Source organism: Arthrobacter sp. efr-133-TYG-104 (genome assembly GCF_030208915.1).
GTDB lineage: Bacteria > Actinomycetota > Actinomycetes > Actinomycetales > Micrococcaceae > Arthrobacter.
Map to the genome: position 1 here is coordinate 57672 of NZ_JARVTA010000013.1, position 57671 is coordinate 115342.

Annotated in this window: 46 protein-coding genes (1 of these 46 only partly in view); 27 read left to right on the forward strand and 19 right to left on the reverse strand. The window is 61.1% G+C overall.

Annotated elements, in window-relative coordinates; genetic code table 11:
* Positions 1 to 159: 159 nt before the first annotated feature.
* The 3 genes from QRN04_RS10990 to QRN04_RS11000 form a co-directional block, all read right to left on the reverse strand.
* Positions 160 to 1506 carry a DUF4192 domain-containing protein gene (locus QRN04_RS10990; RefSeq protein ID WP_284976064.1) on the reverse strand — a complete coding sequence of 449 codons (1347 nt, stop codon included), beginning with the start codon at positions 1504 to 1506 and terminating at the stop codon, positions 160 to 162.
* Between the two features lie 83 nt (positions 1507 to 1589).
* Positions 1590 to 2954: an MFS transporter gene (locus QRN04_RS10995; RefSeq protein ID WP_284976065.1), complete on the reverse strand. Its 1365-nt coding sequence runs from the start codon at positions 2952 to 2954 to the stop codon at positions 1590 to 1592.
* A gap of 35 nt (positions 2955 to 2989) precedes the next feature.
* Positions 2990 to 3928, reverse strand: a complete 939-nt coding sequence (locus QRN04_RS11000; RefSeq protein ID WP_284976066.1) for a proteasome assembly chaperone family protein — start codon at positions 3926 to 3928, stop codon at positions 2990 to 2992.
* A gap of 264 nt (positions 3929 to 4192) precedes the next feature.
* On the opposite strand from QRN04_RS11000, the gene QRN04_RS11005 reads away from it, so the two are divergent.
* The 5 genes from QRN04_RS11005 (at position 4193) to QRN04_RS11025 (ending at position 10389) form a co-directional block, all read left to right on the forward strand.
* Entirely contained in the window at positions 4193 to 5716 is a 1524-nt protein-coding gene (locus QRN04_RS11005; RefSeq protein WP_284976067.1) for a leucyl aminopeptidase, read from the forward strand.
* 300 nt (positions 5717 to 6016) lie between these two features.
* On the forward strand, positions 6017 to 7399 hold the full coding sequence (gene lpdA / locus QRN04_RS11010) for a dihydrolipoyl dehydrogenase (RefSeq protein WP_284976068.1): 1383 nt from the start codon (positions 6017 to 6019) through the stop codon (positions 7397 to 7399).
* 111 nt (positions 7400 to 7510) lie between these two features.
* Complete coding sequence (gene sucB, locus QRN04_RS11015; RefSeq protein WP_284976069.1) at positions 7511 to 9280, forward strand: 2-oxoglutarate dehydrogenase, E2 component, dihydrolipoamide succinyltransferase; 1770 nt, start codon at positions 7511 to 7513, stop codon at positions 9278 to 9280.
* Between the two features lie 169 nt (positions 9281 to 9449).
* Positions 9450 to 9803 (forward strand): hypothetical protein, encoded by a 354-nt coding sequence (locus QRN04_RS11020; protein ID WP_284976070.1) that lies wholly within the window; start codon positions 9450 to 9452, stop codon positions 9801 to 9803.
* Between the two features lie 157 nt (positions 9804 to 9960).
* Positions 9961 to 10389: an OsmC family protein gene (locus QRN04_RS11025; RefSeq protein WP_284976071.1), complete on the forward strand. Its 429-nt coding sequence runs from the start codon at positions 9961 to 9963 to the stop codon at positions 10387 to 10389.
* Between the two features lie 91 nt (positions 10390 to 10480).
* Here QRN04_RS11025 and QRN04_RS11030 read toward each other — a convergent pair whose 3' ends face one another.
* On the reverse strand, positions 10481 to 14071 hold the full coding sequence (locus QRN04_RS11030) for a S41 family peptidase (protein WP_284976072.1): 3591 nt from the start codon (positions 14069 to 14071) through the stop codon (positions 10481 to 10483).
* Positions 14072 to 14156: 85 nt separating this feature from the next.
* On the opposite strand from QRN04_RS11030, the gene QRN04_RS11035 reads away from it, so the two are divergent.
* Positions 14157 to 15056, forward strand: coding sequence for a TIGR01777 family oxidoreductase (locus QRN04_RS11035; protein WP_284976073.1), 900 nt, complete (start codon positions 14157 to 14159; stop codon positions 15054 to 15056).
* Between the two features lie 60 nt (positions 15057 to 15116).
* Here QRN04_RS11035 and QRN04_RS11040 read toward each other — a convergent pair whose 3' ends face one another.
* Positions 15117 to 16862, reverse strand: coding sequence for a serine/threonine-protein kinase (locus tag QRN04_RS11040; protein WP_284976074.1), 1746 nt, complete (start codon positions 16860 to 16862; stop codon positions 15117 to 15119).
* 150 nt (positions 16863 to 17012) lie between these two features.
* On the opposite strand from QRN04_RS11040, the gene lipB reads away from it, so the two are divergent.
* From lipB to QRN04_RS11055, 3 genes are all read left to right on the forward strand, one after another.
* Entirely contained in the window at positions 17013 to 17681 is a 669-nt protein-coding gene (lipB, locus tag QRN04_RS11045) for a lipoyl(octanoyl) transferase LipB (RefSeq protein ID WP_284976075.1), read from the forward strand.
* Positions 17678 to 18685: a lipoyl synthase gene (lipA, locus tag QRN04_RS11050; RefSeq protein ID WP_284976076.1), complete on the forward strand. Its 1008-nt coding sequence runs from the start codon at positions 17678 to 17680 to the stop codon at positions 18683 to 18685. Before lipB ends, lipA begins: the two co-directional genes overlap by 4 nt.
* A 115-nt stretch (positions 18686 to 18800) precedes the next feature.
* Positions 18801 to 19562, forward strand: a complete 762-nt coding sequence (locus QRN04_RS11055) for a DUF4191 domain-containing protein (protein WP_284976077.1) — start codon at positions 18801 to 18803, stop codon at positions 19560 to 19562.
* Positions 19563 to 19645: 83 nt separating this feature from the next.
* Here QRN04_RS11055 and QRN04_RS11060 read toward each other — a convergent pair whose 3' ends face one another.
* Positions 19646 to 20083, reverse strand: coding sequence for an RDD family protein (locus tag QRN04_RS11060; protein WP_284976078.1), 438 nt, complete (start codon positions 20081 to 20083; stop codon positions 19646 to 19648).
* A gap of 312 nt (positions 20084 to 20395) precedes the next feature.
* On the opposite strand from QRN04_RS11060, the gene glnA (QRN04_RS11065) reads away from it, so the two are divergent.
* Positions 20396 to 21820: a type I glutamate--ammonia ligase gene (glnA, locus tag QRN04_RS11065; RefSeq protein WP_284976079.1), complete on the forward strand. Its 1425-nt coding sequence runs from the start codon at positions 20396 to 20398 to the stop codon at positions 21818 to 21820.
* Here the strand turns inward: glnA (QRN04_RS11065) and QRN04_RS11070 are convergent.
* Both QRN04_RS11070 and QRN04_RS11075 read right to left on the reverse strand, forming a co-directional pair.
* Positions 21817 to 22755, reverse strand: a complete 939-nt coding sequence (locus QRN04_RS11070) for a tyrosine-type recombinase/integrase (RefSeq protein ID WP_284976080.1) — start codon at positions 22753 to 22755, stop codon at positions 21817 to 21819. The genes glnA (QRN04_RS11065) and QRN04_RS11070 overlap by 4 nt on opposite strands.
* A 124-nt stretch (positions 22756 to 22879) precedes the next feature.
* Positions 22880 to 23443, reverse strand: coding sequence for a helix-turn-helix transcriptional regulator (locus QRN04_RS11075; RefSeq protein WP_284976081.1), 564 nt, complete (start codon positions 23441 to 23443; stop codon positions 22880 to 22882).
* Between the two features lie 124 nt (positions 23444 to 23567).
* Here QRN04_RS11075 and QRN04_RS11080 point away from each other — a divergent pair, with 124 nt between their 5' ends.
* From QRN04_RS11080 to QRN04_RS11130, 11 genes are all read left to right on the forward strand, one after another.
* Positions 23568 to 23759, forward strand: a complete 192-nt coding sequence (locus QRN04_RS11080; RefSeq protein ID WP_284976180.1) for a helix-turn-helix domain-containing protein — start codon at positions 23568 to 23570, stop codon at positions 23757 to 23759.
* Between the two features lie 241 nt (positions 23760 to 24000).
* Positions 24001 to 24510 (forward strand): hypothetical protein, encoded by a 510-nt coding sequence (locus QRN04_RS11085; RefSeq protein WP_284976082.1) that lies wholly within the window; start codon positions 24001 to 24003, stop codon positions 24508 to 24510.
* A gap of 484 nt (positions 24511 to 24994) precedes the next feature.
* Complete coding sequence (locus QRN04_RS11090; protein ID WP_284976083.1) at positions 24995 to 25189, forward strand: helix-turn-helix domain-containing protein; 195 nt, start codon at positions 24995 to 24997, stop codon at positions 25187 to 25189.
* Between the two features lie 88 nt (positions 25190 to 25277).
* Complete coding sequence (locus tag QRN04_RS11095) at positions 25278 to 25901, forward strand: DUF1819 family protein (RefSeq protein ID WP_284976084.1); 624 nt, start codon at positions 25278 to 25280, stop codon at positions 25899 to 25901.
* On the forward strand, positions 25898 to 26506 hold the full coding sequence (locus QRN04_RS11100) for a DUF1788 domain-containing protein (RefSeq protein ID WP_284976085.1): 609 nt from the start codon (positions 25898 to 25900) through the stop codon (positions 26504 to 26506). The genes QRN04_RS11095 and QRN04_RS11100 overlap by 4 nt, the downstream gene beginning before the upstream one ends.
* 3 nt (positions 26507 to 26509) lie before the next feature.
* Positions 26510 to 30028 (forward strand): BREX system P-loop protein BrxC, encoded by a 3519-nt coding sequence (gene brxC / locus QRN04_RS11105; protein WP_284976086.1) that lies wholly within the window; start codon positions 26510 to 26512, stop codon positions 30026 to 30028.
* A 12-nt stretch (positions 30029 to 30040) separates the two neighbouring features.
* Positions 30041 to 33538 carry a BREX-1 system adenine-specific DNA-methyltransferase PglX gene (gene pglX / locus QRN04_RS11110; RefSeq protein ID WP_284976087.1) on the forward strand — a complete coding sequence of 1166 codons (3498 nt, stop codon included), beginning with the start codon at positions 30041 to 30043 and terminating at the stop codon, positions 33536 to 33538.
* Between the two features lie 2 nt (positions 33539 to 33540).
* Positions 33541 to 36033, forward strand: a complete 2493-nt coding sequence (gene pglZ, locus QRN04_RS11115) for a BREX-1 system phosphatase PglZ type A (protein WP_284976088.1) — start codon at positions 33541 to 33543, stop codon at positions 36031 to 36033.
* A gap of 9 nt (positions 36034 to 36042) precedes the next feature.
* Positions 36043 to 38175: a BREX system Lon protease-like protein BrxL gene (gene brxL, locus QRN04_RS11120; RefSeq protein ID WP_284976089.1), complete on the forward strand. Its 2133-nt coding sequence runs from the start codon at positions 36043 to 36045 to the stop codon at positions 38173 to 38175.
* 603 nt (positions 38176 to 38778) lie between these two features.
* Entirely contained in the window at positions 38779 to 38970 is a 192-nt protein-coding gene (locus tag QRN04_RS11125; protein WP_284976090.1) for a hypothetical protein, read from the forward strand.
* On the forward strand, positions 38967 to 39548 hold the full coding sequence (locus tag QRN04_RS11130; RefSeq protein ID WP_284976091.1) for a hypothetical protein: 582 nt from the start codon (positions 38967 to 38969) through the stop codon (positions 39546 to 39548). Before QRN04_RS11125 ends, QRN04_RS11130 begins: the two co-directional genes overlap by 4 nt.
* A gap of 233 nt (positions 39549 to 39781) precedes the next feature.
* Here the strand turns inward: QRN04_RS11130 and QRN04_RS18215 are convergent, their stop codons facing one another.
* A complete protein-coding gene (locus QRN04_RS18215; protein ID WP_502868787.1) occupies positions 39782 to 40021 on the reverse strand; it encodes a TY-Chap2 family putative peptide chaperone in 240 nt (79 codons plus the stop codon).
* Between the two features lie 379 nt (positions 40022 to 40400).
* Here QRN04_RS18215 and QRN04_RS11135 point away from each other — a divergent pair, with 379 nt between their 5' ends.
* The gene (locus tag QRN04_RS11135) at positions 40401 to 41456 is read left to right on the forward strand and encodes a hypothetical protein (protein WP_284976092.1); all 1056 of its coding nucleotides are present in this window, start codon (positions 40401 to 40403) and stop codon (positions 41454 to 41456) included.
* 1246 nt (positions 41457 to 42702) lie between these two features.
* Here QRN04_RS11135 and QRN04_RS11140 read toward each other — a convergent pair.
* A complete protein-coding gene (locus QRN04_RS11140) occupies positions 42703 to 43611 on the reverse strand; it encodes a DUF2971 domain-containing protein (protein ID WP_284976093.1) in 909 nt (302 codons plus the stop codon).
* A 365-nt stretch (positions 43612 to 43976) separates the two neighbouring features.
* Here QRN04_RS11140 and QRN04_RS11145 point away from each other — a divergent pair, with 365 nt between their 5' ends.
* Complete coding sequence (locus QRN04_RS11145; protein ID WP_284976094.1) at positions 43977 to 44282, forward strand: hypothetical protein; 306 nt, start codon at positions 43977 to 43979, stop codon at positions 44280 to 44282.
* Positions 44283 to 44364: 82 nt separating this feature from the next.
* Positions 44365 to 44850, forward strand: coding sequence for an AAA family ATPase (locus QRN04_RS11150; RefSeq protein WP_284976095.1), 486 nt, complete (start codon positions 44365 to 44367; stop codon positions 44848 to 44850).
* Positions 44851 to 44909: 59 nt separating this feature from the next.
* Here QRN04_RS11150 and QRN04_RS11155 read toward each other — a convergent pair whose 3' ends face one another.
* From QRN04_RS11155 to glnA (QRN04_RS11175), 6 genes are all read right to left on the reverse strand, one after another.
* Positions 44910 to 45587 (reverse strand): hypothetical protein, encoded by a 678-nt coding sequence (locus tag QRN04_RS11155; protein ID WP_284976096.1) that lies wholly within the window; start codon positions 45585 to 45587, stop codon positions 44910 to 44912.
* Between the two features lie 10 nt (positions 45588 to 45597).
* Entirely contained in the window at positions 45598 to 46305 is a 708-nt protein-coding gene (locus QRN04_RS18155) for an 8-oxoguanine DNA glycosylase OGG fold protein (RefSeq protein WP_350224933.1), read from the reverse strand.
* A gap of 52 nt (positions 46306 to 46357) precedes the next feature.
* Complete coding sequence (locus QRN04_RS11160; protein WP_284976097.1) at positions 46358 to 46582, reverse strand: hypothetical protein; 225 nt, start codon at positions 46580 to 46582, stop codon at positions 46358 to 46360.
* A 1340-nt stretch (positions 46583 to 47922) separates the two neighbouring features.
* A complete protein-coding gene (locus QRN04_RS11165) occupies positions 47923 to 48522 on the reverse strand; it encodes a GNAT family N-acetyltransferase (RefSeq protein WP_284976098.1) in 600 nt (199 codons plus the stop codon).
* A 34-nt stretch (positions 48523 to 48556) separates the two neighbouring features.
* Positions 48557 to 51568, reverse strand: coding sequence for a bifunctional [glutamine synthetase] adenylyltransferase/[glutamine synthetase]-adenylyl-L-tyrosine phosphorylase (locus QRN04_RS11170; protein ID WP_284976099.1), 3012 nt, complete (start codon positions 51566 to 51568; stop codon positions 48557 to 48559).
* 9 nt (positions 51569 to 51577) lie between these two features.
* Positions 51578 to 52918: a type I glutamate--ammonia ligase gene (gene glnA, locus QRN04_RS11175; RefSeq protein ID WP_284976100.1), complete on the reverse strand. Its 1341-nt coding sequence runs from the start codon at positions 52916 to 52918 to the stop codon at positions 51578 to 51580.
* A 189-nt stretch (positions 52919 to 53107) separates the two neighbouring features.
* Between glnA (QRN04_RS11175) and panB the strand changes: the two genes are divergently transcribed.
* Complete coding sequence (gene panB, locus QRN04_RS11180) at positions 53108 to 54013, forward strand: 3-methyl-2-oxobutanoate hydroxymethyltransferase (RefSeq protein WP_284976101.1); 906 nt, start codon at positions 53108 to 53110, stop codon at positions 54011 to 54013.
* 28 nt (positions 54014 to 54041) lie between these two features.
* Here panB and QRN04_RS11185 read toward each other — a convergent pair whose 3' ends face one another.
* The gene (locus QRN04_RS11185) at positions 54042 to 54206 is read right to left on the reverse strand and encodes an SPOR domain-containing protein (RefSeq protein WP_284976102.1); all 165 of its coding nucleotides are present in this window, start codon (positions 54204 to 54206) and stop codon (positions 54042 to 54044) included.
* Positions 54207 to 54312: 106 nt separating this feature from the next.
* On the opposite strand from QRN04_RS11185, the gene map reads away from it, so the two are divergent.
* Together map and ppgK are read left to right on the forward strand one after the other, a co-directional pair.
* Positions 54313 to 55191 carry a type I methionyl aminopeptidase gene (gene map, locus QRN04_RS11190; protein ID WP_284976103.1) on the forward strand — a complete coding sequence of 293 codons (879 nt, stop codon included), beginning with the start codon at positions 54313 to 54315 and terminating at the stop codon, positions 55189 to 55191.
* A 68-nt stretch (positions 55192 to 55259) separates the two neighbouring features.
* Positions 55260 to 56063, forward strand: coding sequence for a polyphosphate--glucose phosphotransferase (ppgK, locus tag QRN04_RS11195; RefSeq protein WP_502868790.1), 804 nt, complete (start codon positions 55260 to 55262; stop codon positions 56061 to 56063).
* Between the two features lie 52 nt (positions 56064 to 56115).
* Here ppgK and nrdR read toward each other — a convergent pair whose 3' ends face one another.
* Together nrdR and hisD are read right to left on the reverse strand one after the other, a co-directional pair.
* Positions 56116 to 56619 (reverse strand): transcriptional regulator NrdR, encoded by a 504-nt coding sequence (nrdR, locus tag QRN04_RS11200; protein WP_284976105.1) that lies wholly within the window; start codon positions 56617 to 56619, stop codon positions 56116 to 56118.
* A gap of 139 nt (positions 56620 to 56758) precedes the next feature.
* On the reverse strand, positions 56759 to 57671 hold the 3' portion of the coding sequence (gene hisD, locus QRN04_RS11205; RefSeq protein WP_284976106.1) for a histidinol dehydrogenase. The gene runs 470 nt beyond the window's last position; 913 of the gene's 1383 nt are visible here — the last part of the coding sequence; its start codon lies beyond the right edge, outside the window — the gene reads right to left on this strand; its stop codon occupies positions 56759 to 56761.

The following is a 57671-nucleotide window of genomic DNA, read 5'->3' on the forward strand; positions in this document are numbered from 1 at the left end:
GGGGCCACAACAGGCATTCGAACGCGGACCCAACCGGGTCTCGGCATCCATTGTCTCACGGTTTTGCCAAACCCACGCCGTTGTGGCACGTTGTGGCGTCTAAACCAGCTGAGTTCGCCTGAGTTCGCCCGAGTTCGCTTGAGGGAACTCTCCCCTTCCTTAGGAAGCGACGCCGCTGCCTCGTCGCCACGCAGACTCCGGACTCCGGGCCCACCCACATAGGCTCCCTTCGCCGAGTATGCCCATGAACAACTCCGCGAAGCGATAGCCGGGGCAGGCTTCCAGCGCCCGGACGAGGCAGGCATGAGCATGGGAGCCTCTCCCCTTGCACCAGGCCACCCATGCTTGCAGCGTCAACGCCGCAGCTGATGCTTCGCCCTGTTCTCCGTCACCACACAGCACCCCGAGCAGGCGCTGAAGTGAGTCCATGCAGGTCCAATCAGGGATGTCGGGTTGTTCGCCCAGCAAGACATCGCCGTAGGTGTAGACACCAGGTCGGTCCAAGTCCTCGCCCCTAGCGGAGTCCCCACATCCGCCACGTTCGCTATCCCCGCCGACGCCAGCCCTACGCCGCACTTTCTCTTCTGTCCCCCGGGCGCCACTTGGAGCGCCGAAGCACTGCCCACCCAACAGGTAGGGGTCGAAAGGGAGCGGATCTGAATCGTCACCACTAAACAGCCCAAAGGCTTCTGCACCGGACTTGGCGCATTCGGAGCCAGCGGCAGACATCACCACCACTGCGTCCCTCCAGGCGGGCACTTTGAGCGTAGCTCTCAGGAATCCGATGAGGTCTTCATCGGTTTCCGCAGACAAGTGGACCTGGTCGCGGCTTCTGGCCAGCACGCCGCGCCACACGTCAAGGACGGCGTCGAAACAACGTTCGCTGCGCCATCTTCCTGACAATGAAAGTGAAAAACGGGCTTCGGCAGCCTCTACCTTGGGGTCCAAGCCAACAACGTCAGAGGAGTTCCGCCGTTCATGCTCGCTTCTCGGAGACGGCCCGATGCTGCTGCCGCGGAACACCATCTCGGCGCTTAGACGACTGTTGGTGATCATGGTCACCGGCAATCCCGGCTGGGGGCAGCATTGTTCGTCGGAGCAATACGCGCTGCGCCAATACTCCGAACCGACCAACCACGCATCCCGCACTGGTAAACCCACCTCGTCGAGGCTGTGCTGGAGGGCCTGCAGCAACGGCGTGGCGGCGACGGTCACTGTGTGATCGCTCCAACCGTGATCGGTGTACATAACCAGCAGCACGCCGTCGGCATCCTTGTCAGAAATGAGGTAGCCCCGGATCTGGTCCGAAAATGCTGCAAGCCATGCCGCCAGGGGCGATGAGTTCGGTTTCCGTTGTGGCAAGTCCACCCGCAACGTAGCCCCAAGAGCCTTGCCGTGCATGGTGATGGCGACAAGGCTGTCTTCCGGGCAGTAGCCCAGCATGTGGGGAACATAGCCAAGGATGTCTTCTGGTTGCTGGATGCTCAGCGTCTCGTTGGTGGTCATAACCCCACCTTCGGCCACTGCGGCTTGAGCGGACAGCGGCCAACTATCCTATGTGGATAAAGACGCCGGCCGCCGCAAGAAGCTTAGCGAGTGTTGTCCCGCTCGCGGTCGGTCGAGCGAGCTGCCCGTCGTCTCTCGGCGCGTTCCCGTTGCTGGCGCACCAAGACCGTTACCAGCGGCGGAACGTGCGTTCCCTGCGCTGCCATCTGTCGCCGGACCTTCCGCCGTGAAGCCAGGATGAGGACCGTTCCCAAGCCCAGCAAAACAAATTGAACGCTGAGGGCTACCCGGAAGGGTGCCAGGCCGTACAGGTTGCCGCCAGAGAATCCGCTGGCGTTGAGTACATCAAGAACAAGGCCTATGAGATAGATGGCCACCAGCGCTGCGATAAAGCCCCCGACGTTGACGATCCCTGTGGCCGTGCCGATCCTGTGCGACGGATTGAACGTACGGGCGAAGTCAAAACCGATCATCGATCCCGGACCGCCCAAGGCGAGCACCACCACCAACACCGCCAAGAGCCACAGGGGTGCCCGTTCAGGCAGAAGCAACACAACAGCCCAAACCAATGCTGTGGCCGTGGTGATCAGGAGGACCATCGCAGATCGGCGCATGGGGTGCCTCGATACGAAGCGTCCCACCCCGGGACCGGAGATGATCGCCGTCGCAACAAAAAGTGCCATGAGCGCCGATACAGTCCCGGCGTCCAAACCCTGAGCGGACAGCAGGAACGGGTAGCCCCACGTCATCGCGAACAGGTTCCCACTGAACTGGACCGTAAAGTGACTCCACAACCCCAAGCGCGTCCCGGGTTGCTTCCAGGCCCGGGACAAGGAAACGGCGGTAGCCCGCATTCCTTGCCCGGTTGCCGGAGCCGGATGGCCTGGAGGCGCGTCCCGGAGCATGACAATCACCAAGACAACAGCAAGAACGGACATGGAGGATAGCGTCAGGAATGCCGGCGTCCATCCGGCTGAGTGGAGAAGCAGGGCAAACGGCACGACACTAAAGAGCTGACCCAGTTGCCCGCACATACCCGTGAGTTGCGTAACCAGTGGAACCTTTGACGGAGCAAACCACAGGGGCACGAGGCGGACCACGGAGATGAAGGTCATCGCGTCCCCCGCGCCGACCAGAACCCTGCCCAGAACACCGCCGGGAACGCTGTCTGCAAAGGCCAGCTGTAACTGACCGAGCCCCATGAGCACTGCGCCGCCGGCAACCATGGCCCGGGAGCCGAACCTGTCCACCAGCACGCCGACCGGAATCTGCAGCCCCGCGTAGACCAACAGCTGCAAGACGGTGAAAAAGGAGATGGCCGATGCACTGGCGTGGAACCGTTCAGTGGCCTCCAGGCCGGCAACACCGAACGAGGTTCGTTGCGCTACGGCCACCAGGTACGCAAAAACGCCGATCGTCCAGATGAGCCATGCGCGGGGAGAATTCACCCTTCGATTATGCCCGGTAGCGCCTCAAAGATGATTTATTGAGGCGAGTCTTTCCGTGCCAGGTACGCTTCCACCGCTGCACCGATGTCCTCTGCGTTGGGGAGCTCATCGTTCTCGTCAGCGAGAAGGGACCGGCGCACCACGCCTTCGGACTTCTCGTCGTAGCGCATTTCAAGATTGGCGACGACGGCTTGGACTTCTTCGGACGACTCGATCTGTTCGGCGATCTGTCGGCCGACTTCCCGCCCCGCTTCCCGCAGCCGGTCAGTTGGCAGCATGAGGGATGTTGCGGCCCCCAAGTACTCGAGTCCGGCAACAGCGGCAGGCGGGTATTCAGCCTCCGAGAGATAGTGCGGCACGTGCATCACGTAGCCAGCAACGTTGCGCTCGGCCTCTGTGAGGCGCAGCTCCAAGATGTGGCCGATGGCAGCGGGCACTTCCACCGTGGGTTTCCAACTGGATATGCCTTCAATGAGTTCCGGGCGATTGCCGTGCACGGTGACCCCGATCGGCCGCGTGTGAGGGACGGGCATGGGAATCGAGTGGATCCAGGTCACCAGGTTGACGTCGAGCTTTTCCACTATTCCGACAACGGCCCTTGCAAATCGCTCCCACTGCAGGTCGGGCTCAAATCCGGCAAGCAGCAAAAACGGCTGGCCGAGTCCATCCTTGAGCTTGTACAGGCCCAGCTGCGGCGGCTGATAATCCTGCACGTGGTCTTCCACGAAGCTGATGTGGGGTCGACGTGATCGGTAGTCGATGAGTTGGTCAGCGTCGAACATGGCCACCACCTCGACGTCGAGCTGGTCCAGCAATTCAGCGTTGATTTGGCGAACAACGTGGCCGGCGTCGGCAAAGCCCGTGAACCCCATGACCATGTTCAGACCACGCAATTCGGGACTGTGGAAGGTTTCGATGTTGCTCGCATAGAGCGATTCCGGGCTGAGGAGCGAGCCGGATATCCGTTCAAACACGGCGTTTCCTTTCACGGGGCAGGAGAATGGGATTCTCTGTAGTAGTGCAACGCTGCGGCGCGTCCTGGCATTCCTGCCTCCGGTGTGCCGCAGCTCTCATTTAATTGCTGTCCCCGGCACCTGAGAGACTACGATCGAAACGGACCGCCCTGGCGGCCCGAAGACCAAGACCGCCGTCGCAAGAAGACGCCGGACGTGTACCGTGCAGGCCGCCAAACATGCGGCGCCGCCAAGCAATGCAGAGAGAAGTGAGGAAACATCCTCGTGGTCAAGACTACTGACATCATCCTGGGCATCATCGCTAAGGACCTAAAGAAGGCCTCCAGCGACGCACTCGTCATCGGAGTTGCGCAAGGGAAGGACGGGCCGGTCCTCCTAGCCAACCCCCTAAGCGCGAAGGCCGCCGAGTCGCTGCAAAATTCCCTTCAGGTTCTGGGAATCACGGGCGCCCCGGACCAGGTCCACAGGCTTCCGGGCCTTCCGGAGACAGGCTCCGGAATCCTGGTGCTGGCCGGAGTCGGTAAGCTCGCCACCACCGAATCACTCTCGGAGGAGTCTTTGCGGCGCGCCGCCGGCTCGGCCGTCCGCCAGCTCGCTGGCCTGTCGTCGGTGACCCTGGCACTTCCGACGGCGACCATCGGCGACGTCGCGGCCGTGGCGGAGGGTGCCGCTCTTGGTTCCTACTCTTACACGGAGCACCGGTCCAGCACGGATGGGCTGAAGACGCCGGTGTCCAAGGCCCTAGTCCTTTCCGACGTTGATGCCAAAGCTGCTCAGCCCGCACTGGACCGCGCCGTCGTTTTGGCCCGTGCAGTCAACGCCACCCGCACCCTGGTGAACCAGCCACCGAGCCATCTCTACCCCGAGTCCTTCGCGGAGTCCGCCAAGGAACTTGCCAAGGGCCTCCCCGTCAAGGTGACCGTCTGGGATGAGAAGCGGCTGGAAAAGGAAGGATTTGGCGGAATCCTCGGAGTCGGAAAGGGTTCCACCCGGCAGCCCCGGTTGGTGAAAGTCGAGTACGCCCCGGCCAAAGCCACCCGCAAGATCGCTCTGGTGGGTAAGGGCATCACGTTCGATTCCGGTGGAATTTCGATCAAGCCAGCCTTGGGCATGGGAGACATGAAGAGCGATATGGCAGGGGCCGCCGTCGTGCTGAATGCCGTGCTGGCCATTGCCTCCCTAGGCCTGCCTGTCAAGGCAACCGCCTGGCTCTGCATTGCCGAGAACATGCCTTCGGGTGCGGCCCAGCGGCCGGCCGACGTCCTGACCATCTACGGCGGCAAGACGGTGGAGGTCCTCAACACCGACGCCGAAGGGCGCCTCGTCATGGCCGACGGCATCGTAGCCGCCAGCCAGGAGAAGCCCGATGCGATTATCGACGTCGCCACGCTGACGGGTGCACAGTTGGTCGCGCTCGGTATGCGCACCGCAGGTGTCATGGGTTCGGATTCGGTCACGTCGGCACTTAAAGCCGCAGCTGATCGGGCCGGCGAGCTCGTCTGGCCGATGCCGCTGCCCGAAGAACTGCGCCCGAGCCTAGATTCGCAGGTCGCGGACCTCGCGAACATTGGTGAGCGCCATGGCGGCATGATGACCGCGGCCGTGTTCCTGCGCGAATTCGTGGGCCGCGACGGCGAAGGCCAGCAGATTCCGTGGGCCCACGTGGACATCGCGGGTCCCTCGTTCAACAACGGGAGCCCCTACGGATACACACCCAAGCAGGGAACCGGGTGCACGGTACGCACCTTGGTGGCCTACGCCGAGGACCTCTTGGGAGCCACTGCCTAGGCAACGCTCCCTGGACCTACGGGTCCACGGGGTTGCGCAGGCAGGCGAACACGTTCACCTGCCTGCGCAACCCCGGAATTATGCGGGGTGAAGGGCTGCGTCACAAGCTAACGTGAGTCTGGACACAAGCGCTCCACAAACGCCCGCGGAGGGTGGAGCATGGGTAGGTGGTTCGCTAAGGTGAACTCGATAGTCACAAATGCAAGAGAACTTAGGTGCTGGCATAATCACGGCAGAACAAGTTCCAAAGACCAGATGGCATGTAGTCCCGTGCCATCGTTCACGCGAGGGAGCGTTTTAGTGGCCGATCAGGCAACTGCGCAAGAATTCGACATCCTGGTACTCGGTGGCGGCAGCGGCGGCTACGCGACTGCCCTTCGGGCCGTTCAGCTTGGGTTCACCGTTGGGCTGGTGGAAAAAGGAAAACTCGGCGGGACTTGCCTGCACAATGGCTGTATCCCCACCAAGGCACTCCTGCACTCGGCCGAACTGGCCGACCACGCACGCGATTCCGCTAAGTACGGCGTCAACGTCACGCTCGACAGCATCGACATGTCGGCGGTCAACGCGTACAAGGACGGCATCATCGCCGGCAAGTTCAAAGGCCTCCAGGGACTGATCAAGTCCAAGGGCATCACGGTCATTGAGGGCGAAGGCAAGCTCCAGGGCAACAACACCGTCGTCGTGAACGGCACGTCCTACACAGGCAAGAACATCGTCCTGGCAACGGGTTCCTACTCCCGCTCCCTGCCGGGCCTGGAAATCGGCGGCAAGGTCATCACCTCCGACCAAGCCCTCACCATGGACTACATCCCCAAGAGCGCGATCGTCCTCGGTGGCGGCGTCATCGGCGTCGAATTCGCTTCCGTCTGGAAGTCCTTCGGCGTCGACGTGACCATCATCGAAGGCCTTCCCTCCTTGGTTCCCAACGAGGACGCCGCGATCGTCAAGAACCTTGAGCGTGCATTCAAGAAGCGCGGCATCAAGTTCACCACCGGAATCTTCTTCCAGGGAGTGGAACAGAACGACGACGGCGTCAAGGTCACCTTGGTGGACGGGCAGACGTTTGAAGCCGACCTCCTCCTCGTTGCCGTTGGCCGCGGTCCTGTGACCGCCAACCTGGGCTACGAAGAAGCGGGCATCACCATCGACCGCGGCTTTGTTATCACCAACGAGCGCCTGCACACCGGCGTCGGCAACATCTACGCAGTGGGCGACATCGTTCCCGGCGTCCAGCTCGCACACCGCGGCTACCAGCAGGGCATTTTTGTTGCGGAAGAAATCGCCGGCCTCAACCCGGTGATCGTCGAGGACATCAACATCCCCAAGGTCACTTACTGCGAGCCTGAAATCGCCACGGTCGGTTACACCGAAAAGGCCGCCAAGGAGAAGTTCGGCGACGACCAGGTGCAGACACAGGAATACAACCTTGCCGGCAACGGCAAGAGTTCAATCCTCGGCACGGGCGGCCTCGTCAAGCTGGTGCGCCAGAAGGACGGCCCCGTCGTCGGCGTTCACATGATCGGCTCGCGCATGGGTGAGCAGATCGGCGAGGCCCAGCTGATCGTGAACTGGGAAGCTTACCCGGAGGACGTGGCCCAGCTGGTCCACGCACACCCCACCCAGAACGAAGCAATGGGCGAAGCCCACCTCGCCCTCGCGGGCAAGCCGCTCCACGGCTAAGTCTTCACCCAAGACAAACGGACTGGTGCGTGCCGCGGGATATGCCGCATGCACCAGTCCGGACCAGCAGCATTCATCCGCACATAGATCAATAAGGAGAACGGGGACGACATGTCTGAATCCGTTAACTTGCCCGCCCTCGGTGAGAGTGTCACCGAAGGAACCGTCACCCGCTGGCTCAAGCAGGTTGGTGACCGGGTGGAGATCGACGAGCCGTTGCTCGAGGTTTCAACCGACAAAGTAGACACCGAAATCCCTTCTCCGATCTCAGGCGTCATCGAAGAAATCCTCGTCGCTGAAGACGAGACGGCCGAAGTTGGTGCCCCCTTGGTCCGCATCGGCGACGGTTCCGGCTCCGGAGCACCTGCCGAACAGGAAGCCCCTGCCGCTGAGGCTCCCGCTGCCACAGAACAGCAAGCACCTGCCGCCGAAGCGCCAGCAGCTCCCGCCGGACAGGAAGCACCGGCCGCCGACGCGCCCGCCGCATCAGGCGACAGCCACGAAGTCACCCTCCCTGCTTTGGGCGAAAGCGTCACCGAAGGTACCGTCACCCGTTGGCTGAAAGCTGTGGGAGACACCGTCGAGGTAGACGAGCCGCTCCTGGAAGTTTCCACGGACAAGGTAGACACCGAGATTCCGTCTCCTGTTGCGGGAACACTGCAGGAAATCCGCGTCAACGAAGACGAGACCGCCGAAGTCGGTTCGGTCCTGGCAGTTATCGGTTCCGGAGCAGCAGCCCCGGCTCCTGCCGCCGCACCTGCCGCTCCAGCTCCGGCCGCCGCACCAGCTCCTGCTGCTCCCGCGGCTGCTCCTGCTGCTCCAGCCCCTGCCACCGCACCAGCTCCTGCTGCTCCCGCAGCTGCGCCTGCTGCTCCAGCCCCTGCTGCCGCACCGTCTCCTGCTGCTCCGGCAGCTGAGGCTCCGGCAGCCGAGGCTCCTGCCTCGGAGTCCGGCTACGTTACTCCCCTGGTTCGTAAGCTCGCCAACCAGCACGGCGTGGACATCGCCTCAGTCTCCGGCACCGGCGTGGGAGGACGCATCCGCAAGCAGGACGTCCTGGCCGCCGCTGAAGCCAAGCAGGCTGCCGCAGCACCCGCTGCACAGGCACCTGCCGCGGCTCCCGCCGCCAAGACTGCTGCCCCTGTTGTGGCATCTTCCAAGCGTGGCACAACGGAAAAGGCTCCCCGTATCCGTCAGGTCATCGCCCGTCGCATGCGCGAATCGCTGGAGATTTCCACCCAGCTGACGCAGGTGCACGAGGTCGACATGACCAAGATCGCCAAGTTGCGCCTCAAGGCCAAGAACTCGTTCCAAGCCCAGAACGGCGTCAAGCTGACCTTCCTGCCGTTTATCGCCAAGGCAGTGGCTGAAGCATTGAAGCAGCACCCCAAGCTGAACGCTGCTTATGACGAAGCGAAGCAGGAGATCACTTACCACAACGCCGAACACCTGGCGATTGCAGTCGACACCGACAAGGGCCTTCTGGTGCCGGTCATTTCCGACGCCGGAAACCTCAACCTTGCTGGCCTGGCCAGCAAGATCGCCGACGTCGCAGGACGCACCCGCGACGGAAAGATCGGCCCTGACGAGCTCTCCGGTGGCACGTTCAGCATCACCAACATCGGTTCTGTTGGAGCGCTTTTCGACACCCCGATCATCAACCAGCCGCAGGTCGGCATCCTGGGCACCGGCGCGATCGTCAAGCGCGCAGTCGTGGTTGCAGACGAAAACGGCGACGATTCGATCGCTATCCGGTCCATGATGTACCTGTCGCTGACTTATGACCACCGCCTGGTGGACGGCGCGGACGCCGGACGCTTCCTGCAGACCCTCAAGGCCCGCCTTGAAGAGGGCGCATTCGAAGCCGACCTCGGCCTCTAGCGTCTCCTCTCCCACCAAGGGACTAGCCAGACAGCACCCAGCCAGACCTTAGGGGCAGGCAACCGTCAACAGGTTGCCTGCCCCTTTGCTGTGTTGCCTGCCCCTTTGCTGTGCTTCCGGCAGCGTGGCTTTGCTACGTTACGTAGAAGTAACTGGATAGGCTGTGATCATGAGTATTCTCTTCAGCATTTTGCTGTTCCTGCACATCGTTGGCGCGGCCATGATCGTTGGCTACTGGATCGCCACCATGAAACAGCCCACAGTTCACCCCCGCCAGCGGGATGGCGCCTTCGTTCAGCTCGTGACGGGCATCGCCATGATGGGGATCCTCCCCCTACTCCCGGACGCGCACCCCAACTATTTCAAACTAGGTATCAAGTTTGCCATCGGCGTAGCAGTGGCCGTGCTTGCCGTCATCGGTACACGGAAGGTCAAAAAGGGCGAAGAAGTATCCACCGGTTTGGCGCACGGCGTTGGCGGACTTGCTTTAGTGAATATCGCTATCGCCACCATCTGGAACTAGTCCCTGCCGGTCCGCCGTCGGAGGCCCAACGTGTCCAGGGGTCACAATCCACCGAGAGCGGAATGATCGTGCAGTCGGCGGGCCTAATCCTTAGGATGGATTCCGGTGGCATCCGGCGAAGCTGGTTGCCGACTCACAACGACCCAAAGGAGTGGACATGGCAGCAATACGCACCGCACACACGGTTTGGAACGGCAACCTGATCGAGGGCGCCGGCAACACCACACTGGACAGCTCGGGCTTGGGGACGTTCGATGTCACCTGGAAGGCACGTACGGAGCAGTCCGGTGGGAAGACGAGCCCCGAGGAACTTATTGCTGCTGCCCACTCCGCTTGCTTCTCCATGGCCTTCAGTCACGCCCTCGCCGGAGAAGGCTTCACCGCGGAGGAAGTTAACACCAAGGCTGAGGTCACCTTTGTTCCGGGAACCGGAATCACAGGCAGCCACCTCACCATGACAGCCAAGGTTCCGGGCCTGTCTGAAGAGGACTTCCGACGCATCTCCGAGGATGCAAAAACCGGCTGCCCCGTATCAGGCGCCCTGGCCAGCATCGATATCACTCTGGACGCCACCCTCGCGGCATAGTAGCCAGCCGGCTCAACACTGAGCCACACTAAAGAGCCCCGCATTTTCCCTCAGGGAAAATGCGGGGCTCTTCTGTTGGAGTGTTGAAAACCTAGCTCTTCTGGGGACGGGCAGGCAACGGTTCCGGACGGACCCGACGGTATCCTTCACGGACCGGAGGACGATCGGTAGGCAATTCCTGGACCATTTCCTTCAGTGCGCCTATGCCATATTCAAGCTGGGGATCAGTCCCTGCGGCGTAGGCGTGCGGCGGGAAAAGTACCTCAATGTCCGGGTCGACACCCCTGTTTTCGACGTCCCACCCGATGCCTCCGGAAAACCATGTTGCGTAGCGTGGCTGGGTGACGCCCGTTCCATCGGCCAAGGCGAACCTGTTATCGATGCCCACTACGCCGCCCCACGTCCGTGTGCCGATCACTGGGCCGATGCCCCGCAGTTTAGAAACTTGCGTGATGATGTCGCCGTCGGAGCCGGCAAACTCGTCAGCAAGAATGATCACCGGTCCCCGCGGTGCATGGTGGGGGTAGGTCCGCGGCTTCTCGCCGCGAGGCATACTCCAACCTGTCACCTTACGGCCAATGAGTTCAGCTACGAGCTGCGAGGTGTGGCCGCCGCGGTTGCGGCGGACATCCACGATCAAGCCATCCATGGACGTTTCCGTGTCGAGATCCCGGTGCAGCTGCGCCCAACCGTGGGCCATCATGTCCGGGATGTGGAGGTAACCGAATTTACCTTCAGAGGCTGCACGGACAGTGCGTCGGTTACCGCGCACCCACTCCTGGTAGCGGAGCCGTTCTTCGTCACGTATAGGCACCACAGCAACACGACGTTGCGCCCCGGCATCTGAACCGTGCTCGCCGCCATTCAACAACGTCAACTCGACGCTACGGCTTGCCGCTCCCACCAACTGCATGGCCGGTGTCACAGCAGCGGAAAGTTCGACGCCGTCGATCGCCAGCAAGACGTCGCCCACCTTGGCGTTGACCCCCGGTCGTGTCAGGGGCGAGGTCGCAAGGGGGTCCGAGGACTCACCTGCCAAAATCCGTGTGATCTCCCAGCCCAGGGAGCCGAACCGGAATTCGGCACCGAGCCTTCCTTGGCCACTACTGCCCGGTTCGGTGACCAGTGCGGGTTTCACATACGCGTGGGAGGTCCCGAGCTCGCCATGGATCTCCCACAGGAGGTCAACGAGGTCATCATGGGAGCCAAGGCGGTCCACAATCGGCCTATACCTCTGATGAATGGAATCCCAATCCAGTCCTGCCATGTCGGGAGCCCAAAAGAAATCACGCTGCAAACGCCATGCCTCATCGAAGGCCTGTTTCCAGGTGGACACGGGATCCAGAATCACGCGGATCCGCGTGAGATCCACCTTGACCAGCTCTTCGGAATCGTCGTCCACCTTGCTGTCGGCCGGCACGGAGGTGACGTGCTGACCGAGGACAAAAACTACCCGCTGACCGTCTCCGGACACACGGTACCTGTCCACCGCGGACACGAGCGTGGCTGGTTTGCGTTTGCCAAGGTCGTAGCGGACCAGCGACGGCGGGGAGGCTTTGTCCTGCAGGGACCCCTTGCCTTCACCGGTGACACCGGAAAGTTCATTATCGAGCCACAGCAACGCGCCCTCTACAGCGGCCAAGTCGGAATAGTTGCCCTGGGGCACGGGGACCGTGATGACGCGGTGGGCCAGCCCTTCGGCGTCGACCTTCACCCCGGGAGTACCGCCGTCGGACGGCTCCTGCCCTTCAGGCTCCGGCGCATCGGTAGCGTCGAGCGTGTCAACGCTTGGCCCGAACGGGGAAGGTGTATCGGCGGCCAGAGCCACAAGATACGGCTTGATAGGGCTGGGGAAGGACAGATCAAAAGCATGTCCGTCATAAACGGGGTCGAAGCTCCGGTTGGAAAGGAATGCAAGGAACTTTCCGTCCGGCGTGAAGCTCGGCGAGTCATCACAGAAGCGACCATCGGTCACATCGACGATGACCGAGTCCGGATCGGCCGGGCGGGTCATGCGCAGCTTCGTGCGGGATCCGAAGGACGTCACCGGTTCAGCCCACGCCAGCCACTGTGAGTCCCCGGACCAGGCGAGTTGGTCTATGCTCCCTTCGCCCACGCTGATCAGGCTGGAAAGTTCGCCGGTCAAAGTATTGGCAACAAAGACATCGCCGAAGGAGGTGCCGACCGCCAACCAACGACCGTCAGGGCTGGCTGCGAGCGCGCTGGTGCGTGTGGGGGTCGGGAACTCGATCCGGCGATCTTCCGAGGCGTCGACATCGGGTGTGGGATAGCGGTTCCCGGCCGCCTGCCCGCCTGCGGCTCCACTGGCGGTGTCCGCGGACGGTTCGTTGCTGGCTGGTGCGTTACTTGCCGAGTCGGCGTTTGGCGAGTCGGCGTCTGCCGGCTGGTTGATGTTCCCGCCGGATTCCGACGCCGGAACGTTCGCGGCGTCTTGTGCGGACCCACTTTGTCCCAGCACATTGGACACCGAAACCGGCCTGGGCAACTGCTCTGCCGCAACTCCCGAAGCAACGGGCGAAGAAGCAGCGGCCTCCACGGGCGGCCGCTCCGGTGCTGCTGCCAGCGGCCGGGAAATGACGGGCTTGATGTAGAGGGCTTCCACTCCCCCGTGGTCAGCGACATAGGCGATCCGGCCGTCGTTCAGTGGTCGTGGCAGGCGGGCACGGACCCCCGGTGTTGCTTCGACCACGCGTGACGGGCCGTCCTTGTGACGGAGCCAGTGAAGGGTGCCATGCGTCTCCACGGCGCTGGCCGTACCTGCGTGGCTCGGAACGACGTCGCCAAGATGCGCCTGTACCTTCAACGGAGCGGGACGACGGCCCGGCGAAGCCGAGCCCAGGTTTACCTCTATGCGCGCCGCTTCCACTGCAGGTTCAAGGGAAGGAAGTATCCACAGTTCGCCGGCCGACTCGAAGATGACGCGGGTGCCATCAGTGCTGGCGTGCCGAACATAAAAGTCCTGGTGGTCGGTGTGTCTGCGCAGGTCCGAACCATCCGGCAGCACGGAATAGAGGTTGCCGTATCCCTCATGGTCCGAAAGAAACGCGATCCGTCCCCTGACCCACAACGGATCGGTGAGGTTGCCGTCAAGTTCCGGCACAAGGCGTTCGAACTCGCCGTTACCGTCGGCGTCGATCCACAACTTGCCTGCAGTGCCCCCGCGGTAGCGTTTCCACCAGGCGGGCTCACGTGACAGGACGCTGGCCAGCACCACTGGCTTCTCGTCGCCAACCTCGGGCCCGAACGCGACCGACTCAACTGGACCGAACGGAAGTTCGACGGCGGCACCACCGGTGAGGGGGAGGCTGTATGCATGCGTGTGGCGGCTCTCTGCCTGCTGGAACGCGCTGGTCACCACGACATCGCCGGAGGATGTGAATCCCCTGACTTTCGTCGTGCTGTGGCCGAAATAGCTCAGCTGCCTGTACCCGCCGCCGTCGACGTTGGCAGTGACAACCTCCGGCGAGGTGCCCACCACAGCCGTCCACACGAGTTGCTTCCCGTCCGGGCTGAACCGTGGGTTCCGTGCTGGCAACTGTTGGGAAGAGACCCGCCAGGCGCGGCCGCCGGAGCTTGGCGCTATCCAGACGTCGTCCTCGGCCACGAAGGTGACCAGGTCGCCGAACACATGCGGGAAACGGAGGTAGCTGGAGGAGGTCATTGTTCGATCATAGTCACGACACGCCTAACGCCCGCCGCACGTGGAGGCGTTTCGGCCACGGGCCACACACATGGTGAGATGGGTCATGCGAATAGTAGTCTCAGGAGCTTCCGGACTGATCGGCACGGCCTTGTCGGAACAGTTAACCGCGACCGGCCACGAGGTCATCTGCTTGGTGCGGCGCCCTGCCCGCTCATCAGGGGAACGAACGTGGGATCCGGCCAAAGGAGAACTCGCCCCCTCCGTCCTCGACGGGGCCGATGCGGTGGTCAACCTCTCAGGTGCCGGCATCGGGGACCGGCCTTGGACAAAGCATCGTATCCAGGTGCTCCGCGACTCGCGCCTTCAGTCCACGAACACCCTCACCGCTACCATGCGCCAACTCAGCAACCCGCCGGCGGCCTTTATCAGCCAGTCAGCTTCCGGGTATTACGGAGCTTCCCGCGAAGGTGTGTTGCGCGAAAACGCTGGCCCTGGCGGCGGCATATTGGGCCCCTTGTGCGTGGACTGGGAACGCGCGGCCCACACGGCGCCGACGGGCGTGCGAGTTGCCACCCCGCGCACGGGCGTGGTGCTCAGCACCCACGGCGGCGCACTTGGCCCGCTCCTGCCGCTCTTGAAGCTAGGTATCGGAGGGCCTTTCGGCGACGGCCGCCAGTACTGGCCTTGGATTACTTTGGCTGATGAGGTGGCTGGTCTGGCCTATCTCCTGACCTCGGATCTTGAGGGGCCCGTCAATCTCTGCGCGCCGGAAAGCGCGGACGTCAACACTATCGTTTCCCAGCTCGCAAAAACCTTCCACCGCCCGGCCTTTCTGCGGGTACCCCGGCCAGCACTTCGGCTCGTTCTGGGCCAGCTTGCGAATGAGCTGGTTTTGGCCAACCAGCGGATGGAGCCAGCCCGGCTGGCCGAGGCTGGATTCCAGTGGCAGCACCCTTCATTGGCAGACGCGATGTCTTGGTTGAGCACGGCTTCGACGCACTGACAGTCGGGAAGACCCCAGCCCAAGAACGGAGACCCTAGCCCAAGAACGCAGTCCGGCCTGTCAACGGCTGGGGAGGGGATCTTGTACATCCGCCACGCACCAAAGGTTGTCGGAGCGCACCAGATGCAGTTGAAGATGCTGCGGCGACCCAGCTCCGTGCGTCGCGATCACGACGCCGGCACCGGTCGTTTCCTGATAAGCGGACAGTGCAGTGGTCAGGGTGACCACGGCGTCGTCCGGCCTGGGCGTTCCGACGACGGCTGCATCAGTGATCGCCGTCGTGAGACCCGTAAGGCGGGTGCCGTCATTGGCGAGTCGCGCTGCCAGAGCGGAATCGGCACTTTGGGCGATGGACCCGGGAGCGTTGACCAGCCCTAACAGCTCGGGCCGCTGTTGGCTCAAAGCGAGGTCGCGCAGCGCGGACAGGGCGTGCACGGCAATGACGGGGTCCTCGGAGCGACGTTGCGTTTCGAGTTGCTCCGGAATGCCGTTGGCCTTCGATTCCACGGCTGCCCCGGTTTGCGCGGCGCTGGCCTGGGGTGCACCTGCTGGTGACCGGTACCCCTGCGCAGAAGCCCACGCGACTGTCCCTACAGTGAGCACGGCAGCCACGAGCAGGCCAAGCATCACTCGAAGACTCCGGGGGCGGTACCACCGCCGCTGCAGGTGGCGCCTGCGTCGGTCAACGTTCCGCCCCTCGGTGCCCTCCTGCTTCGTCCCCACCTTCGCGTCCCCATCAATCCGCCGTCTCGCTCCGGCAACCGGCGTCCGGCTCAGCGACTGGGAAAGACTTCGCCAGAGGGGCAGTCTTGGCGACAGGGGCAGGCTGCGGAAGCGCAGCCGCAGTCTTGATATTGATGAGGCCATTGCCCCGGAGCGGTCCACAGCTTGGCGGCTGGTCACTAACTCAGGGAGGACGGACGAGTGGACCACTCCTGATAAGTCCAACGGCTCGGGCGCCGCAGCCCGGAAGACCGCCGTCGCGAATTCCCGGCCCTCGGGGCGTGCTCTGGGATCCTCGTTCAGGGCGCTCTCCACCATGCTCGCCAAAGCCTTCGGCACATCGGGTACCAGGAGGGATAACGGCGGGCGGCGCATCGTGGACTCCGGGCTTCTTCCCGTCAGGCAGAACCACGCAAGGGCGCCCAATGAGTAAATGTCCCGATGCGGCCGCAATGCTGCGTTGTACGGGTCTTCACGGCGCGCTGCTTCAGGAGCGTCAATGAAGCCCGCTGTACCAATGTCGGGATCCCGCTCGGGGCCTCCCAATACCCGGGCCAGGCCCAAGTCGGCAAGCAGTGGCTTACCTGAGGCACTGAAGAGAACATTGCCCGGCGAAACGTCTCCGTGGACGATCCCCTGGGCATGGAGGAAGGACAGAACCTGGGCGACGGGAACCAGTACGGTGACCGTTTCGCCGATAGTCAGCTTCGCTCGGCTCGCCACCAGATTGGCCAGCGAGCCACCCGCTGCGTAGTCCATGACCACGGCCAGGGCGGTTCCGTGCCTGGGCCCGGGCTCGAGGTCATCGCTAATCTCAAGGAGATCGTGTATCCGGACTAAGTGGTCGTGCTGAACTCGAGAGAGAAGCCGTGCTTCACCGAGCACAGCGTCATGGTCACCTGCGTTCCCCGCCGGATCTGGGTCGCTAATACCGCCCCGGGAGTATTTGACCGCGAACGGGAACCCGTCCCTGTCCCTCGTGGCAAGCCACACTGACGATTGGCCGCCCTGACCCAATCGGCGCGACACCGAATAGCCCGGCAGTACGGGGGCCGCGCCAGCGGCAGAATCCACATTGTCCATGGACAAGGTTTACCGGACCGCCTGATCTCGCGCAGAAGTTATCCACAGGCGCCGCTCCTGCCCGCCAACGGAACAGGGCCGAGCTGGATGCGACTGAGAGGTTCACCACAAAACCATGGCGACTCCGCTGCTGGGTCTAAGCTTGGACGCATGACTCTTGAGTTTTCACAGCTGGGTCTTGCCCCGGATTTCGTGGATTACATGCAGGGCTGGGACCTGCAGCGCGAGATCCACAACAAGGTTGTTGCGGGCGAGAATGACAACACTGTCCTCCTCCTTGAACATGCCGCCGTCTATACGGCCGGCAAACTCACCGAGGACCACGAACGTCCCTTTGACGGGACTCCTGTGGTTCCCGTGGACCGAGGCGGAAAGTTGACGTGGCACGGACCTGGCCAACTCATCGCGTATCCCATCCTCAAGCTGAAGAACCGGGCGGGCATCCGGGACTACGTGGAGCGCCTGGAGGCCATCATGATTGCTGTGATGACCGACTACGGGATCAAAGCGGTGACGGTCAAGGGACGGGCCGGCGTCTGGGTACTCGCTGACGACAAGGGCCCTGACCGGAAAATCGCGGCCATAGGCATTCGTGTGTTGGAGGGGGTCACCATGCATGGCGTCGCCATCAACTGCAGCAACGACCTCGCCCCGTATGAACAGATCATCGCCTGCGGCATCACCGACGCCAGCGTGACCACCATGTCGATCGAAACCGGAAAGACCATCAATCCGGCAGACATTATTGACCGCTTCGTGGAAGAGTTCCGCAAGCACGAGGACGCCCTCGTATCAGCGCCAGAAGGAGCCCTCCAGTGACACTTGCACCTGAAGGCCGTAAGTTGCTTCGTGTTGAGCAGCGTAACGCGGCGGTCCCGGTTGAGCGGAAGCCCGAGTGGATCAAGGCCAAGGTCCAGATGGGTCCGGAATTTGTCGGGCTGAAGAACCTGGTGAAGAAGGAAGGCCTGCACACGGTGTGTGAAGAGGCCGGTTGTCCCAACATTTTCGAGTGCTGGGAAGACAAAGAGGCAACGTTCCTGATTGGCGGGTCCGAGTGCACCCGGCGCTGTGATTTCTGCCAGATCGATACGGGCAAGCCGTCCCCGGTGGACATGTTCGAACCCACCAAGGTGGCCCGGTCCGTGCAGTCGATGCAGTTGCGGTACGCCACTGTAACCGGGGTAGCCCGTGACGACCTCGCCGATGAAGGCGTGTGGTTGTACGCCGAGACGGTCCGGAAGATTCACGAACTGAATCCGGGAACCGGCGTGGAGCTGCTGATCCCCGACTTCTCGGGCAAACCCGAGCACATCGCGGCTATTTGCGAGTCCAAGCCGGAGGTATTCGCCCATAACGTTGAGACTGTGCCGAGGATTTTCAAGCGGATCCGTCCGGCTTTCCGGTATGAGCGGTCCCTCGATGTCATCACCCAGGGCCGCGACTTGGGCATGGTGACCAAGTCCAACTTGATCCTCGGGATGGGCGAGACCCGCGAAGAGATTTCCGAGGCCCTGCGGGACCTGCACGCAGCTGGCTGCGACCTGATCACGATCACCCAGTACCTCCGCCCGTCGGAACGGCATTTGCCCGTGGACCGGTGGGTCAAGCCGCAGGAGTTCGTGGATCTGCAGCACGAGGCAGAAGAAATCGGATTCCTCGGTGTCATGTCCGGGCCGCTGGTCCGGTCCTCGTACCGGGCAGGGCGTTTGTGGGCCACGGCGATGCGCAAGAAGGGCTGGGAGATCCCCGCGGCGCTGGCCCACATCGAGTCTTCCGGCACCACCCGCCAGGAAGCCTCCACCATCCTCGCAGCACACAGCTAAACATCGAGGCGGCCACGACACCCTGGTGTCGTGGCCGTTTCTGCTTCCACATACTCTTCTGCGTCACAGTGACCCGCTCACCCAGCGGGCTGGGATCACGTAGAATTGAGGCACTATGGCGAACTCCCCTGATTCCAGCAAATCGACTTCATCGGCCGACGCACCAAAGCGTGGGCTTTTTCAGCGAAAGCCAAAAGAGGTTAAGGCCAAAAAGCCCAGCCAGCTAAAGCAGATCGCCGAAGTCTTCACCATGACCCGCAAGAGTGATCCGCAGGTCGTCTGGATCATGCTGCTGGCATTCCTTGCCGTGGTGGCTGTGGCGTTCGTCATCGGCTATCTGTTGGAGAATTGGGTAACCGGCCTGATCATCGGAATCCCGCTGGGACTCCTGGCGGCGATCTTCCTCCTCTCACGCAGGGCAGAACGTGCCGCGTTCGCGCAGATCGAGAATCAGCCCGGAGCCTCAGGGGCGGCGCTGGGAACTCTCCGCCGCGGCTGGATCACCCAGGACCAGCCGGTAGCCGTCAACCCCCGCACCCAGGATGCGGTGTTCATGGCCATTGGCCGTCCGGGCGTGGTGCTGGTCAGCGAAGGCCCATCCCACCGAGTCAAAACCCTCGTGGATGCCGAGCGGAAGCGGCTCAACCGCATCCTTCCCAACGTCACCATCCACGTCCTTGAGTCCGGACGCGGCGAGGGCCAAGTCCCGCTGAACAAGGTCGCCAAGACCATGGGCAAGATGAAGAACGAGCTCACCAAGAACGAAGTGAACGCGGTCAGCAAGCGGATCAGCTCCCTGGGTAACAGGTTGCCAATCCCCAAGGGCATCGATCCTTACAAAGCCAGGCCCGACCGCAAGGCCGCGCGCGGGCGCTGACACGCCAGAACAATTACAGGACACAAGCGAACAGCCCCTGACCCTCTTAGAGGATCAGGGGCTGTTCGCCGTTTAGCGCGCGGCTACATCCGGATGAGTATCGTGTTGACGGCTTTGTCATGCAGGCCCCGCTGATCAGGATCGAAGACCACAGCAGGGATGACCAGACACAGGAGAACCGTCCGCACGACAGCTGCCAAGGGACCAGCAGGGCCGCCGCCGAGGCGCACCACATGGATTCCTGCCACCCTATGGCCGATGCTGTAGCCCAAGGTTCCGATCAGCAGGATCTGTTCCACGGCGAAAACTGCCAGCGTAGCCCACGGATTTCCGCCGAAGGCGAAGTTGCTGATCACCAAGGCGATAGCCCAGTCAATGCAGACGCCAAGTATGCGCCGCCCGGCCCTCGCCATGGAGCCCGGGCCTGCCTCGGGCAGGCCGAGCCGCTCGCCGGGATATTTGGAGATGCCCGAGGTGTCCGGGCCACTCAGCCAGGAGCCAATGTCTTTTCTGTCAACCACCCTCCAAGCCTAATGGCTGCACGCCAGACGTCCGACGTCGGCAGCCACTCAGTTGCGTGGACCGGCGTCGAGAGGCGTTCGCTGGTTGGACCCGCGTGGACCTGACGCGGGAAAGCCCACTACCGTTTACCTGACAGACGATTCTGTAACTTGCCGGAAACAATACCGACACCCCCGGGAAATCCCTTCTCCCTATGGTGGTGTGAGTTGCCAGCAACCATTGCCCCGGGAGATTTCTTGTCCTCGGGACTATGGTTTGGCTGGACCACGGGGCCTTCCGGGCCTGTTACTTGACATGCATAAGGAGCATAGATGTTCAAGACTGCGGACGAAGTCCTCAAGTTCATCAAAGACGAAGACGTCAAATTCGTCGATATCCGCTTCACCGATCTCCCTGGTGTTCAGCAGCACTTCAACGTGCCTGCCAAGAGCGTCGACCTCGACTTCTTCGTCAACGGTCAACTGTTTGATGGATCCTCCATCCGCGGTTTCCAGGGCATCGCCGAGTCCGACATGCAGCTCATCCCGGATGTGACCTCGGCGTTCGTCGACACCTTCCGCATCGAAAAGACCCTCGCGCTGAACTTCTCCATCGTGAACCCGCGCACGGGTGACCCGTACCACCGCGACCCCCGCGGCGTGGCTGAGAAGGCAGAGGCTTACCTGGCTTCCACGGGCATCGCCGATACCGCGTTCTTCGCTCCCGAGGCCGAGTTCTTCGTCTTCGACAACATCCAGTACCAGTCCTCACCGCAGGGCAGCTTCTACAAGATCGATTCCGAAGAAGCACACTGGAACACGGGCCGCAAGGAAGAAGGCGGAAACCTCGGCTACAAGACCCCCGTCAAGGGCGGTTACTTCCCGGTCTCCCCCACCGATAAGCAGGCTGACCTCCGTGACGCCATGTGCGTCGAACTGGACAAGGCCGGCCTCGAGGTCGAGCGCTCCCACCACGAAGTTGGATCTGCCGGCCAGGCCGAAATCAACTACAAGTTCACTACGCTGACGCATGCGGCAGATGACCTCCAGAAGTTCAAGTACGTCATCAAGAACACCGCGGACGCCTGGGGCAAGTCTGTGACGTTCATGCCGAAGCCGGTCTTCGGTGACAACGGCTCGGGCATGCACTGCCACCAGTCGCTGTGGAGCAACGGCGACCCGCTGTTCTACGACGAGAAGGGCTACGCGGGACTCTCCGACACTGCACGCTGGTACATCGGCGGCCTGCTCAAGCACTCCTCCGCCGTCTTGGCCTTCACCAACCCCACGGTGAACTCCTACCGTCGACTGGTCAAGGGCTTCGAAGCTCCCGTGAACATGGTCTACTCGCAGGGCAACCGCTCTGCAGGTATCCGTATCCCGATCACGGGAACCAACCCGAAGGCCAAGCGCATCGAATTCCGCGCTCCGGACCCGTCGTCCAACCCGTACCTGGCGTTCGCTGCCCAGCTGATGGCCGGTATTGACGGCATCCGCAACCGCATCGAGCCGCCGGCACCGATCGACAAGGACCTCTACGAGCTCCCCGCCGAAGAAGCCAAGGACATTCCGAAGGCTCCGGGTTCCTTGGAAGAGGCCCTCGAGGCCCTGCGCGAGGACAACGAATTCCTCCAGGCCGGTGGCGTCTTCACCCAGGACCTGATCGACACTTGGATTGACTACAAGTACGAGAACGAAATCCGCCCGCTGTCACTGCGCCCGAACCCTTACGAGTTCGAGCTCTACTACGGCGTCTAGCTAGATGACAGGGCTAAAGGGGATTTAGTCCGCAGAGAGTCCGCACGAGCTGCCAGCACTTCAGAAACGGCCGCTCGTGCGGACTCTTCTTTGTCGGGCCACATATGCCCATAAACGTCCAGTGTCGTCTTCGCTGAAGCGTGCCTCATTGATTTCTGAACCACCTTCACGTCGAGGCCCTTGGATATCAACAGCGAAGCAAAATAATGCCTTAGGTCATGGAACCGGAAACCTTCAGGCAAACCGCTAACGGTCGCCCGTGCCTGGCGAAAATTGGACTCGAGCCTGTGCGGCGAGATGGACTGTCCCCATTCGTTGGTCACGATTGTGTCACTGCTCCACCTTGTGGGGTTCCTCGACAGTTGGAGGCACAGGTCCTGAGGAATAGGGATGGGATTCTTGGATTGCTCGGTCTTTAGTTCCGCGCCTGGGTATTGGATTGCTGGCCTGATGATCCCACGCATGAAATCCACATCCGAGACGCGAAGGGCAACCACCTCAGCGACTCTCAGGCCCGCGAATGCTGCTAGAAGCACGGCGGGTTGCAGACCTTCCGGCATCGCGTCATGCAGCGCCCACACCTGCTCCGTCGTGGCCACATAGGTCCGCTGCCTGCCTGCCTTGGGTGCTGTGCGCCTGCTCAGCGGAGACTTCGGCAACAGCCCGTCATGCACAGCATCCCCGAACAACTGCCCCAGTCTCGAGTGCAGCGCGTAAACCGTCGAATCAGCCAAGCCTTCGCCACTAAGTTTCGCTGTCCAGGCCTTGACCTCGGACGGCCGGACACTTCTCAACGTCCGGTCCCCGAAAACGGCATTGATCCGCTTCAGGTGGGTTTTCGCCTGTCGTACCGTCGATGGCCGGTGATTCTCGTACCCCTTGAGCCACATTTCGGACCATTGGCTGACTGTCGTGAGCGCCGTCTTGGGATCCACGTATGTCCCAGTGACAATGGTCGCTGTCACCTCGTCAAGCCACCTCTGGCCATCTATCTTCCGAGCGAAGTGTCGTGCGTGCTCACATCCAGAATGGTCGCGGTAGCGGGCACGCCAGCGCCCGTCACGCCTCTTCTGAATACTGGCCATCTGCAACCTCCCCAGGGAACCACCCGTCCTCGAGCGCCTGCCCCAATATGGCTCCCCTGACAGCCTGTTCGGGCGAGATATCCACCATTTCTCGCCCGAGGCTCAATAGCTCTTGCCGCACGGAAGAGGCCACGTCGTCGTTTGTGGAATGTTCAACGGCTGATATCTGAAGCTTGAGCACCTGCCGCGCCATGATGTATCCCTTGACGGCAGCGTCCACCCCGTTCTGAAATTCGGTCATCGACTCTATTGCAGATCTCAGGTCATCCAGCTCCTCCTTGACCGTAGTTGGCAGGATCATTTCCTCAATGTGACTGTCCAGAACCTCAGCTAGTGCGCGAGCCTCGCCAAGCCTCAAGGGGCGCTCGTACTTCTCGGTCCGCGAGACCGTCATTTGTGTGTAATTCCCCCAGCCAGCCTCTACCATGCGGCGCGCCAACTCCGTCTGTGTCCAGCCCCGGTTTTCCCGCGCCATCTTCATATTCTCGGCAAATCTTCGTTCGTCTTCGGGCACGGTGTCCAGCGTCTTCTCGACCATGACACCATTGTCCCACAAATCTGGTGATCTCAACTACCAATTTAGATGATTAGGGGTATCATCAAAACTGTTGATGTGAACCACCGAAGATGATGAAGGATGAGTTGTGGATGAAGATCGTGTTGTGCGGCTACTCACAATCGAGGAAGTAGCGACCATGCTTAGGAAATCACCGGGGCAACTGCGCTGGATGATTCACCAAGGATCAGCGCCCGCTTCCGCCAAGATAGGTGGCAGGCGCCTGTTCAGAGAAAAAGACTGTGTGGCCTATGTGAACGCGGCGTTTGCGGCTCCGAGCTCAACAGGTGACAAGTGAAGTATTTCGTTAGAAACACGTCTCCAGCTAGTTACTTTGGCGGACTCCAAGAACAGGCGAGGAGGGACAGCCAGCCGGCGTTGCTTCAAAGAATCCTTGGATGGGTACTACGGAAGAAACCTGCCGCGAATGGACCGAAAGGGGGGCCCGGACCAGTCCAGTTCGAAGTACTGACCCCCGGGGAACTACTTCGCCCGTCCGACGGCAACAGGGTGACGGTTGAGCGAGGAACCGCGCCCAAATGACAGACGCCCGACATCCAGAACGTTGGCTGAATGATAAACGTATCCAGCGACTCTCCGGTGATGAGTACCGCGCCTACAGTCTGAGTCTGATGTGGGCTGTTTCAAACCGAACCGATGGGCTTATCGAGGAGATCGACCTAGCTGCAATTCCGCACATCAGGCAAGAGCACGCAAAAGCACTCGTCAAGGCTGGACTGTGGTGCAAGTGCGAACAAGGATGGATGATTATCGACTTCGCAACGACGCAAACTAGCAAGTCGGAGATAGAAGCATCCGAGAGAGCAAGGAGAAAGGAGGCCGAACGTAAAGCCGCCAGTAGGGCCAGGTCCAAGGAAGGGCAAGCAGAGCAAGGTGCTGGAGAAAGTGCAGCGCTGAACGTCACGTCCGAGCCCGTGACGCCCGCTCCTGGCTTGAGCGACTCGACGTGGTCAAAACGCCAAGACGACGCCTGGTTGAAGTACAGCTCTCCAATAGAAGCCGTTCCATCAGCTCCGGGTCCAAGGTGAAATAGCATTCCCCTAAACGGCGAGGCCAGGGCCTGCGCCGGTTGGTGAACACTTGTTCCGCATTAGCGGGACCCTGCGGAGCGTCAGTGGGTGCGCTTGACTGACTTCCGCGGGAAGCCCCAGTTGACGACCCTCCCTGATCGACTAAATCGGGGGTAGTCCATGTGATCGCCGGCCGGACAGTTCAGACCGTTCCCCAGCGCGCTGCGGCACACCTGAATGCAGTGTTGCTCTTCTGCCAACTCGATCCGTTACCATCGATCAATTGCCGACAGAATTTGCATTTCTCCCGCAACGAAACGCCAATTTCGGCCCAGCGTGAACCTCTGATCTCGTCCGAAAGAGAAGAGACCCACTAAAGTTTGCGCCCGCTCAAAGCTGGGTGGAGCCGGGCCTCGACCGGTCAAACGGGGTCCAAAGGCGACTCTCAGGTAGTATCAGGGGCGCGGGTCCCTGAGGCCACAAAAGTACTGAGAGGACCGAAATGCCGGAGCCTTGGCTCTCTGCTGACGACATTGCCGTGCGTCTCGTCATCACAAAGGACACGGTCTATTCCTGGATCGCCGACAAAGGCATGCCCGCGCACAAGATCGGGCGCCTTTGGAAATTCCAAACCAGCGAGATCGACGACTGGGTCCGCGCTGGTGGCGGCGAAGCATCGCGACTCGGCCCCAACTGATTTGCTGTCCCCTTCGAACTGCCCCGACGTCAATGTCGGTCAGCCCATATATGCTGACCCACTGCCTAATTCCCGAAGGGAGGTCCCCGTGACCACAAGCATCCACTCACACGATCGCTATGCACTTTCCTTCACAAGCGGAGGACTCCTTGTGCGCGAGGCAGACGTGATCGTCGGCGAGTATCTACGCTCGCGCGACTGGGTGACGGTACGTCGTGCAGTCATTGAGAAGAACCTGCTGCAGGCGCGTACGACTTCGTCGAGTGTTCGCGTGACGCGGGAGACGATCCAGCGGCTGAGTGTGTTCGATGAGTCGGAACTTGAACTCGTCGCAGAGTCGAGTCTCACCGAGCGTCGTCACTTGATGTGGGTCGCTGCATGCCGTCGCTACGAGCTAATTGGTGACTTCGCGGAGGAGGTCGTTCGCGAACGGTTCCTCCTTATGACTCCGACGGTCGGTACCGGAGACTTTGAGCGGTTTATGACGGGCAAGATCTTGTGGCACCCCGAGCTTGACGAGTTGAAGTCCTCAACGCGGGCCAAGCTCCGGCAGTGCCTCTTCCGGATGCTGCACGAAGCGGGCTTCCGCAGCGAAGAAGGCGTTATCGTTCCGGCGGTGCTCTCAGAGCGAGTCCACGAAGCCCTTGCTGCACGCGGCCCAAGCGACATCCGATTCTTCCCCACCATTCTGCCCCTGAAGGCGATGCGATGAGCACGAGCAAGCGAAGCCTCACGAGCGATGAGAAGCACGTCTACGACGTGCTACGCAGTGCGCGGTTCTTGAAGATGGAGGGCCTCTCTAAGGAGGTGCCGTTCTTCATCTATCACTACCCGCCCGTGTGGGCGCGCGACGTCGAAGGCCTCCGCGACCGCGTAATCACGAAACTCCGTAGCGACGACGGATTGAACGTCGTGGAGATCAACCTCTACGACCTTGCCGTGCAGCTGCTCAGGGAACGTGGGGTGTGGGATCGCGTCTTGGCACTGGAACCGGATATGGACAAGGCCGAGTTCCGGGAGACGTTGCAGGGCATGCTTGACCCACACGATCACCTCGCACCCGCGATCCGCGCCCGTCTGGACGCCGAGCCGAGCGACATGGTCTTCCTCGCAGGCATAGGCGAGGTCTTTCCCTTCATTCGCACCCACACAGTGCTGGAGAACCTTCAAAGTGTCGTGACGGGTCGGCCGATGCTGGCGTGGTTCCCGGGGACATACGAATTCACCCAGGCCAGTGGTCACCAGCTTCGGGCGCTTAACCTCAGCGCAAGCGATAGCTACTACCGCGCCAAGGACATTCTGGAACAGGAAGCATAAGCGATGACCACTATCAACGAAATCTTTGCCAAGCCGATCAGCCGGGCCATCGAGGGAGTTATCAAAGCTGATGACACTTCCCACCTCGCCACCGAGGTCGAGGAGTACGTCCTCACGAACGAGGCAGCCAAGGGTCTCGAACATGTGCTGGAAGCGTACACGAACTACAGGAACGCCAATGGCGTCTGGATCTCGGGCTTCTTCGGCTCCGGCAAGTCACACTTGCTGAAGATGCTCGCGCACCTCCTCGGCGACATCCATGGCCACGACTACCCGCGTGCCAAAGTCTCCGCGTACTTCCGCGGAAAGGCTGACGACGCGTTCCTGCCCGCGCTGATCGAAAAGGCAGACCGCATCGCCGCGAAGAGCCTGCTATTCAACATCGACCAGAAGGCCACGCTGATCTCGAAGGATCAGAATGACGCCCTCCTCAAAGTATTCGTGAAGATCTTCGACGAATCCCGCGGATACTACGGAAACCAAGGCCACATTGCCCGCTTTGAACGCGACCTCGACAGTCGCGGGCAGTACATCGCTTTCAAGGCCGCATTCGAGCGCATCGCCGGTATCCCGTGGACTCAGGGACGCGAACAGGCCGCACTCGAAGCCGGGCACATCGACCAAGCCTTCGCCGAGGTCAACGGCACTGAGAGTCCCGGCATTATCCGTCAATACAGCACCAGCTATTCGGTCTCGATCGAGGACTTCGCCGACGAGGTCGCGGCCTGGCTGGACCAGCAACCCGACGGGTTCCGGCTAAACTTTTTCGTGGACGAAGTCGGCCAGTTCATCGGCACAAACACCCAGCTGATGCTGAATCTTCAAACCATCGCCGAATCCCTGGCCACCAAATGTAAGGGGAGGGCGTGGATCTTCGTCACCTCGCAGGAAGACATGGAGAAGGTCGGCGGTGACCGCACGAAGTCGCAGGCCAACGACTTTTCCAAGATTCAGGCCCGTTTCATGAACCGGCTTAAGCTCACTAGCCAGGACGTTGAAGAGGTCATCCGTAAGCGCCTACTCGACAAGACGGATGTTGCTACAACCGATCTGGCGGGGATCTACGCAACTGAGCACGCGAACTTCAAGACACTCTTCGACTTCGTCGAGGGGCGCCACTATCCGAATTACCGCGACGAAACCCATTTCGTCGGCACATACCCGTTCGTGAGCTATCAGTTCCCGCTCTTCCAGTCCGCCATCGAGGGCATCAGCGACCACTATATATTCGAGGGGCGGAACAGCTCGGTCGGGGAGCGTTCCATGCTGGGTGTCGTACAGGAAGTTGCCCGCGCATTGGCCGACAAGCCTCTCGGCCAGCTCGCCTCCTTCGACCAGATGTTTGAAGGCATCCGTGCCTCGCTGAAATCAGCGAACCAGCGTGCTATCAACGACGCGGAACGCAGTCCGTCGCTGCCGCCGCTTGCGATTCGCCTCCTCAAGGCCCTCTTCCTGGTCAAGTACGTGGATACCTTCAAGGCGACGCCACGTAACCTCACCGTGCTCGTCTATGACCGTTTCGGTACCGACCTCACGCAGCTCGGCAAGGACGTCAACGAAGCCCTTGCCGCGCTGGAAGCGCAAACCTACATCCAGCGCAATGGAGACGTCTACGACTACCTCACTAACGAAGAGCAAAAAATTGAGCAGGAGATCAAGAACGTCGACATCGACAATTCCGAGGTCTCCAAGAAGCTCTCCGACCTGCTCACCGGCTCGGTCATCAAGGCGACCAAGGTCGTCTACAGCAAGAACGGACAGAACTTCCCGATCGGGTTCAAACTCGACGGGCAGGCGATGAGCAAACAGCACGAGCTCGCCCTGCACTTCACCAGTCCCGAGACCGAATTTAGCCTAGAGCAAATCAAAGCCCACAGCGCCGGCCTCGATGAACTTCGCGCTGTGCTCCCGCCTGAGACCGACCGGATCCTCGCCGACCTACGGCTCCTGCTCAAGACCGCTAAGCACGTCAAGCGCGCCCAAGGAGCCAGCCGTACACCGATCGAGCAGACGATCCTACAAATCAAGGGCACTCAGAACGCCGAGCGGGAGAATGAGATTGTCGAACGCCTCCGCACCGCTGTCGGCCGCTCCACCCTGATTCACAACGCAGGCATCCTTGATGTCGCCTCGTCTGACGCCGTGACTCGCATAAACGACGGCTTCCAGAAGGTCATCGCGGCGACATACACGAATCTCACCCTGCTGGGCGGCATGAGCTTCACTGAGCAGCAGCTATCCACGTTCGTGAACCCTCCTGAGGTAGCCCTGTTCGAGGAGACCGCCAGTATCCTGGCTGTGCCCGGTGATGATGTCCTCGCGCACCTGGAGATGAGCGGTAAGCGCCATGTGCAGGTGACGATGAAGCACCTTCTCGAGAAGTACACGACCAAGCCGTACGGCTGGGACCAGTGGTCGATTGCGGCCATAGTGGGCTACCTCGCCGGTGGATCAAAGATCGAAATCCAGCTCAACGGCAAGGTGCTCGCGCGCACTGAAATAACCCCAGCGCTACGCAACACTCAGAGCTACCCGAACATGGTCATCGCCCTCCAGCGGGTATTCGATTCGAAGGTAGTGGGTGCATTCCGGAAGTTCGTGATCGAGCTAACCGACGACGGGGCGATCACCAAGGATCCGCTGGAGCTTGCCCACGTTGGCAAGAAGCATCTCGACGCGAAGCTCACCGAACTGAAGGGGCTGCGGGCCGGCTCCCGGTATCCGTTCATTGACCAGCTCGACGAGCCGATCCGCTTACTCGACGAACTGTCCAGCAACAAGGCCGAGTGGTTCGTCACCGACTTTGCGGGCGCCGACGAGCTACTGGAAGCAAAAGACAATGTAATCGACCCGATCAAGGCATTCCTGCACGGTGCCCAATGCGCCATCTACGACAGCGCCGCGGCGTTCATGATGGCGAATCAGCCCAACATCGCCTACCTTCCAGCCGACTCCGCCGACGCAGTTGCTTCCGCCCTTGCCGACCCACAAATCTACCGGGGCAGCAAGACCACCAATTTAGGGGCTGCGGTCAAGGCCTTGAAGGACCAGCTCAGCGATGTGATCGAGGCGCACCGCGCTGCCGCCACGGCAGACATCAAGGCTCGCTGGAATCAGGTGCCCGCCAGCCCGGCATACAGGAATGCGACCGACGTCGCCCAGCAGGCGGTGACACGCAGGGCCCAGGGCATCCTCGACCGGGTCGAGCAGGAAACACAGATCCCCGCGATCAATAGTCTGGCCTCGCAGTTCGCAGACTCGATCTACCCGCAGATTCTTGATGCGCTGGATGCGGCACGAGTTTCCCCCGTGCTGGAGCCGCCGATCCCGGGGGCCGACGCGAGTTCTTCGGAGCCGACGTCGGTGCCCGCGCCGATCAAGCAGAGCGTCTCGATCTCTAAGCTTGTGTTGCCCGGCGCTGGTCAGGTGCTCGAAACTGAGGCCGACATCGACGGCTACCTCAACCAGCTGCGCACAATGTTGCTCGCAACCATCCATGACAACAAGCGCATCACGCTCTAGGACGCTACCGAAATGAACACGAAACCTCTGGAGCGCTTCGCCACGCAAGCACGCCGCGACCTCCTCGCTGCCGTCGACGCGCAGGCCACCGCCGTGCTCGCCCCAGGATCCGTTGCCCGCACCGAGCGAGGCGAAGCGGTGAAGACGCTCGAAGTCGAGATCACTGCACATGGCCGCCCCCACGTGATCGACAAGGTTGCCTACACGTGGTTTAACCGGATTATCGCTCTGCGCTTCATGGACGCCTGCAGCTACACCGACGCCGGTGTCGTTTCGCCCGCCCAGGGCCAGGCGCACGGCCAGCCAGAGATCCTCGCGGATGCCAAGCGCGGCAACCTCGATGCCGACGTTGTAATCAACAGGAACACGGAAGAAGCGATCATCGGGCTGCTTGACGGCACACGCCGCAGCTCCGATGCCGAAGGTGAAGCCTATGCACTGCTTTTGACCGAATACTGCCGCTATTGGCATAAGTCGATGCCGTACATGTTCGAACCTGAGGGCGACTACACCGAGCTGCTTGTACCCATGGGGCTACTCGCCGACGGCGCAATCCTGTCCGAGGCGCGGAAGGTGCTCACAGATGAGGTTTGCGACGACGTCGAAGTAATCGGGTGGCTCTACCAGTTCTACATCTCGGAGAGAAAACAAGACATATTCGACAGCAAGGTCAAGCGCGGAGCCGAAGAGATCCCAGCAGCGACCCAGCTCTTCACACCCCACTGGATCGTCCGCTACCTCGTCGAAAACTCCCTAGGGCGCTTGTGGATGCTTAACCGGCCCACATCACGCCTTGTAGATCAGATGGACTACTACATCGCCCCGGTGGATGAAGAAACTAAGTTCCTAAGGATCGCTGGCCCCGAAGAGCTGACCGTCATCGACCCCGCCTGCGGCTCAGGCCACATGCTCACCCACGCCTTCGACCTGCTCTACGCCATTTACGAGGAGGAGGGCTTCGCGCCTTCGGACATCCCGGGTCTCATCCTCACTCACAACCTCTACGGCACCGAGATCGACCCTCGAGCAGGGGCATTAGCTGCTTTCGCGCTTACGATGAAAGCGCGGGCCAAGCAGCGGACCTTCTTCAACAAGCAGGTCGAACCCAACATCTGCGTGATTGAACGGATCTCGTTCAGCCCCGACGAGCTGGACTTCCTCGTGACCAAGAGTGGTGACAAGCACGCCGAGGAAGACTTCTGGAATCAATTTCGGCATGCAGACATCCTCGGCGCCCTCATCCAGCCGGATCCGCAGCTGACCGCACGGAGTACAGGCCACCTGGGGACGCTCGACTTTGATGGGGACATGCTGGCATCCGAGATCCTGGAACGCGCTCGGGGCGTTGTCCGACAAGCCGAGTTTCTCCTGCCGCGCTATGACGTGGTGGTCACTAACCCGCCCTACATGGGCAGCGGAAACATGTCCGACGCTCTTGCGGCTGAACTCGCGGATCGCTTCGCAAACGGCAAGTCGGACTTGATGACCGCTTTTATGCTCCGCTCATCTGGCTTGACGCGCCAGGACGGCTTTTGGGCCATCATCGATCTTCCCTCTTGGATGGTGCTGAAGTCGTACGAGAAGCTGCGACTGCAGTTGTTTGCTGCGGAATTTCTAGTGTGTATGGCCCAGTTCGGCCGCGGGGTATGGGGATCTGACTTCGGATCCGTGGGGTTTGTCTTCCAGAAGGCTGCACCGAACGGTCGACATGGCTCTTACCGGAAGCTGTTTGAACGTCACGTTGACGTGCGTAGCAATGCCGAAATCGAAGCACTCTTCAGGGACTCGAGTTACAACGCCTTTACAGTCTCGCAGGACGATTACTCAACTATCCCCGGCTCGCCGGTCGTGTACTGGCTCTCCGAAGCCGTGCGCCGAGCGTTCACGGACGGAGTTCCACTCAACGAACTCGCCGAGCCGCGGCAGGGTCTCCTCACAGGCGACAGCGACTCCTTCGTGCGTCAGTGGTGGGAAGTTTCCGGTGACCGCACTTCGCTTGCATGCGACTCCCGTGAGACGGCAAGGGCGTCCCGTGCCCGTTGGTTCCCTTACAACAAGGGCGGGGAGTTCCGGAAGTGGTATGGAAATCACGAACATCTCGTCAACTGGGAAGACGATGGACGAGTAGTTCGCACCTTCGGAGCAGAAAACGGTGGCCGCGTGCGTTCGCGGCCACAGAACGCCGACTACTACTTCAGGCCCTCCGTGTCCTGGTCTAACGTTAGCTCTGGTGCTCCGGCCTTTCGTTCGTACCCACCGGGGTTTATCGCAGCGGGAAGCACCGGTGACGGGGTTTACCCGCGGTCAGACGGGCTGGCTTTCACCCTGCTGGGGATCTTGAACTCCTCGGTCACGCACGAACTTCTCGCCGCAATCGCGCCGACGATTACTTTTAACGTTGGCACGATCGCCAACCTCCCGATCATTCAGCCGCCACCGGACAGCGAACTCGAGAGCGGCGTTCGTAAGTTGATTACTATTGCCCGCGAGGACTGGAATCAGTCTGAGATGTCTTGGGGGTTCGAGACTAACTCGCTAATGAGCCAGGGTTCTACCTCTGTCGAAGAGGCGGTGCGACTCCATCATGTATCGAGCGACGAAGTCGCTGAGCGTGCTCGCTTCCTTGAACAGCAAAACAACGAATACGTCGCCAAGCTCTACGGTTTGGCCGGCGACGTTGAAACCAACGTGGACTTGTCTCGTGTCTCGTTGAGCTGCAACACCAGCTTCAAGTTTGGTGCCGGGATGTCGGGCGCGGAGTACAAGAAGCGGTTTACAACAGCAGCGGTCCAGGACCTTGTCTCTTACGCGATTGGCTGCATGTTCGGTCGATACAGCCCCGACGAGAAGGGCCTTATCCTCGCCGACCAATGCGCAACTGTTCAGGAGTACTTTGCGAGGGTACCGGAACCGACTTTCCCACCTGACACCGACAACGTAATCCCGTTGGTAGACGACGGCTGGTTCGAGGATGACATCGTAGAGCGATTCCGCCAGTTTCTGCGCAGAGCGTTTGGGGAAGAGCGCTTCGAGGAGAATTTGCGCTTCGTCGGGGAGGCGCTTGGTGTGAAGAACCTGCGCGACTACTTCATCACCAGGGCGGGCAAGTCGAAGTTTTACGACGACCATGTGCAGCGGTACAAGAAGCGCCCGATCTACTGGATGTTTTCCAGCCCAAGGGGCTCGTTCAACGCGCTGATTTATATGCACCGTTACAACCCATCTACGGTCCCGACGGTGCTCAATGAGTACCTGCGCGAGTACCGAGCCAAATTGGAGGTCGCACTCATCAACGCCGAGCAGGCTGCAGCCGCTGGCTCCACCAAGGACCTGAAGGAAGCCGACCGCCTACGCAAGGTGATCGCGGAGCTTCGTGACTACGAACACGACGTGCTCTACCCATTGGCAACCCAGCAACTCACGATCGACCTCAGCGACGGTGTAAAGGCGAACTACCCCAAGTTCTATCCGGCGCTGAAGAAGATTGTCGGGCTGGAGGCGGCAGAGTGAGCATGGGGTCTTCGATCTCAGACCACCTTGCGGCGCGCTTCGAGCAGCACCGCCTGGTGGTTTGGCACGATCCTGAAAGCAGTTACGCTACGGACGTCAAAGCTCAGGCGCCGAACGGGGTGGAGGTGCTACTTGTCCAGAACGATGAGTTTCGGGTTAAGCACCGAGTGCTGCGCGAAGAGCCCACCAAGAAGTTTCTGATCTATCGCAGCGGTCGTATTGCTGAGGGAGCGGGAAACTGGCTGCTCGATCTCGAACTCGCCTACGGCGTCTTCACGGCAGATCGGGGTGCTCTCATGCGGGCAGACCTCCGCCTCAGCGCGCCCGGATCCGATGAACTGATTGCTAGGCATGAGACGTTCTTTCGCGACGCGAAGTTGGTTTCGAAGCTTACGGCCTTGTTGCGCGCCGACGATGATCTCGCCAAGGTCCAAGCGAAAATGTGCGCGGTCGTGCTCGGGCAGAAGGAGCATAGCTTCTCGGAGCTGATTCGGACGCTGCTGGTGCAGCACGCCGAGGGCAACAGCGCCGGTTACGAGGCTCTCGTCGAACACGGGCTTGCAGACTTCCATTGGTCCGGGGCCTCGAAAATCTACGGCTATGACTCCCAGACGCCGAGCGTGGCCGGGTTCGTGTTGTGGATGTTCAAGCAAGCCCGGAGCGGGTTTGGAGCCACGGCATCGAACGTGGCGCGCAATATTGAGATCGACTTCCGTAGCTTCCGCAACGACCGCCAGAGCTTCGTCGCGCTGAAGAAGCTCGCGCGTCAGGCCGAAACTGATTTGGACTACGTCGAGCAGGCTACCGACGCATCGCTTGCTGAACTCGTGGCCACAGACATCTTCGACGCGGGTGAGAAGGCGATTATCAGGCGTTTGATCGCTGGCATTGCCTCCCAGACTATTCCGCTGCGCGACATAGCCGACACCATCCGCACCCGCCGCCGTGACAGCATCTGGTTTGACGACTACGCCAAGCTATACGTGGCGCTCAGCGCGGCGGCCGAGCTGATCCCGGCGATCCGTTCTGCCCGGTTAGAATTGTCGAGCTTCGATGATGGCTTTAGCCGTTACCGCGACGATCTCTTCCGCATCGACCAGCTCTACCGGCAGTACACGCTCGCGTCGCAAACCGCCGAATTCAAGCAGCCGTTGGAAGCGCTGAACGACCAGGTGGAGAATGCGTACGTCACCGATTTCCTCTCCAAGCTCGGGATCAGCTGGCAACAGCAGGTGGACCAAGTCGAGACGTGGAAGACGTTCGCCGTTACTTCGCAGAGCTCTTTCTACGATCACTACATCGCCCCGCAGGTGCGAGGTGGACGAAAGAAGGCAGTCGTCGTAATTTCGGACGCGCTGCGCTACGAGGTTGCCGACGAGCTGACTTCCAAGATCCGTAGAGAGAATAAATTTGACGCCAAGATAGAAGCCATTCTCGGGGTCTTACCCAGCTACACCCAGTTAGGAATGGCGTCGCTGCTCCCGCACAAAAAACTCGCGCACTCCGAAAACGGCGACCCAGTGCTCGTCGACGGTCAGCCCTCCAACGGCACGGCGAACCGCTCAAAGATTCTTAGCTCCGTGGGTGGCACGGCAATCCAGGCCACCGAACTCCTGAAGATGAAGCCCGCGGAACGGCGCGATCTCTACGCCGCGCACCAGGTGCTGTACGTCTATCACGACACCATCGACGCAACCGGCGACAAGGCGGTGTCCGAGCACCGGACGTTCAAGGCCGCTGCTGATGCGATCGATGACCTCGTCGACATCGTCAAGAAACTTGCGAACGCGAACGCGACGAACATCTTCGTCACCGCCGATCACGGCTTCCTGTATCAGGAGTCGAAGCTGGCCGCACAGTTCAACCTGACCGTGAAGCCGCAGGGCGACAAGGTCGTGGTTGCGAATCGCCGCTACGTTCTTGGCCGAGGTTTGAAGGAAGACGACGCGTTCCGGCGGTTCCTGCCCGAGCAGCTCGGGCTGGCGAGTGATCTGGAAGTTCAAATCCCGAATTCGATCTGCCGGATCGTTAAGCCTGGCGCCGGGTCCCAGTTCGTTCACGGGGGTGCGTCGTTGCAGGAGATCGTGGTGCCGGTCATCTCGATCAACAAGGGACGCTCCGACACCGTCGGGCCTGTGAACGTCGACATCCACCCGGAGTCCGACAAGATCACGACGGGTCAGATCGTGGTGAAGCTCTTCCAGCAGAACGCTGTCACCGATCAGCGCACCGCGAGGAAGCTGCGTGCAGCTCTCTACTTCGGTGATCAGCTGATTTCCAACGAGCCCGAGTTGCTCTTCGATGTCGAGAGCGCCGAGGGGCGTGATCGGTTCCAGACTGTCCGTCTGCTGCTGAGCAAGGACGCGGATGAGGCTAACAACCACAGTGTTGAGTTCCGGCTTTCCGAGCCTATTGGTGAAACCGGGGAGTGGAAGAAGTACAAGAGCGTGCCCTACACGCTCAAGCGCTCCTTCACCACGGACTTCGACTTCTAAGGAGCGCTCTTGAGCGAGAATATCGACCTAACCCAGGTAGCGCCCGCCGAGGAAACCGACGAGACGGAGCCCGCTGAGGGTGGCGAGCCGACCAAGTTGGATCGCAAGATCAACGAACACTTCGCAGGGGCCGTGGTCCGGAAAGACCTAGTCAAGGCGGTCAAGGGCAATGCGATCGTGCCCTCATACGTACTGGAGTATCTGCTCGGCCAGTACGCGGCGTCCGACGACGAGGCCACGATCCAGGCGGGCATCGACAAGGTACGTGACATTCTCGCTCAGCATTACGTGCACCGTAACGAGTCGGAGCTGGTGAAGTCGAAGATTAAAGAGCGCGGGCGTTACCGGATCATCGACAAGGTCAGCGTCTCTCTCAACGAAAAGGACGACGTCTACCACGCTTCGTTCGCGAACCTTGGGATCAGCAGCGTGATCGTGGATTCCGCTACCGTCAACGCCCACCAGAAGCTGCTTGTTGGAGGCGTGTGGTGCCTATGCGACGTCGAGTACTTCCACACCGAAGACAACCGTGTGTCGCCCTGGATTCTTGGGTCCCTCAAACCGATTCAGATGTCGAACTTCGATTACGACGGGTATCTCGATGCACGTGCAAAGTTCACCACCGACGAGTGGATCGACCTGCTGATCCAGTCGATCGGATTTGCCCCCGACAAGTTCGGTCGCCGCGGCAAACTGCTGCAGTTGGTGCGCCTGATCCCGTTCGTGGAGCGCAACTACAACCTCGTAGAGCTGGGCCCCAAAGGAACCGGCAAGTCGCACATCTACTCGGAGTTCTCACCGCACGGCATGCTCATCTCGGGTGGAGAGGTGACCGTGCCAAAGCTGTTCGTGAACAACGCAAACGGTCGCCTCGGCCTCGTAGGGTACTGGGACGTTGTCGCTTTCGATGAGTTTGCGGGCAAGAAGAAGCGTACGGAGAAGGCGCTGGTCGACATCATGAAGAACTACATGGCGAACAAGTCGTTCTCCCGCGGTGTGGAGACGCTGGGCGCCGAGGCATCGATGGTTTTCGTCGGCAATACCTCGCACACCGTGCCGTACATGCTCAAGCACTCCGACCTGTTTGACGAGCTGCCCGAGAGCTATCATGACCCTGCATACCTCGACCGGCTGCACTTCTACATCCCCGGATGGGAAGTCGACACGATCCGGAGCGAGATGTTCTCGACCGGATACGGGTTCGTCGTTGACTACATCGCCGAGGTCCTGAGGTCGATGCGCAATCTCGACTACTCCGACCGCTACCTCAAGCAGTTCACACTCGGATCCGACATCTCGACGCGTGATCGCGACGCCATCCACAAGACCTTCTCTGGGCTGATGAAGCTGCTCTACCCGCATGACCAGGCGACCACCGAAGAGGTCGAAGAGGTACTGCGCTTCGCAATCGAAGGGCGCAAGCGCGTCAAGGACCAGATCGTCCGGATCGACGCCACCATGATGGCAGTGAGCTTCGGCTATGACTCACTCGGCGGTGGCTGGTCAACGGTAACGACGCTTGAGGAAGACGAATACCCGACGCACTACCATCGACGCCACTCGACCAGGCCAGCTGATGGGACATCAGCCGAGACTTATACCTCCGCACCGGCACCGGTTCCCGCACCCGCGGCCGGCTCAGTACAGGCCGAACTATTCCGAGGACAACGGGATTTCCTGGACAACCAGCGGGGTGTCTCCTACGAGACACTGCTCATGCCGTACTTGCGAGACGCAACAGAGATCGAGCTGCATGACCCGTACATCCGTATGGGACACCAAGGCCGCAACCTCGTCGAGCTGCTCGCGCTCATCGCCACGGCAAAGGACCCGGCAGACGAGGTCACCGTCAACCTCTTCACAGTGCTCGACCAGGACCCCGAGCATCACACGAAGCAACTCCACATGCTCAACGACATCGTTCAGGGAGCCGCTCAGCAAGGCATCAAGGTCAATGTGGCGAAGGATCCCGGCGGCCACGACCGCTGGATCCGAACCAATACCGGTTGGCGAATCAACCTCGGCCGCGGCCTCGACATCTTCCAGAAGTCCGACGGAGGCTGGTTCGACTTCGGCAGCAGTCGCCAGGAGTTCCGCCAGGTCCGCGCCTTCGGAGTCACCTACCTTCGCGAGGATAATTGAGGGGTCATGACTGATGCGCGTATCACCGACGTTCGTCACCGCACCAGCACGCTCGAACGGCTGGAGCCATTCGCTCCCTCACATCGTGAACGCGATCGAAGTCTTGCGCTCCGCCCGGTGGGACCATCGCATTCATCCAGCGGTCTATCGGCGCCGTCGGTGGGACCACTACGCGTGGGGGTTCTCCACCGACACCTTCGCCGCAACAAGACGGCGCCTACGGTTCACCCTTCCTGTCCCTGCCTGTCGTTGCCTGTCCTGGCCTGTCCTGTCCTGGCCTGTGCAGTCCGGAGGACGGTCCGCCGGAGTGTCCAGCGGACTGTCCAGGGGACTGCGACATCGGTTCAATTGGTTGTTCAAGCTACGCCCAAACCGAGCCAAGTAGCGCTGTGAAAACGCCGCCATCTATCGCTGAAAGTCACACTGGAAGGCCGAAATGCCCGTGGATTCTGAAGCATCGTTTGAACCTCTGCGCCGACCGGCTCGACCCTTACCCGGGAACCGACGCGCCCGCCCCGCCTACATCCTCAAATGCCATGAGCCCCCTTTGACCCTCGCGCGCCATACCGAACGAAACCACATGCAGAGGCGCACCATTGATTCATGAGTACAACACAGCTGGGCAAGAACATCGTTAAACGTCTTCTGAGCGTCGGTCGCATCAAGGCAATCCACCCTTCCACCACATCACACGCAGAAGCAACAAGGCATGACGGCGTCACCCGCCGAATCGCTGGCATGATCCGTTGGGCTCAACCCCGGACGGCTGACGGGCGCACAGGAGGCCCCCAATGAGTGTATTTCAGGAATTTCCGAAGCCCTCTACGCGCGCGGGAAATCCCGGCCGCCGTTCATCCCTGACGCTGGAGCGGATCGGGAAGCTAAGCGACCTACTCGCGGGAGGCAACTTTATCATCTCGGCATGCAGGTACTCAGGGATCTCTGAGAGCACTTTCCACACCTGGCGACTCCGCGGGGAGACCGAAATCGACCGGGTGGGCTCCCTGCCCGGCGTGGACGTAACAGACCTCCTTCTTCGAGGCGCGGATGACCCCACCGACCCGCTGTCCGCAGCGCATTTGTGGCAGAACCGACCGGCAAAGTTCAAAGCCAGCGAATGGCCGTTCGTTGTCTTCGCCATCGTGATGGAACGGTCGCGTGCGGCCGGTGAGATCCGGTCCGTGCATGCGATCCAGCAGGCAGCGGCGGCCGGAGACTGGAGAGCCGCGGCCTGGTTCCTAGAACACACGGCACCGCAGAGGTTCCGAAATCGGCAACAGATCACGGTGGAAGAGTCTCCCCTTGCAGCCCAGCACATCGTCACCGTTGACGAGCTCAACGACGTGCTCGGCAGGCTGGGCGTGTCCGAATGAGCAGGAGAAGCCGCAGCTGGCCCTGTCCCCGGTGCAATAGGACGAGGGCCGCCCGGCAGTGCGGCTTGACTTTTGACGCGGGTGTTTCGGTGAGTGGACCCCAGGGGCTGGATGAGGTCCAGAGCGGCTGTCCGGACAGGCATGGCCCGGCAGGTTGCGGGTGGCCGGCGCTTTTGTGCACATGCGACCGCGTGCGGTCCCGGCCCATCGGGCGGCTGTTCAATGCCCGTCAGCTACGGAAGGACGGGCCCGAAAACCTCTCCAATCAAGGGAGTCATTCTACGAGAGTGCGCTTTGTAGCGCTCAAGCAGATTGATGGGTCCTTGTGGAAGGCGGGCTATCCCGTCCGGGCGCAGCAATGCCACACACTCTGAATCGCGGGTCAAATGCCAAACCCCAGTAGCATCAGGATCCGCTGTGACGAAGTCCCAAGTGGCTTTGTCGCCTACGGTGACGGCCATGATGTGAGCCATGTGTTGAGGGTAGGCCCGTGTATTTTCCTGACGGGCCAGATCATGGCACTGCCGATCGTTTACGCCGGGTGGAAATAACGGCGCTTCCGCTCCTCGCTCAGATCGGCCTTTGCCTCAACCAGCTCCCTCGGGTTTCCCACCTGACAGAGCGACGTCACATAGCGCTACATTCACAGGACACTGGTTCGCGATTCGAGCCGTTCTCGAAATCCTTCGTTTTGAGAATGTGGTCGACCAGGAACGAACGGAATGTCCCGCGCTGGGGAACATGCGAGGCGTGACACCTTTGCTGGATGCTGCCAAGGCGACCGTGCTCGGCCCCGATGCGTTGCCCGTAAGAATGGATGTCCCAACTAGCTACGTGCTATACCCTCGGCATATGGACCAACAGACCATCCTCGAACCTCCCAGCAAATTCAGGGAAACCCTCGACTTGCTTGGCGTCTATTCGAGAACCAGCAGGTTCGACATCATGGGGATGGAACGCGGCCTCGTCAGCGTCGGAGGCGGCAGACCGCACAAAGCCTGCTTCGTCATCTACGACAACGCCTACGGGTTCCACTTCGGCTTCAGGCCATTCGAAGCCGGACTCAAATACAAGCCCCACCACATGGATTTCATGATCCCCATCGACGAAGTAACAGCCCTGCACATCGGCGGAGCCACCCAGGAATCAGCCCCGCTCTACGCAGCCAGCCCACGCCTCCACCTGCAAACCGGCCGGACATTCCTGCAAGTGACCGCCCGTGGCCGCAAAGCGGTTCAGTTCGCTCCACAAGACACGAAAACGATGCCACAGACGGCCATCATGGCTTCCAAGATCCTCGCCGGACGCCGAACGGTCCACTCAGCAAGAGTGCGGGGGGAAGCCCCCACACCCCTCCCCCAGCAACCCAGGCCGATCGCCGTCGAGCCCATCCGACGCGCTCCGGAGGATGAGCCCATCGGGCACCGCCCGGAACAGGTCATGCCTGCAGCCATGCGCTACTTCCCCACGGCTGACACCTACGACGTGGGCTGGGGAAGCTACGTCCTGCCGTGCCAGCAATACAAAATGGACGAGCAAGTCATCCTGCCCGGCTACCTGGTTATCGAGCAGGACAACTACGGATTCTTCGAACCTGACGACATTGAGGCCGTGATCACTCAAGGCAGAGCGCCACTTGTCGGGAAAATCAGCGACCTCACCGATTGCTACATCATCGCGCCCAAAAATGTCACCTTCGCCACCCCCGAGGCAGTGGACTTCACCAACCTCGATTCAGCCAGGGACATTATGCTCACCCTCTCCGACTACTACTCAACTTACGACTTCGTTGTCGACTACAACGACGGACTGAACCCTGAGGTGAAAGCTACAATCGTGGCGCTTCTCGGAACCGTCGTGGAGCGCTTGGCTGAAAACATGGAGCCAGCAGAGGACGTAGACAACTAGTCCCAAATCAGGGACGCCGAGGCCCAAAACGAGGGAGTAACGCCCAAGAAAGCTCATATCGCCCCGAGCCGCGGAGGCCGCCCGAAAGGGGACAGATCGCCTATTCATCACGCGGTGGATATCGCAACTGGCTCGTCGATCGACCCCAAGAAGTAAAATCCAGACAAACCCCTCTGCTCGAGAATCAGGATGACCCATTGAAGGCCCATAGAGCCTTCCCGGAATGCTCAGCTGACACAGAGCCGTACGCATATGAGCCGCGAATGAGGTTCTATGCTGCTGGCGGTGAACAAGGGCAGATATCCGCTGAGCTGCCCTCGCATGCCAACTTCGGCCTCTATGGTGTCCGGCTGGGAACGAATTTCGGCTGGAAGTACGAAGGTCGTAGATGGTTCGCTCCTAGTACCCGGCACTGCTCGCGGCGGCCTCGGTGTATGCCAGAGCTTCAATTGAACGGCCGGGTGCAGACGACTTCTGATATCCGTGCAGCCGACTTCTGAAACTCACATACATTGTCCGAGTTTCTTCGCCATAGGCGATTCTCTCGCAACTATGTCTCGAAACCTTCTGGTTGAATCGCTGTATCCGGCGCGCCCCCGCCCGGTGCGCGAAGGCTCGCGTCGTAATGACCGGTCCCTCGGAGTGCATCACGCTCGACCCTTCACCAAGGCGTCGCTTCCGAAACCCCATGCCGGCGTACGTTACGCCCATTTTGGGGATCGTCAGCCAAGGAGAGTCGTCACGCTTTCATGAAGAGGAGCGAGGGGTTCGCCACTTACATGGTTTCGCTGGGACATGGTGTCGGTTGTCAGACCCGCGCGCCCGGCGTCGCGTCCGGCAGCGCGCATGGACCCCGTTGATTTCGGTTTACTGAGCCTATTGACACCAAAACTGTCAAGGACCAGAGTGCTGTCGTAGGTATTCCATAGGTCTGGGGCTTTCCGCCTGTGATCGTCTGGCCGTTTTACAGGTGTCGGGTATAAGAAGAATCCGCACTGCCTAGCAGGGCGGGCAGTAGTTTGGAGTTCCCCTAATCACCGCAGAATCTCTCCCTACCCCCGAAGCCAGGTGAGTGACCTCTTCCGAAGTGCGAACCGAAAAAACCACTCCCATCCGCCGGCCAAAGCCGTCGGTGGTAATGACCTGTGGCGACGGATGCTGCAATCTGAGGAACTTGCTTGCGGATGGAGGGCCGTTGGCGCCTGAACGGGGGCTTCGGGCCGGAGGACGGCCCGTTAGAGGATCCCTATCTGTATGGCGATTCGGTGCGGTCGATTCCGTAAAGCCATCCGAACTCGCGAGGAACCAAGGTTCTTATTGCTTCTTCCATCCCCCCGGGGTCGAGATTGGGTCCAATGACCGGGCGAAAGCCTTGGCGGTCATAACCCTTGACCGGGATTGACGGATGCTGAGCTGTCAGAAGCGAGAATGACTGAAATTGCTTTATCCCGGAGGCGCTTGGCACATGAATAAATTCAGAATTGATGCCTTCTCCAACCAACGGGGAGATCAGACGCCACTCCCGTTCGGCGGCGAAGGACGGATGTTTCAGGAGCGGCGCGAACCGTTCGAGGTCTGCGATGAAGTCGCGGACAAGATGGCTGCTTATTCCTTGTCGTGGGGCCTCCAACGGACGTCGTTTGTTCCATGAACCCAAGTGATACTTGACGATCTGTCCGGTTATTTCTCGGTGCGTCGGCCTGTCATAGACGCACGGGACCAAAATGAATCCTTGGTCGGCGGCGACATTCACGAGATGGTCTGTTGAAAATCCCAACGCCACCCCGCCGCTTCGAGGACAGTATGCCCTCCACTGCTCTAACGAATCCCTTTCTGACGTGAGGGAGACAGTGTAGGCGCGCGAACCCTCGAACCGGAGTCGCCAGGGGTGCGAAAGGTGCTCAAGAGCGTACTGAACCATGCCCTCTCCAAAAGATCGATTTGGAAACTCAAGGCTGGAAAGTATCTCCAGAGCGTACTCACGCGCCAGTATCTGCTCCGTCGCATCATTCATGTCTGCGGGTCTTCCGGCCCATAGCGTGCGGGAACTCAGGATCCCGATGACTCCAGCTGGACCTGTGTAGTGATAAAGATGAACCGGTTTCGGCCTGTTGAGGAGTTCCCCCAAGGGCCCCGAATTGGTCAGCAATTTCACCAAACGATCATTGCACGATTGGATCTATTGACGGGTGGCCTGACAAAGACCTTGGTCTAGATGAACGGTCGGGGCCAGCCGCCACCCGATACCCAATGGTGCCCGGTAGCGGATCCCTCACCGGACACTCTTCTCCGGGCTCCCACTCGAGGCTCAGGCCATCGCAAGTTCCAACGCAGCGGCTCCGACTAAGCTGCCGTCATGGAACATTCGCGGGTCGCCCTCCCCGAGCCGAGCTATCTCGCCCGTATAGGTGAGATCGCGTACACGATTTCCTCGGTGGAGTGGACGATCGTCGGTGATCTCCATCGACTCGTGGCCGATCTGCCTGACACTCTCTCTCGCTCGATCAACTAGAGCCGGAGATGACGTCAGGGATTGCGACCAAGATCAAGGCGGCGACCACCGATATGACAGGCGGACCAACGAAGGAGTACCTGGTTGCTGTGTACCGCGCGCTCTACGCGGCCGCAGCAATTAGAAACGACGTCCTTCATGCCCGCCCAGCTACACACCCAAGCGACTCTCAACGCTTGATGCGCGCAGAGACAACGAATAGACAGACCACCGGCGTGCGCTTCTGGAACGACGATGAGTGGTTCGACGAAGCCATCGTCAAGCTGAACGACCTGCTGACTGCTCTCAATGACCGCCGGCCACCCCTCAGCTGACTCCAACGAGCATGCCGAAATCTTCTCACAGACCATTCCATTAGCCGATCCCCTTTCAGGGCCCCTCTGTTACGTTCGAACCATGCTCATCGTCGTGCGTGGTAACTCCGGTTCAGGTAAGAGCACCATTGCCGCAGCGCTGCAACAAGCGCTGGGCTGGCCGACCACAATCCTCAGCCAAGATCATTTCCGGCGAATCGTGTACCCGGAGCGCGAACAGGAGAGCCTCGCCCACGCAGACCTTCTCGAAGCCGCGGCAGCTCACTGCCTTCGCGCCGGGCATCACGTCATCCTCGAAGGCATATTCAATGCTCAGCGGTATTCAGCGATGCTCGAAGGCATCGCCGCGCAAAGCAATGACGCGAGGTTCTATGCCTTCGACCTTACATTCGACGAAACGGTCCGAAGGCACGATATGCGACCACAAGCGACTGATTTCACCGCGGACGAGATGCAGGCCTGGTACCACGGTTGGCAGCCGTTGTCCTTCGTGGAAGAAGAGCGCATCAATGCATCGGAAGCGCCGAGCCGAATCGTGGCTCGCATCCTCGGCGCGGGCGCACGATAGCCGATCGACGACATAAGGGCCACCGCTCATCCTGGATAGGTCCTGAGGCACAACGGCATTTAGCGCCGTGAAATCTTCTCGAAGTGATCTGCGGTCCAGTGGCCCTCGTAGAAGCCCCGATCGTTGCGCCGGTGCATACGCGTGTCAATCAGGGGTGAGGCGAGGATCGATTTACACAGCGGTGTCAGCGCGTCCACCACGATCGTGCCGAGGTGGGCGAGGACCTCGATCTGCCCAGTCGAATGCCCGAGGAGCGCGGGAGCCATCCCGGTCAGAACGTAGTCGACCTTCTCCTTGGGCGCCCCGAAGTGAACGCCTCCCTCCACGTTTGCGTAGTACTTCACCACCTCGAGGACGGTCAGTGGCCGCCCTTGAACCTGGCCCACCCTCGCACCGATGAACTGCCTCAGCTTGGGCAGCGCCGGGTGCTCGGGCCCGCCGACAAGCTCCGGTCCGCCAAGCCGGAAGAGATAGGACAGATCCGCGTCGTCGCGACCGTCGTAAGGAGCGCTCCACTGCCTGATGCGGAAATCTGTCGGAACATCTGGGCGAGCGGCTCGAACAGTGTTGAGGAGGGGACGGGCGTCGATGAGGAGCTTGCGCAGAAGCGGCGCGATCCCGAGCATCTCGTAACGGCTCCGCGTGCCCGGATCCTGGCTTCGTCGTCGCACATCAGCAACAGTCTCGACGAAGAGCCATTCGGCCAGCATCGTCTCAGGGCCTACCTTCGCTGCCATCGGATCTGATTCACCGGCGGTGACGCCTGAAGAGAGTTAGCTCTATCTCGTCCGGTCGGACTCGTCGTGCCGTCTCGAGCCGTTCGGTTGCTTCGTCCGCCCAACGGTCAAGCAGCCGGCTGTACCGTTCGTATGTCTCTGGCCACCAACCTGCCGTTGGCGCTTGTGGCCATGCGTCCGGGCGCAGATTCTTCGCAACTACCTGATCCAGGATTACGTGTCGTGGTCGCGCAGCACTGCCTTGTGCGAAATACAGAAATTTAGTTGAGAACGCCGGCCCCAACCAAGGGATTCGTCCAGCCCCTCGATTGCTGGTGAGCGTGCCATATGCCTCGCGGGTGGGCGCTCCATCCCTAACCAAGGTCCATGCTTCCAGGAGAAGCTGGCCCCCCTTTTCTTCCTGGGCAACCAAGCTGTCCAGCCGCTGGTGGAGCCGTGGCGCACGGGTGCCCAAACCCCAAGCCAGAGAATAATACAGCAATTGGAAGGCGTTCTCGGCTGTCCGTTCCTGATCTCCAAGGTCGAACACTTCCTTGCGGGTCACCGAAATATGCCGCTCCCCGCTGCCGAGTTTCCCCTCCGCTGGCTGTAAGTGACGAGCAGCAAGGGCGCACTGCCACCGCTCACTATCCACTGACACCGCATGGCTCATTACAGCAGCAGCCCCGGGAAGATTCGCGAAAACGTCATCGGGCAAGGGTGCATTTTCGTTGATCATGGGAAGACTCTACGTGGGCTGGCTGACATTGACAGGGATGCGGCTCTCATCGTTACCGCCAGCCGAAGCGGCGGCTGCCAGGGGTGACGCAACCCCTGGCAGCATGGATGCCCTCGTTGTCGTCCTCGAACTCTCCTCCGCAGTCCGTGCACTCAAAGCGGAATCCGTTAGGGCTGACGCTGTACCGGGGGTTTGCTCGGAGCTGTTCCATTCGTTCGGCATGGGCCTTCTTGGCGGCCAAGCGATAAGGCAGTTCCTCGCTACCCGATGCGGTCATCCAGTATGGTTTGCGTGGGCCGATGAACCTCCAATCGCTCTCTTGGACCTGGACGGGGCAGCCGTGACGGCCGTGGCTTTTCTGAAGAGTCGCGTGGTTGAGTGGGCGACGTCCGGTGCAGCACATCGCGGGCCCCAACGGAGGCAACGCTTGCTTCTGCGATAAGCGTCCACTTCTCTGGAGGTAGCGCGGACACACACCGGCTCTGAACGACCTGCTTGCATTCGGGGCACACGAATGTCCGTCGCATAGGCTGGCCCCCAAAGACCGACCACCAGCCGTTGTCGGCGCAGATCCGCCACGCGGTCCGCCCAGACATCTGACCGACGGCATGTTCAGGCTGCTGAACGGTCTGGGGGTGCCCAAGACCCTTATCTGGGACAACGAGGCCGGCATCGGTCGGCGTCCCAATAATCCGTAAAGACCCGGATTCAGGTGAGACCCTGAAGGAGACGTACGGAAGCCGGTTCCGCCGCCCAGAACAGATCAGCCGAATGTCCAGGCTCAGTGTGACCAGCACCGACACAGTGGCCGCGACTTTCATTGATCCGAACACCTTCTCAGTCCGCAGAATGTCCGCAAAAGGTCCAAAAAGGACCGGATGTGGCCAACTCTCAGCAACATGCGACACCCCAGAATCTAGCGGGTCACGACGCCACTCAACCGCTGCCAATAAGCAGCGTCGAGTTCGAGCTCTACTACGGCGTCTAGCAGCCACGTATGTCGAAAAGGCCAGGCACGGTTCAACGAATCGTGACTGGCCTTTTTGCGTTCGCCTGATCCACCGCGTCGTCGGCAGCACAATCCTTGCAAAACAGGGCTTCGGTTTCTTCACCGCAGCACTGACAGCGGTGGATCAATGCGGCGGATTCAATCACATAGGCTGTCATACCTCCATGGTGCCCGCGCCGACTTTCCGGGACACCAGTAGTGTGTACTCGTATTTTCCTCGTCCCACTCCGGGCACTACGTGTATGCGGCGAACCGGCGTGTGGATGGATAGCCCACCAGGCCGCCGTCGTTATCCGGCCCTGCAGCGGAATCGTGGTCGGCAAAAGTAGCAAAGCATCGCCGGCAGGCGAAGGATCCGGGTTGTCCGTGCCGGGATGCCCAATGCGGCCCCGCCTGCTCGCACCGGAAGCAGCAGGCATTCGAGAATGCCGCACCGTCCGAGTCGCGCATGACCGTCACGAGGTCAGCTTAGAGGACCCTGACCCCGACCAACAAGAGGGTCAAAGCCCCTTCCGGTGCAGGGCACCCGGCAGGAAGGCTACTGCTTCCCGTACTTCTTGTGCACGGCCTGTTTGCTGACGCCGAGGCAGAGCTAGTTGAAAGTGACGTCAACCTGCGTTGACGCCCGACGCGCGGAAGGGAGCGTACATCGTCCGTTGCGGTCCAGCATTACCGCCAAGGTATTGGCCCCGGTCAATGAAACCGGCGTTGCGGTAGGCAGACAACGCCGCCGGATTGGCTTCGTTGACAGAGAGCACGACGCCGGCCTGCCCGCCTTGCAACCTGTCCGTCACCTTGCGCGCTTCGGCAACCGCAGCGACGGCTGCCCGGGAGCCCAAACGCTTTCCCTGACTCGCATAGTCAATGAGGAAACCCCGCAGCAACCAGGCCGAATCGTCATCGGCCCAACCCGCCATCCGCGCTGCACCAAACTGTAGCGTCAGGACGCCAACAGTTTTGCCCTCAGCCTCAATGACATAAGGCAGCCGTGACGCCTCATGCAGGCCCACGAGCATCATCCGCAACGGGTCACCAACAAAAGCTCGTTGGTGAAGCCCCACACCCATCTCGGCCACCGCACCCAGGTGAATCGCCCGGGAGTCGTCGTCGAGCAGTTTTAGCGGGATCAACCACACATCACCCCATGGCGGACCAGCGTCAGCAATGCACAGCGGGTCTTGTTGGCGTTCCGGTCCATGGTCAGTCATGATGGTCTTCCTGTGTGGTCAACGGCTACAGCGTTTAGTACCCGTAGAACAGTCTCTCGAAGACACTGCGTGCGCGGCGGCTCACCCGCAAGTAGTCCTCCTCGAACTGACCCGCATTCCCGGGAGCGTAGCCGCACCACCTGGCTGCGGCTTCCAGGTCCCTTCGGGAGGAAGGCAGCAGGTCCGAGGCCCGCCCGGTGTCGATCACATTTGCCGAACGGATCCGGCTGGCCAACTGCCAGGCCTCCTCCAGGAGCGCCGCGTCGTCGTCGCCCACCAAACCAAGCTTGACCGCTGCGGCGAGCGCTTCCATGGTGGAAGTGGTCCGCAGGTCAGGATGCCTCCCCGCGTGCTGAAGCTGCAACAGCTGCACCAGCCACTCCACGTCACTGAGCCCTCCACGGCCAAGCTTCACGTGCCTGGCCGGATCTGCACCCCTTGGGAGGCGCTCCGACTCCACGCGGGCCTTGATCCTGCGAATTTCCCGCACGTCAGTTTCGGCCAACTCTGCCGGGTACCGGATGGGATCTATCAACTTCACAAAGTCCGCAGCAAATTCGTCGGAACCAGCCATCGGACGGGCTCGCAGCAGTGCCTGCGCCTCCCAGGTCAGTGACCACCGGCGATAGTACTCCGCATAGGAGTCCAAGGAGCGGACCATGGCCCCGTTCTTGCCCTCCGGCCGGAGGTCTGCGTCGAGGACCAGAACCCGCTCGGCCAGGATTGCAGGCTTCAGCGGCTGGGTGAGGAAACTGGAAATCCGGCCAACCACCGCAGAGGCCTGCTCCTGCGCTTCCGCGTCGGTGAACCCCGGCCGTGCACGGTGGACGTAGATAACGTCTGCATCAGATCCGTAGCCGATTTCCCGCCCGCCCTGGCGTCCCATGGCGACGACGAGAACATCCGTCTTCAACGGCCCCGAACCCGCCACTGCCGACTCCGCAACGTGCAAGGCGCCGAGGACTGCAGCACGGTCGGTTTCAGCCAAGGCATGGCCCACTGCGTCTTGATCGAGCAAACCTGCACTGTCCGCGATGGCGGTCCTGAGGATTTCCCGCCTTCGGATGAGTCGGACCAACCGCATGGCACTTTCCGGATCCGGATGCCTGGAGAGTTTGGACTTGATCTCGTGCCACTGCGCCTCGAAGGGAACCGGTACAAGTTCCTTGTCGTTACCGAGCCAGGCAACCGATTCCGGAGATACCTCCAACAGGTCCGATATGAGCCGGGAATTGGCCAGTACCTGGCACAGGCGTTCGGCTGCAGCCTGGGAATCACGGAGCATGCCAAGGTACCAGTGGGTGGTTCCCAACGCCTCGCTGACGCGGCGGAAAGCGAGGAGCCCGGCGTCGGGATCCACTCCTTCGGCCAGCCAGCCGAGCAGTATGGGCAGGAGCTGGCGCTGCAAGGCAGCCCGTCTGCTGACGCCCGCCGTCAAAGCCTCAATGTGCCGGAGCGCCCCCTGCGGATCGAGGTAACCAAGGGCAGCCAAGCGGCCTTGCGCAGCCTCGGGGGTGAGCTTGGCATCTTCACTGCTGAGCTTGGCGGCTGTGTTGAGCAAAGGACGATAGAAAATCCGGTCGTGGAGTTCACGCACGGACCTCTTGGTCTTTTGCCAGGTTCCCATCAACTGATCGGGGTGTGGACGCTCCAGCGAGAACGGGCCCAGCACAGCCTTGGCAAGGAACCGCTGGGCATCTTCGGCCACAGGCATCAGGTGTGTCCGCCTGAGCTGGAACAGCTGGATGCGGTGCTCCAGTAATCTCAGGTAACGGTATGCGTCGTCGAAAGCTGCGGCGTCCGCCCGTCCGATGTAACCACCGGCGGACAACGCAGCAATGGCGGAGGTGGTGTCCCGGCACCGGAGCGACTCGTCTGATTTGCCGTGCACCAACTGCAGTAGTTGGACTGTGAATTCGACGTCGCGCAGGCCGCCGCGGCCCAGCTTGATCTGGCGCTGCTCCTCGGCCGGCGGAATGTGGTCCGTGACCCGTCGCCGCATGGCTTGAACGGACTCAACGAACCCTTCCCGACCCGCCGATGCCCAGACAAGCGGAGCCACCGCTTCCTCGTAGCGGCTTCCGAGCTCCCGGTCACCGGCAATGGTGCGGGCCTTGAGTAAAGCCTGGAACTCCCAGCTTTGGGCCCACCGGGCGTAATAGCTCAGATGCGAGGGCAGTGTGCGAACCAAGGGCCCCGACTTACCTTCGGGACGGAGGTTCGCGTCGACTTCCCACAGCCCCGGTTCTGGCGCCGGTGAAGAAATCGCGCGGGATAACCCCGAGGCCAAGGCGGTACCGATCGTGGCAGCGCGGGCGTCATCCAATGTTCCGGATTCGATAACGTAAATGACGTCGACGTCGGAAATGTAGTTCAGCTCGCGGGCGCCGCACTTGCCCATGCCGATCACAGCGAGTCCGACGTCGGCGATCTCACCGACGTCGTACTGTTCTGCCGCCTCGGCACGGGATACGGCGAGGGCCGCCTCGATCGCAGCTCCTGCGAGGTCCGCCAGTTCCGCGCCAACGGCTGGCATGAAGTCCTGGGGAGAAGCCGCGCACAGGTCCTTGATGGCAAGTTCCGTCAGCCCCCGCCTGTAGGCAGTGCGCAATGCGGCATAAGCAGGCTGGCCTGTTATGCCGGCGACGGGCCGCTGCGAACCGGGCTCCGCTTTGACCGAACGGAGGGCCGTTGCACGGAGCTCAGCACCTTTGGCGCTCATCGGTTCAGGGCTCACCCGGACATTGAAAACGTCCAGATGCTCGGGGTGCCGTATGAGGAACTCCCCCAAAGCTTCGGACGCACCCAAAAGACGGTACAGCGGCTCACTGGTGTCCAGATCGGCTGCCGCCAGCTTCTTCAGGCCGGGGCTTTTCTCGATCAGCCTGACCAACGACTGCAGGGCCGTATCCGGGCTGGCAGCTACGGAGAGCCCGGCAAAGAGTGCATCTTGGTCAATCCCCTCCAGTTCGGGGGCAGCAAGGAACCGTTCGCCCTTGTCAAGATCGCTGAATCCGGCCGAAATGAGCCGACGTGCAAGGCTCACTGGCCCTGCCTAGAGGATGCCGAGGTTGCGCTGCAACTCGTACGGGGTGACCTGCAAGCGGTAATCCTGCCACTCCGCACGCTTGTTGCGCAGGAAGTGCTCAAAGACCTGCTCGCCGAGGATTTCGGCCACCAGTTCCGATTCCTCCATGGCCCGGATGGCGTCATGGAGGCTTGCCGGCAAGGGAGCGTGTCCCATCGCCTTGCGTTCGGCCGTGGTCAGCGACCACACATCATCTTCCGCTGCAGCCGGGAGGTCGTAGCCTTCCTCGATGCCTTTCAATCCGGCACCCAAAAGCACGGCGTACGCCAAGTATGGATTGGTGGCGGAGTCGATGCCCCGGTATTCGATGCGCGCGGACTGGCCCTTCCCCGGCTTGTACAGCGGAACCCGCACCAGAGCGGAGCGGTTGTTGTGTCCCCAGCTCAGGTAGCTTGGTGCTTCGCCGCCACCCCAGAGCCGCTTATACGAGTTCACGAACTGGTTGGTGACGGCCGTGAATTCCGGGGCGTGCTTGAGGATTCCGGCAATGAACTGGCGGGCGGTCTTGGAGAGCTGGAACTCGGCACCGGCTTCGAAGAACGCGTTGGTGTCCCCCTCGAACAACGAGAAGTGCGTGTGCATGCCTGAACCTGGGTGGTCCGTGAACGGCTTGGGCATGAACGTGGCGTAGGTGCCTTGCTGCAAGGCAACTTCCTTGATAACAGTGCGGAACGTCATGATGTTGTCCGCGGTCTGGAGGGCATCGGCATAGCGGAGGTCGATTTCGTTTTGGCCGGGCCCGCCTTCGTGATGGCTGAACTCCACGGAAATACCCACCGATTCCAGCATGGTCACGGCAGTACGGCGGAAGTCTTGGGCCACCCCACCTGGCACGTGGTCAAAGTAGCCGCCCTCGTCCACGGGCACCGGCGCACCGTTCGGACCCAGGTCCTGGGACTTCAACAGGTAGAACTCGATCTCGGGATGCGTGTAGCAGGTGAATCCCATATCAGCTGCTTTGGCGAGCGCCCTCTTGAGCACGTTGCGGGGATCAGCGGCCGACGGCTCGCCGTCGGGCGTCAGGATGTCGCAGAACATCCGTGAGGTCTGTTCGGTTTCGCCCCGCCAAGGAAGTATCTGGAATGTGGACGGGTCGGGCTGGGCAAGCATGTCCGATTCGAAGACCCTGGCGAGCCCTTCGATGGCCGACCCATCAAAACCAAGGCCCTCTTCGAAAGCGCCCTCAACTTCCGCCGGCGCCAAGGCTACCGATTTAAGGGAACCCACGACGTCGGTGAACCACAAGCGTACGAAGCGCACGTCACGCTCTTCGATCGTCCGCAGAACGAACTCTTGCTGGCGGTCCATGGGGCCTCATTTCCAATTCATTGTCCATGCCTCTGGTTCCAGTGATTGGAGCCAGGACAGCTCAGCCTTCACTCTACTAAGAGTTCAGTGCCAATGTGGTGCTGGCGGCTTCGCGTAACACAGCGTTTACATACGGAGACGGCGTCCCCGCTGGTGGCAGGCACCGCACGCACGGCATAGGCTCTATCCATGGCCCCGAGCAACTTTCCAGAATCCAGCACGCCCAGCGAAGTATCCGCACCCTACGGTTCGGGCCCAGCCGCTACAAGCAGCAGTTCGACGGCGGGTAGCGCGAAGCCTGCCGGACGGGTCCGGATCCACCACCTGCAGCAGGCCAAGGACAACGGTGCCCGTTTTGCCATGCTGACGGCGTACGAGCAGTACACTGCCGAGATCTTCGACCAAGCCGGCATTGAAGTCCTCTTAGTGGGCGACTCAGCCTCGAATAACGTCTTCGGCAATGAGACCAGCCTTCCCGTCACGGTGGACGAGCTCCTTCCGCTGTGCAGGGCCGTGAGCCGCTCGGCCAAGAGGGCGCTGATTGTTGCGGATCTCCCATTCGGCAGCTATGAAGTTTCCGCCGAACAGGCCGTGGCTACCGGCGTCCGGTTCCTCAAGGAAGGCCTTGCCCACGCCGTTAAGATCGAGGGCACCGCTTACTACGCGGATACTGTCACTGCTATGGTGCAGGCCGGGATCCCCGTCATGGCGCACATCGGATTCACGCCCCAAAGTGAGCATTCCCTCGGGGGTTACCGCGTCCAAGGACGTGGCGATGACGCCCAGCGACTGATTGACGACGCGATCGCGTTGCAGGACGCCGGGGCGTTCAGTGTCCTCATGGAGATGGTCCCGGCAGACACTGCCGCTGCCGTCGACGCTGCGTTGCGGGTGCCGACCGTTGGCATTGGCGCGGGCAAAAGCACCACGGGCCAAGTGTTGGTGTGGCAGGACATGGCCGGTCTCCGCGGCGGCAAAATGGCTAAATTCGTCAAGCAATACGCGGACTTGCGGTCAACGCTGAGCGACGCCGCGGCGGCCTATGGGGAAGATGTCCGGTCCGGCCAGTTCCCCGGGCCCGAGCACTCGTTCTAGTCCTCGTCTTGGCTAGTCCTCGTCTTGGCTAGTCTTCGTCCTGCGCGTCCCACGCATCATTGCGGGCCTTAACCTTTTCCAGGGCGTGTTCGGCTTCCTCCCTGGTTTTGTAGGGGCCGATGAGCTGAGACCAGTCGGACATGGCGTCCTCTTCGATCTCGTGGGTGTTGACGTTGTACCAGTACTCCGGCACTTTTCCTCCTCCATCAGTAGTTGGTGCACGCGTAACGTTCGGCGGACCTGTGGAAGCCCCGCCGGGCATTGTTACTTACGTCTCTTGGGCCTTATATGATCAATCTATGCCTTCTCCAGCTTCCACTGCACCTACCGGCACGCTCACCCCTGGAACCATCAGCCCCGAGCGAGCTGTTCCGGCGTCGATCGCCAGGCCCGAATACGTTGGCAAGAAGGCGCCCAGCAAGTTCACCGGTTCCGAGGTCAAGTCCGCCGAGACCATTGAGAAGATCCGGATTGCCAGCAAAATAGCCGCACAGGCGATCGTCGAAGTTGGCAAGTACATTGTCCCCGGCGTCACCACTGACCGCTTGGACGAGGTTGGCCATGAGTTCCTCCTCGATCACAAGGCCTACCCATCCACGCTGGGCTACCGGGGCTTTCCGAAGTCGATTTGCTCGTCCCTGAACGAAGTCATCTGCCATGGAATCCCGGACTCAACGGTGATTCAAGACGGCGACATCGTGAACATCGATATCACGGCCTTCATCGGCGGGGTGCATGGGGACACCAACTACACCTTCCTTGTTGGCGATGTGGATGAAGAATCCCGTCTGTTGGTTGAGCGTACGCAGGAGTCGCTCAACCGGGCCATCAAGGCCGTGGCTCCGGGCCGCGAGATCAACGTAATCGGCCGAGCCATCCAGTCGTACGCCAAACGCTTCGGCTACGGCGTGGTCCGGGATTTCACTGGCCACGGTGTAGGTGAAGCCTTCCACACAGGCCTCATCATCCCGCATTACGACGCCGCACCGGCGTACAACACAGTGATCGAAACGGGCATGGTTTTCACCATCGAACCCATGCTCACCCTCGGCAGCATCGAATGGGACATGTGGTCTGATGACTGGACAGTGGTTACCAAGGACCGCAAACGTACGGCCCAATTCGAACACACGCTGCTGGTCACGGAAACCGGCGCGGAAATCTTAACCCTTCCCTGAGTTACCGAAACGAGTCTGCAGCCCAGGGGCTGCCGCCGCCCATCCCTCCTGCCATGATCGGAAATGCATTGTCCAAAAAGGATGAGAAAAACCACAAGCACGCCCCGCTGATCGGTATCGACATCGGCGGCACCGGAATCAAGGGCGGCATCGTCGACCTGAAAAAGGGCAAGCTGATCGGTGACCGGTTCCGGGTTCCGACGCCTCAACCGGCGACGCCGGAGGCCGTTGCGGAGGTCGTGGCCGAGATAGTCGCCGAGCTCTCGAGCCGACCCGACGCACCCGACGCCTCATCACCCGTAGGAGTCACCTTTCCCGGCATCATCCAACATGGTGTGGTTCACTCAGCGGCTAACGTGGACAAGTCCTGGCTTGAAGCGGACATCGACAAAGCGTTCACCAAGCGGCTTGGCCGCCCTGTAGAAGTGATTAACGACGCCGACGCCGCCGGGCTGGCCGAGGCCCGCTATGGCGCCGGCGAAGGCGTTAACGGCACGGTCCTGGTGATCACGCTGGGCACCGGCATTGGATCGGCCTTCATCTTCAATGGCCATCTGGTTCCCAACGCCGAGCTTGGCCACCTCGAAGTGGACGGTGTCGACGCCGAAACCAAGGCATCCGCCGTCGCCCGGGAGCGGGATGGGCTGACCTGGGACCAGTACGGAGTTCTTCTGAACCGGTACCTCCAGCACGTCGAGTTCCTGTTCTCCCCTGAGCTTTTCATCATTGGAGGCGGCATCTCCAAGCGCTCCGATGAGTACTTCCCGCACTTGGATCTGCGGACCAAGATCGTCACTGCAGAGTTGAAAAACGATGCCGGCATCGTGGGTGCAGCGCTCGAGGTGGCCCTGCATCACAAGCTCGCCAAGTAGGCTTCGGATACTTCTCCGGCGGCTGCGGATTCGTGTCCGCGGCCGCCCGGAGCTAAAGCTGGCTTTTCTCAGTACCTTTTGCTTCTGAGTTCACCGCTTTGGCATGGTCTTGGGCCTCGTGCCGCAACAAGGAGATCGCCGACTCAAAGTCCTCCAAGGACTCAAATGCCTGGTAGACGCTGGCGAACCGGAGGTAGGCGACTTCATCGAGCTTCCGGAGCGGGCCCAGGATGGCCAGGCCTACTTCGTGCGCGTCGATTTCGGCTGCACCCGATGAGCGGATGTTTTCTTCGACCTCTTGGGCCAGCATGGCCAGATCGTCTTCGGTGACGGGACGCCCTTGGCACGCCTTCCGGACGCCACTGATGACCTTGATCCTGCTGAAGGGCTCGCCAACACCGGAGCGTTTGATAACGGACAGACTGGTGGTCTCCACCGTAGTGAACCGACGTCCGCATTCAGGGCATTGCCGCCGACGTCGAATGGAAGTACCGTCGTCCGCCATACGGCTGTCCACGACGCGGGAGTCGGGGTTCCGGCAGAACGGGCAATACATGCTGGGCCTCCCCCACAGTTCCGGACGTCTGTGGGCAGGGCGCCGCGAGCGTGCCGGAGGATTCACTTCCGACTTCAGTTTACGGTCGCGGGCACCGTAATGACAAGCTTGTCATTACTACATGTAGTGCCAGCAACCCTTACATGTTGTGGTTGGCGTCCGGTTGGAAACGGATCCTGACAGCGTCTCCGTGCCCGGGAAGGTTCTCCGCGCCGGACAGGCTCACGATATGGCTGCTGACCTGCTCCAGGGCGGCACGGTTGTAATTGATGACTTGGACTGCACGCAAGAACGTGGTCACATTCAGCCCCGACGAGAAAGCCGCCGTCCCGCTGGTCGGAAGCACGTGGTTGGACCCGGCACAGTAGTCACCCAGGCTGACCGGGCTGTAGTCGCCAACGAATATCGCTCCGGCATTTCGGATCCGTGCCGCCACGGAGGCTGCGTCCTTGGTCATGATTTCCAGGTGCTCGGCGGCGTAGGCGTTGCAGACCGCGATGCCCTGTTCCAAGTCATCCACCAACACCACGCCGGACTGGGGCCCGGACAGCGCCTCCACCACGCGTTCGCTGTGCTTGGTCGCTGCCGCCTGCTTCTTCAATTCACCCACGACGGCGTCAGCGAGTTCCGCTGAGTCGGTCACCAACACGGACGCAGCCTTGGGATCGTGCTCTGCTTGGCTGATGAGGTCCGCCGCCACCAAGGGGGCCTGTGCGGAGGAGTCTGCCAAGATCGCGATCTCCGTGGTGCCCGCCTCCGAGTCGATGCCTACCACTCCCCTGACGAGCCTCTTGGCGGTGGCTACGAAGATGTTGCCCGGCCCTGTGACAACGTCAACGGGCTCGATCGGTAATTGCCCGTCACCCCCGGGGACTCCGTAGGCAAAGGAAGCGATCGCTTGGGCTCCGCCAATGGCGTACACCTCTTCTATACCGAGCAGCGCCGCTGCCGCCAGGATGGTTGGGTGTGGCAAGCCGCCGAATTCCTTCTGTGGCGGCGAAGCCAAGGCGATGGATTCGACGCCGGCAGCCGCTGCGGGCACGACATTCATG

Coding starts and splice junctions, on each gene's coding strand:
- QRN04_RS10990 (WP_284976064.1), bottom strand. CDS start 1,506: ATGACCACCAACGAGACGCTGAGCATCCAGCAACCAGAAGACATCCTT.
- sucB (WP_284976069.1), top strand. CDS start 7,511: ATGTCTGAATCCGTTAACTTGCCCGCCCTCGGTGAGAGTGTCACCGAA.
- QRN04_RS11020 (WP_284976070.1), top strand. CDS start 9,450: ATGAGTATTCTCTTCAGCATTTTGCTGTTCCTGCACATCGTTGGCGCG.
- QRN04_RS11025 (WP_284976071.1), top strand. CDS start 9,961: ATGGCAGCAATACGCACCGCACACACGGTTTGGAACGGCAACCTGATC.
- QRN04_RS11030 (WP_284976072.1), bottom strand. CDS start 14,071: ATGACCTCCTCCAGCTACCTCCGTTTCCCGCATGTGTTCGGCGACCTG.
- QRN04_RS11035 (WP_284976073.1), top strand. CDS start 14,157: ATGCGAATAGTAGTCTCAGGAGCTTCCGGACTGATCGGCACGGCCTTG.
- QRN04_RS11040 (WP_284976074.1), bottom strand. CDS start 16,862: ATGGACAATGTGGATTCTGCCGCTGGCGCGGCCCCCGTACTGCCGGGC.
- lipB (WP_284976075.1), top strand. CDS start 17,013: ATGACTCTTGAGTTTTCACAGCTGGGTCTTGCCCCGGATTTCGTGGAT.
- QRN04_RS11055 (WP_284976077.1), top strand. CDS start 18,801: ATGGCGAACTCCCCTGATTCCAGCAAATCGACTTCATCGGCCGACGCA.
- glnA (WP_284976079.1), top strand. CDS start 20,396: ATGTTCAAGACTGCGGACGAAGTCCTCAAGTTCATCAAAGACGAAGAC.
- QRN04_RS11075 (WP_284976081.1), bottom strand. CDS start 23,443: ATGGTCGAGAAGACGCTGGACACCGTGCCCGAAGACGAACGAAGATTT.
- QRN04_RS11085 (WP_284976082.1), top strand. CDS start 24,001: ATGACAGACGCCCGACATCCAGAACGTTGGCTGAATGATAAACGTATC.
- QRN04_RS11090 (WP_284976083.1), top strand. CDS start 24,995: ATGCCGGAGCCTTGGCTCTCTGCTGACGACATTGCCGTGCGTCTCGTC.
- QRN04_RS11100 (WP_284976085.1), top strand. CDS start 25,898: ATGAGCACGAGCAAGCGAAGCCTCACGAGCGATGAGAAGCACGTCTAC.
- brxC (WP_284976086.1), top strand. CDS start 26,510: ATGACCACTATCAACGAAATCTTTGCCAAGCCGATCAGCCGGGCCATC.
- pglX (WP_284976087.1), top strand. CDS start 30,041: ATGAACACGAAACCTCTGGAGCGCTTCGCCACGCAAGCACGCCGCGAC.
- pglZ (WP_284976088.1), top strand. CDS start 33,541: ATGGGGTCTTCGATCTCAGACCACCTTGCGGCGCGCTTCGAGCAGCAC.
- QRN04_RS11125 (WP_284976090.1), top strand. CDS start 38,779: ATGAGTACAACACAGCTGGGCAAGAACATCGTTAAACGTCTTCTGAGC.
- QRN04_RS11130 (WP_284976091.1), top strand. CDS start 38,967: ATGAGTGTATTTCAGGAATTTCCGAAGCCCTCTACGCGCGCGGGAAAT.
- QRN04_RS18215 (WP_502868787.1), bottom strand. CDS start 40,021: ATGGCTCACATCATGGCCGTCACCGTAGGCGACAAAGCCACTTGGGAC.
- QRN04_RS11135 (WP_284976092.1), top strand. CDS start 40,401: ATGGACCAACAGACCATCCTCGAACCTCCCAGCAAATTCAGGGAAACC.
- QRN04_RS11145 (WP_284976094.1), top strand. CDS start 43,977: ATGACGTCAGGGATTGCGACCAAGATCAAGGCGGCGACCACCGATATG.
- QRN04_RS11150 (WP_284976095.1), top strand. CDS start 44,365: ATGCTCATCGTCGTGCGTGGTAACTCCGGTTCAGGTAAGAGCACCATT.
- QRN04_RS11155 (WP_284976096.1), bottom strand. CDS start 45,587: ATGGCAGCGAAGGTAGGCCCTGAGACGATGCTGGCCGAATGGCTCTTC.
- QRN04_RS18155 (WP_350224933.1), bottom strand. CDS start 46,305: ATGATCAACGAAAATGCACCCTTGCCCGATGACGTTTTCGCGAATCTT.
- QRN04_RS11160 (WP_284976097.1), bottom strand. CDS start 46,582: ATGACCGCATCGGGTAGCGAGGAACTGCCTTATCGCTTGGCCGCCAAG.
- QRN04_RS11165 (WP_284976098.1), bottom strand. CDS start 48,522: ATGACTGACCATGGACCGGAACGCCAACAAGACCCGCTGTGCATTGCT.
- glnA (WP_284976100.1), bottom strand. CDS start 52,918: ATGGACCGCCAGCAAGAGTTCGTTCTGCGGACGATCGAAGAGCGTGAC.
- panB (WP_284976101.1), top strand. CDS start 53,108: ATGGCCCCGAGCAACTTTCCAGAATCCAGCACGCCCAGCGAAGTATCC.
- map (WP_284976103.1), top strand. CDS start 54,313: ATGCCTTCTCCAGCTTCCACTGCACCTACCGGCACGCTCACCCCTGGA.
- nrdR (WP_284976105.1), bottom strand. CDS start 56,619: ATGTATTGCCCGTTCTGCCGGAACCCCGACTCCCGCGTCGTGGACAGC.